Source organism: Burkholderia sp. AU38729, from assembly GCF_020419725.1.
Classification (GTDB): domain Bacteria; phylum Pseudomonadota; class Gammaproteobacteria; order Burkholderiales; family Burkholderiaceae; genus Burkholderia.
The window spans coordinates 400,724-454,466 of the sequence record NZ_JAIZQO010000007.1; the positions used below are offsets into that span (position 1 = coordinate 400,724).

Below are 53,743 nucleotides of genomic sequence, written 5' to 3' on the forward strand. Positions count from 1 at the left end.
ATCTCCACATCAAGCGTCCGGGACAGCTCGCGTACCGGCGCGTCGACACCGCGGCCGCGCTCGCGCGCTGCATCGAAAAACTGAACGCGCTCGTGCCGCGCCCGGATGCGGTGCTCGTCACCGGCGACCTGACCGATTTCGGCCACGACGAGGAGTACGGCAACCTGCGCGGGTTGCTTGCCGCGCTCGAGATTCCGTACTACCTGATGATCGGCAATCACGACGACCGCGCCGGGCTGCGCCGCGCGTTCGCCGATCGCGCCGAGCTGCAGGCGGGCGAATTCGTGCAATACGCGCTCGACGTCGGCGCGGTGCGCGTGCTGGCGCTCGATTCGCAGGTGCCGGGCGCCAGCTACGGCGACCTGTGCGATGCACGGCTCGCCTGGCTCGCCGCGCAGCTCGACGCAGCGCGCGATCGTCCGGTGATCGTCGCGCTGCATCACCCGCCGTTCGCGTCGGGCATCGGCCACATGGACAAGCTGCGCCTCGCGCCCGCCGCTTCCGCGAAACTCGACGCGCTGCTGCGCGGCCATCCGAACGTCGAGCGCGTGCTGTGCGGCCACGTGCATCGCACGATGTTCACGCGCTTCGGCGGCACGCTCGCCGCCGCGGTGCCGTCGCCCGCCCATCAGGTCGCATTCGACCTGCGGACCGATGGGCCCTCCGCGTTCCGGCTCGAACCGCCGGCGTTCGCGGTCCATCACTATGTGCCCGACGCGGGGATGACGTCGCATCACGTGTATGTCGATGAAGGCGCCGGGCCCTATCCGTTCTATGAACCGACGGGTGAGCTGGTCGACTGACGGGTTGACGCACGCACGATGACGGGCCGCGGCCGGCCGGTTACGCAGGTTCGGCCGGTTTGGCCGATCTGCCCCCGTCCGGCAGGATTCCCGTCGCTCCGGTATGATCGGCAGCCTCGACGGCGCCCCGCCGGCCTGCGCACCCGCCGCGTGCGCCGCGCGCTGCGCCGCCCCACTTCCGTTCGCGCAGCCATGTCCACCGCCTCCACCAACCGTCCGACCGACGCCGCCTCGCCCCACTATTCGCGCAGCCTGCTGTTGCTGCTCGCGACGATCGCGGGGGTGTCCGTCGCGAACATCTACTACAACCAGCCGCTGCTCGACAGCTTCCGCTCGGCATTTCCCGACGGCGCTTCGTGGATCGGCGCAGTGCCGACCGCGACGCAGCTCGGCTATGCGGCCGGCATGTTCCTGCTTGCGCCGCTCGGCGACCGCTTCGACCGCCGCGGGCTGATCCTGATGCAGATCGCCGGCCTGTCGGTCGCGCTGATCGTCGCGGCCACCGCGCCGTCGCTGGCCGTGCTCGCCGTCGCGAGCCTCGCGATCGGCGTACTCGCGACGATCGCGCAACAGGCCGTGCCGTTCGCCGCCGAGATCGCGCCGCCGGCCGAACGCGGGCATGCGGTCGGCACCGTGATGAGCGGCCTGCTGCTCGGCATCCTGCTCGCGCGCACGGCCGCCGGTTTCGTCGCCGAGTATTTCGGCTGGCGCGCGGTATTCGCCGCGTCGGTCGCGGCGCTCGTCGCACTCGCCGCCGTGATCGTGCTGCGGCTGCCGCGCAGCTCGCCGACGTCGACGCTGTCGTACGGCAAGCTGCTCGGCTCGATGTGGCATCTGGCGGTCGAATTGCGCGGGCTGCGCGAGGCATCGCTGACGGGCGCCGCGCTGTTCGCGGCATTCAGCGCGTTCTGGCCCGTGCTCACGCTGCTGCTCGCCGGCGCGCCGTTCCATCTCGGCCCGCAGGCCGCCGGCCTGTTCGGGATCGTCGGCGCGGCGGGTGCGCTCGCGGCACCGTACGCGGGCCGCTTCGCGGACAAGCGCGGCCCGCGCGCGATCATCTCGCTCGCGATCGCGCTGCTCGCGCTGTCGTTCGTGATCTTCGCGCTGTCGGGCTCGAGCCTCGTCGGGCTCGTGATCGGCGTGATCGTGCTGGACGTCGGCGTGCAGGCCGCGCAGATCTCGAACCAGTCGCGCATCTATGCGCTGAAGCCCGAGGCGCGCAGCCGCGTCAACACGGTGTACATGGTGTGCTATTTCATCGGCGGCGCACTCGGCTCGTCGGCCGGCGTCGCCGCATGGCACGCGTTCGGCTGGATCGGGATGTGTGCAACCGGGCTGGTGTTCACCGCGCTCGGGGGCTGGTTCCACCATCGCGGCGGCCGGCGCGACTGAGCGCGACCGGCCACGGCCGCGTCACGCGTCGGCGCGCGGTGCGGCCGGTTCGACGGCGGGCGGCGTAGCGAACGCGGGTGCCGGTTCAGCGGCGGGCGGCGGCGCGAACGCCGGTGCCGGTTCGGCGCTGGGCGGCGTGGCGAATGCCGGTGCCGGTTCAATGACCGCGGCTGGATCCATCACGGCGCCCGGCGCCGGCACGGCCAACTGAACGGCGGAAGGCGCCAGGATCGGCGCCGCATCCGGCACCGCGATCGGTTCGGGCGCCGCTGCCGCCTCCACCGTCGATGCGGCTGCCGCGGCCGCCGAACTGGCAGCCGCCGCGCGCGCCGCGGGCCGGCGCGCCGGATCGAACACGAACGACAGCCCGACGCTGCCGAGGATCGCGACGGTCGCGACCACGGTCGCCATCGTCACCGGCTCGCCGAGCAGCAGCGCACCGAGCGCGACCGCGACGATCGGGTTCACGTACATGCAGCTGCTCGCGATGATCGGGCTCGTGTGGCGGATCAGGTAGCCGTACGCGACGTACGCGGCCATCGTGCAGAACACCATCAGGTACAGGAACGCGAACACCGGCCCCACCATCAGGTGCTCGACGCGTTCGCCGACCAGCCATGCGACGAGCGTCGAGATCATGCCGCCGAGGCCGATCTGCAGCGACGTGGACAGGAACAGATCGGACGGCAGCTTGAGCCGCGTCGCGAGATGCGCGCCGCCGGCCCAGAACAGGGCGCCGGCCAGCACGCAGATCGTGCCGAGCGCCGAATTCTGCGCGGCCGCGCCGCCCGAGTTCAGCACGACGATGCCGACCATCCCGAGCGCCACGGCCGACCACTCGCCTTTCGTGACCGGCCGCCCGGCAACCGCGGCGATCACGGTCGCGAACAGCGGCACCGTGGCCACCATCACCGCGGCCGAGCCGCTGCTGACCAGACTGATCCCGAGCGCGATCGTGCCGGACGACAGCGCGACGAGCATCGTGCCGACGATCCCCGCATTGCGGATTTCGAGCAGCGTCGGCCATTCGGGCTTGCGCCGCAGCGCGAAGATGAACAGGCCGATCCCGCCGAGCAGGTTGCGCAGCCCCGACAGCAGCAGCGGCGGAAACGACTGCAGCGCGAAATGCAGGCCGCTGTAGGTCGAACCCCACACGAAATAGATGAAGACGAGCGCCAGCGCGACGCGGCCGCCGCGGCTTTGCGGCAGGCGGATCCGGAACGAGAAGCGGGCGAAGAAATCGAGGAGACGGTCGAGCGGCGTCATCGAGCAGCCTGCCCGCACGTCACGCCGCGTGCTCCGCTGAAAGACACCGGCGATGCCGGCAAACGGCCCTGGCGGGACCGGGAAGGCAGAGCGAACGTGCGGAACGACATGGCAGTGCGAACGGCGACGAAAGAGAACCGGCAAGCGGCGGCAGAGGGACAAAAAAACGCGCGCAACCGTTTCGGCTGCGCACGCTCGGCATTATGGCATCAAGGATTCGAAAGCATCGTCGGACCAGTCTGAAAGGATCGCGAATGATGTTTCCGCGCGACATTTCCCGGCCGGCGTGCGGGTGAAATCGGGGGCCGGATACGCGACACGCGTGCGTTGCCACGATGTCGATCCGACCCGCCATTCACGCCATTCACGCGATCCGTCGCGATCGAGTCAGCCATCGGCCGAACGGCCAGTCCTGCGCGCCAGCCAGCACTTCCCCCTTATCGTGACGGTCGGCTCACGCGCCGCATGCGCTGAACGACCTTCCTTCGACACCTGCACCGTCCATACAAAATTTTGTATAATCCAACCATTCTCCCGCCGAAGCCTGTTGTTTTCGTCGGCAGCGCGCTCGCGGATCTGCGCGGCTTTCCGCTGCCTGCGCGACGCGAAGCCGGCCACCAGATCGACCAGGTACAACGCGGGTTCGCACCCGACGACTGGAAGCCGATGCGCACCGTCGGCGTCGGCGTGCGGGAAATTCGCCTGCGCGATGCGAGCGGCGCGTTCCGGATCATTTACGTCGCGACGTTCGCCGACGCCGTCTACGTGCTGCACTGCTTCCGCAAGCAAGCGACGCGCACCACCCGAGCCGATATCGAACTGGCCGCCCGGCGCTATCGCGCGCTGACGATGGAGAGGAAACGATGACCACCGACCGTTATTCAAGCGTCTGGGACGCAATCGAGGGCCAGCCGGCCGAAGCCGAGAACATGAAGCTGCGATCCGAGCTGATGATCGCGCTCAAGCAGCGCATCGCGCAGCTCGAGCTCAGTCAGGCCCAGGCTGCGGAACGACTGGGCGTCACGCAGCCCCGCGTGTCCGACCTGATGCGCGGCAAGATCAACCTGTTCGGGCTCGACGCGCTCGTGAACATGGCGGCGGCCGTCGGCCTGCGCGTCGACCTCCAGGTGCGCGAATCCGCGTGACGCGTCACGTGCGATGCCGCGATGCCCGACGCATCGCGGCACGCGCATGCGCCACACCTCCCGCCACGCACCGCAACGCCCCGCTCACGATCCGCCGAACCAGTTGTACCCCTGGTCGACCCAGTAGCCGCCCGGAAACGTATCGGTCACGAAGATCTCCATGATGTGCTTCGGATTCTTGTAGCCGAGCTTGGTCGGCATCCGCAGCTTCATCGGGAAGCCGAACTCCGGCGGCAACCGATGGCCGTCGTAGTCGAATGCGAGCAGCGTCTGCGGATGCAGCGCGGTCGGCATGTCGATGCTCTCGTAGTAATCGTCCGCGCACTTGAAGCCGACGTACTTCGCCCGCGTGTCGGCGCCGGCGCGGGCGAGAAACGCGCCGAACGGCGTACCGCCCCAGCGGCCGATCGCGCTCCACCCTTCCACGCAGATATGCCGCGTGATCTGTTCCGCGTGCGGCAGCGCATACAGTTCGTCGAGCGTCCACACGCGCTTGCCCGTCACGCGGCCGGACAGCACGAGCCGATACGTCGACGCGTCGACGTGCGGCACGTCGTCGATCCCGTAGTACGCGTTGAACGGGAACGGTCGCGTGATGTCGGCTTCGGTGTAGGTCGGCGCGAGCCGCTCGCCGCTGAACAGCCAGGCCTGCACGCGGTCGTTCATGCGCGACACCGTCTCGAGGAACGTGTTGACCGACGCGTCGTCCTTCAGCGTGCAGCCGGTCAGCATCGTCAGCCCGCCAAGCGTCAGCACGCGCCGGTTGAACAGCCGCCGCGACGGCATCTCGAGCTCGCGGCGCACGTCGAGTTCGAGCGACTTCCGGTCGAGCGTCCAGCGCGAACCGTCGCGCGTGTATTCGGATTCCGACATGATGATTTCCTTCACCCGAGGTTGACGGGTCAGCGCCCACGCAGCATCGCGAGCAGCGAGCGCGGCACCAGCAGCGCCATCGCAACGTGAACGACGATGAATCCGACGAGCAGCGACATTGCCCAGAAGTGCACGACACGCGCGTTGTCGTAGCCGCCGAACAATTCGCGCAGCAGCGGGAATTGCACGGATTTCCAGATCGTGAGCCCCGACAGCACCAGCACGACGAGATCGACGATCGCGGTCAGGTACGCGGCGCGCTGCACCGCGTTGTACACGCTCAGGTCGGCGTGCGACAGCCGCCCGCTCACCGCGGCACGGATGTCGCGCCAGATCGACGCCGGCGTGACGGGCAGCATCTTGCGCGCGAGGCGCCCCGTCGCGATCGACATCGTCAGATAGAACAGTCCGTTGAAGACGAGCAGCCACATCGCCGCGAAATGCCATTGCAGCGCGCCGCCGAGCCAGCCGCCGATCGTGATCCCGTGCGGGAACGTGAACGGCGGATAGATCGGCGACGCGTCGTAGATACGCCAGCCGGACAGCACCATCAGGATCGCCGCGAGCGCGTTGAGCCAGTGGCTCGCGCGCACCCACAGCGGATGGATCGGGCGCGCGGGCGGCGTGGCGGCCGCGCGGCCGGTGGCGGGAACGGTTTGCATGATGAAGACTCCCGGAATGAGTCGACGGGACAGGACGCGATGCGGGCGGCCGCCGTGCGACGCACGCGCCGGCCGCGCCGCGTCCGCCTTTCGTCAGTTCGACGGCGCCATCTTGTCGCCCGACGGCTTGCCCATCTCGTCGTGCGACATCGCGTCCTTCTTCATCGCGTCTTTCTTCATCGCATGCTTCTTCATGCCGTCCTTCTTCATCGCGTCGTGGCCCATTGCATCCTTGGCCATCGCGTCGTGGCCCATCGCGTCCTTCGACATCGACGACCCCGGCTGCGACATCGCATCGTTCTGCGCATACGCGCCCGTGGCGATCGTGGCGAAAGCGGCGACGCAAGCGGCAATCAGTACTTTTTTCATGACATCTCTCCAGAACAACATGGGTTTAAGGAGCCGAATAGACGGACGACGTCGCGGGAAATGACAGCCGCTGCGAAAATTTTTTTTGAAGTTGCGCGCAAGCGCGTCATGCTGCGCCGCATTGCCGTGGCCGGCCAAGCCGGGAGGCCATGCGGCGGCGACGCGCGCTGCCATTTCGACGGGCCACCGTGCCGCCCGCCATGCTGCGGCCGCACCGGGGCAGCCGATCCTCTCCCGGTTGAAACCGCCGCCAAGCCAGTGTATCGTGTGCCCTGCTAACGCGGGGGTCCTGCAATGCGCCCGGTCAAACAACCGGCATTGCGGGTGAGAAATACCCTTTGAACCTGATCTGGATAATGCCAGCGCAGGGAAGCGTACGGATTTCGCCGCCATCCTTCTGACGAAATCCGCCGCCTCACCAAGCCTCGTCTCCTGCTTAGCTCGAGCCCCACATACGTCAAGGGCTCCGGGCAAGCGCCGAAGCGCCTGTCCGGCGCTCACACAGGAGATTGCATGAACGCCAATCCGAAGTTTCTGTCCGCCGACGCTCATGTCGATGCCGCGGCCGTCGCCCCGCTGCCGAATTCCCGCAAGGTTTATGTCACCGGCTCCCAGCCCGACATCCGCGTGCCGATGCGTGAAATCACGCAGGCCGACACGCCGACCGGCTTCGGCGGCGAAAAGAATCCGCCGATCTACGTGTACGACACGTCGGGCCCCTACACCGATCCGGACGCGAAGATCGACATTCGCGCGGGCCTGGCCGCGCTGCGTCAGGGCTGGATCGAGGCGCGCGGCGACACCGAAGTGCTCGGCGGCCTGTCGAGCCGGTACGGCCTCGAGCGCGCGGCCGACCCGGCCACCGCCGACCTGCGGTTCCCGGGCCTGCACCGCAACCCGCGCCGCGCCCAGGCCGGCAAGAACGTCACGCAGATGCACTATGCGCGCCAGGGCATCATCACGCCGGAAATGGAATACATCGCGATCCGCGAGAACCAGCGCCGCGCCGAGTACCTCGAGAGCCTGAAGGCGAGCGGCCCGAACGGCGCGAAGCTCGCCGCGATGATGGGCCGCCAGCACCCGGGCCAGGCGTTCGGCGCAGCGGCCTTCGGCGCGAACGCGCCGGCCGAGATCACGCCGGAATTCGTGCGCTCGGAAGTGGCGTGCGGCCGCGCGATCATCCCCGCGAACATCAACCACCCGGAATCCGAGCCGATGATCATCGGCCGCAACTTCCTCGTGAAGATCAACGCGAACATCGGCAACTCGGCCGTCACGTCGTCGATCGGCGAGGAAGTCGACAAGATGACGTGGGCGATCCGCTGGGGCGGCGACACGGTGATGGACCTGTCGACCGGCAAGCACATCCATGAAACGCGCGAGTGGATCATCCGCAACAGCCCGGTGCCGATCGGCACGGTGCCGATCTACCAGGCGCTGGAAAAGGTCAACGGCAAGGCCGAGGACCTCACCTGGGAAATCTTCCGCGACACGCTGATCGAACAGGCCGAGCAAGGCGTCGACTACTTCACGATCCATGCGGGCGTGCGCCTGCAATACGTGCCGCTCACCGCGAACCGGATGACCGGCATCGTGTCGCGCGGCGGCTCGATCATGGCGAAGTGGTGCCTCGCGCATCACAAGGAAAGCTTCCTGTACGAACACTTCGAAGAGATCTGCGAGATCATGAAGGCGTACGACGTGAGCTTCTCGCTCGGTGACGGCCTGCGCCCCGGCTCGATCTACGACGCGAACGACGAAGCGCAGCTCGGCGAGCTGAAGACGCTCGGCGAACTCACGCAGATCGCGTGGAAGCACGACGTGCAGGTGATGATCGAAGGCCCCGGCCACGTGCCGATGCAGCTGATCAAGGAGAACATGGATCTCCAGCTCGACTGGTGCAAGGAAGCGCCGTTCTACACGCTCGGGCCGCTGACCACCGACATCGCACCGGGCTACGACCACATCACGTCCGGCATCGGCGCCGCGATGATCGGCTGGTTCGGCACCGCGATGCTCTGCTACGTGACGCCGAAGGAGCACCTGGGCCTGCCGAACAAGGACGACGTGAAGGAAGGCATCATCACGTACAAGCTCGCCGCGCACGCCGCCGATCTCGCAAAGGGCCACCCGGGCGCGCAGGTGCGCGACAACGCGCTGTCGAAGGCGCGCTTCGAGTTCCGCTGGGAAGACCAGTTCAACATCGGCCTCGATCCGGACAAGGCGCGCGAATTCCACGACGAAACGCTGCCGAAGGATTCGGCGAAGGTCGCGCACTTCTGCTCGATGTGCGGCCCGCACTTCTGCTCGATGAAGATCACGCAGGACGTGCGCGAGTTCGCGGCGCAGCAGGGCGTGTCGGAAACCGAAGCGCTGAAGAAGGGGATGGAAGTGAAGGCGGTCGAGTTCGTGAAGACCGGCGCCGAAATCTATCATCGCCAGTAAGCGAACGCGCGATCCGGCGCTTCCGCCGGATCGCCGCGCCACGCACGAAGCCCGCTTTCGAGCGGGCTTTTTTGCGCACGTCGCATGCCTGCCGGCCCATGCGAAACAATTGATTACGAAACCGCGCGAGCCTTAACAAGTCCTTACAGCAGCGTCGGGGGACGGCGCGTAGATTGGGTTCATGCGCGGCCGCCAGCCGGTCGTGCGCCTTCCCGTTCACTACCACAAGGACAACGATCATGAATTCGATTCGGCGTTTTGGGGTATACGCTCTCCTCGTCGCGACAGTGGCCAGCCTGTCGGCCTGCGATTCGATGTCGCGACGCCAGCGCGATACGGCAATCGGTGCGGGCGTCGGTGGTGTCGCCGGCGCGGCGATCGGCGGCAACGCGCTGTCGACGCTGGGCGGCGCGGCGGCCGGCGGCATCATCGGTAACCAGGTCGGCAAGTAAGCAGTCCGAGATCGGCCGGCTGGGCGTCGCCGCCCAGCCGCAGGCCGGTGGTTCAACGGCGTTTCCGCGGTGCGGAAGCGCCGTTTTCGTCTGTGGTGCCGCAACAGGCGCGGCCGCTCCCCCCGGAAATGATCGGTTACCGTTTCTCATACCGTGTCATCGGGACTCGGCCTAAGCTTCAAGCATCTGCCGATAGCCGGCTCCGCCGGAGACACATCATGAACAGGACCCTCGTCGCCGCGGCGCTTGCCTGCACGACGCTTGCCGGCTGCTACTACCCGTACGGCTATTATCCGGGCGGCTATTACACGGCGGCGCCGGTGCCGGTACAGCCCGCGCCCGTGTATGTCGATCCGGCCCCCGCCTACTACTATCCGGCGCCGGCCTATGCGCCAGCGTGGGGCGGTTATTGGGGCCCGGCGCTGTCGCTCAATTTCGGCTTCGGCGGACGCGGCGGCTGGCGTCATCACTGACCTGATCGGCCGCGCCGCATGTGGCGGGGCGTGCGCCGCCCGGCGGCAAACGGCCGGAATGGCCGTTTCTTGTCGTTTCATCCGATCGTGAAACGACCGGGCGGTAACGCGGTGTAAGATTCCTCGCATCCCGTCCCGCCCTCGCCGATCGATGTCACCCAAGAACGCTTTCCTGCTGACCGTGCTCGCCGCCCTGTGGGGCGCGTCCTTCCTGTTCATCCGAGTCGGCGTCGTCGATTTCGGCGTCGCGCCGCTGATGGCGTTGCGGGTGGGCATCGGCGCGCTGTTTCTCGCCTGCTTCGCGCTGACGCGCTTCAAACCCGCCGATCTCGGCGCCCGCCTGCGCCGTCATGCGTGGCCGTTGTTCGTCGTCGGCGCACTGAACTCGGGCATTCCGTTCTGTCTGTTCGCGTTCGCCGAACTGACGCTGTCGGCCGGCGTGACGTCGGTGATCAATGCGACGACGCCGCTGTGGGGCGCGCTCGTGGCCTACCTGTGGCTGAAGGACAAGCTGTCGCTGCCGCGCGCGCTCGGCCTCGTGATCGGGTTCGCCGGCGTGCTCACGCTCGTATGGAACCAGATCGCGAATGCGCACGGCGAAACGGGCGCCGCCGCGACCGCGCTCGCCGCCGCCGCGGCGCTCGGCGCGACGCTGCTGTACGGCGTCGCGGCCAACTACACGAAGCGCAAGTTGACCGGCGTCGACCCGCTCGTCAACGCGACCGGCAGCATGATCGGCTCGACCGTCCTGCTGCTGCCGTTCGCGATCGCCACCTGGCCGGCCGCGCCGGTCAGCGCGCACGCATGGGGCTCGGTGCTCGCGCTGGGCGTCGCCTGCACCGGCATCGCATATTTCATCTTCTTCCACCTGATCGCGCACATCGGCCCCGCCCGCGCGATTACCGTGACGTTCGTGATCCCCGTGTTCGGCCTGCTGTGGGGCGCGCTGTTCCTCGGCGAACACGTGTCGGCCGTGATGATCGAAGGCTGCGCGATCGTACTCGTCGGCACCGCGCTCGCGACCGGCGCGATCAAGCGGATTCCCGGGATCCGGCCGCGCAGCGGCGAAGCGACCTGACGATACATTCGGGTGCACGCGCCGCCATCGTTCCGGGCGTGATGCGTGACGACCGGGCGCCGGCTATTCATCGCCGCGCCCTCGAATAGTGCCGCGGTCCGGCCGGCATTCCGCTGACGGCGACGTTCGTTCGCCATTTGGCGGCTGTCGGGATTTCCCGCCTCGCCTTGCCGCGCATGCCATGCGGCCGGATTGTCATGTGCGGCGGCGACGCCCGACGCTACGCGGCGATCATGCGCGGCACGCATGCGAGCAGCGCCGGCCGCAGTCGCATTCCCGCGTGCGTCTGGAGTTTCCCTGATACGCGAGCGGCCGCGTTCCCGTTACACTCCGAACACTTACCCGCAGAAGGCGGTCTCGATGCCCCACGTCCTTTCGCGTCCGCCGGCGCGTGCGACTGCTTCAGCGTGGCGGCGCGCTGCCGTTCCGCCGCTCATTCCCGGGCACCGTTGACATGAAGCCCGCCCGCGACCTCTCGCTCGACTCCCTGCTCGAACGCCTCACGCCGACGCCCGGCGGCTGGGTCGCCACCTATCGCACCACGACATTGCGCAGCGTGTTCCAGCCCGTGCTGTCGATCACGCACAAGCGGGTCGTCGGCTACGAAGCGCTGCTGCGCGTCGTCGATTCGAACGGCGCAATGATCTCGCCCGCCGCGCTGTTCGACAAGACGCGCGCCGACGCCGACGCGCTGCTGCTCGACCGGCTCGCGCGCTGCCTGCACACGGCCAACTTCATCGCGCAGGGCATCGGCGACGGCTGGTTGTTCCTGAACGTCAACCCGCGCGTGCTCGACTCGGGCCTCGTGCAGCGCGAATTCGTCGAGGCGCTGTGCCGGCATTTCGCGCTGCCGCCGAACCGCATCGTGCTGGAAGTCGTCGAACAGCCGTCGCGCGACGAAGCCGAGCTCGCCCGCACGATCGACATGATCCAGCATCGCGACTTCCTGATCGCGATCGACGACTTCGGCACGGGATTCTCGAACTTCGACCGCGTGTGGCGCGCGCGCCCCGACATCGTCAAGCTCGATCGCTCGCTCGTCGTACGCTCGACCGGTTCGGCCGACGATCGCCGCATCATGCATCACCTCGTGTCGATGCTGCATCAGGCCGGTGCGATGGTGCTCGCCGAGGGCGTCGAGAGCGACGACTCGCTGCAGGCGCTGATGGAAGCCGACATCGATTTCGTGCAGGGTTTCCAGTTCGGCCAGCCCGATGCATCGATCGCCCATGCCAGCGCGGCAGCACCCGCGATGCTCGACGCCGCGTGGCAGCGCTTCATCGCGCGCCGGCACGCGCCGGTCGTCGCCGAGCAGCCCGGCTTCGACGCGATCGAGCGGCTCGTGCTGTCCGGCGCGGCGGCGTTTTCCGCAAGCGGCAACCTGCAGGACGCCGCGCAGCGCGTGTTCGCGGTGCCGGCCGCGCGCCGCGTGTTCGTCACCGACGAAACCGGCGAGCAGTTCCTGCCGTCGATCGGCGCGCGCGCCGACGACGGCCAGGCGGGCGTCACCCGCCTCTCGCCGCTCTTCCCGGAAACCCACAGCAACTGGTCGCGGCGCCCGTATTTCCAGCGCGCGATCGCCGCGCCCGGACGCGTCGCGCTGATGGGCCCGCACTTCTCGCTGACGGAAGGCCGCGACTGCTATACGGCCGCCGTCGCGATCCGCGCGCAGAACCGGCTGGTCGTGTTCTGCGTCGACTTCGTGCTCGACAGCGCCGGGACCGTGATGCGGTAGCCGGTGCGACGGCGGGCGACCGGCTACCGCACCCGTCGTTCGGCCGCTCATCCATTCGTCAGTCGGTCACCTTCCCTCTTCCCGACTTCACCACGCTGCGGCGCGACTTGTGCTCGAGCCGCCGCTCCTTCGACGCACGCGTCGGCCGCGTGGCGACCCGCGCGCGCGGCGTGAATGCAACGCCGCTGATCAACGCATCGAGTCGCGCCAGCGCGGCTTCGCGATTCTTCTCCTGGGTGCGATATTCCTGCGACTTGATCACGACGATGCCGTCACGCGTGATGCGCTGGTCGGACAATGCAAGGAGCCGCTCCTTGATGACGGGCGGCAACGACGACGCGCGGATATCGAAGCGCAGGTGAATCGCGCTCGACACCTTGTTCACGTTCTGCCCGCCCGCGCCCTGCGCGCGCACGGCCGTCCATTCGACTTCGGCCGGATCGAGCGTGTAGCGGATCATCATCGCGCAGCCTCCCTGCGGCGCCGTTCCAGCGCCTCGTCGACGCGTGCCGCGAGCCCCGAATCGCGCTGCGTACGCGTCGCGACCGCCTGCGCGAGCACGCGCCGCGGCCCGATCACTTGCACACGCGTGCGGGCACGCGTGACGGCCGTATAGACGAGTTCGCGCGTGAGCACGCGGCCGAACGACGCCGGCAGCACGAGCGCGGCTTCGTCGAATTCCGAGCCCTGCGACTTGTGGACCGTCAGCGCGAACGCGGTTTCGTGCGGCGGCAGCGCGGCCGGCGACACCGCGCGCGCGGTGCCGTCCGCGCGCCTGAACCACACGCGCAGCACGCCGTGCGCGTCGGGCAGCGCAATGCCGATATCGCCGTTGAACAGCCCGAGCGCATAGTCGTTGCGCGTCACCATGATCGGCCGCCCCGTGAACCAGTGCGCGCCGACCGCGAGCGGCACCCGCGCCGCGTGGCGCACGTGCGCGGCCACGAGCGCATTGACGTGCTCCGCGCCGCGCAAGCCGCTGCGGGTCGCGCACAGGATCCGGAACCGGTTGAGCGCGTCGAACAGCGGCAGCGGATCGGGCACCGGCGCGGCCAGCGTGTCGCGCAACGCATCGAGGTAAGCACCGAAGCGCCGCGCGAGCCGCTCGACCGTCGACGACGCGAGCGACTCGCCCGCATCGTCGTGGAATGACGCGGCGGCCGAATCGTCGGCGGGCAGCGCGTCGAGCGCGGCCTGCACGTCGCCGCTGCGGATCGCGAGCGACAGCCGCCCAATCGGTGAATCGAGACCGAAGCGGTAATTGCGTTCGAGCCAGACCACGCAGTCGGCGAGCGGTGCGGGCGTGGGCGTGGCTAGCGCGGCGGCGGGTTCGCCCGGCAGGATCGATGTGACCGATGCAAGCGCCACGTCGCCCGCGTCGAACGGCGGCAGCTCGACGGCGTCGAGCCACGCAAGTTCGTCGACCTCGATCCACGCAGGGGCGTCGCCTGCCGCGCCAGCGTCACCAGCCTCGCCGGTTTCGGTCAGCACCGGGCCTGCGGCCGGCGGCGGCGCGACGCTGGACGGCGCACTGTCGTCATCCTGCGGTTCGTCGTCGAAAAGCGATGCCTGCCGCACGTCGACTTTCCGTCGCGACGCTGGTTTGCGCGTAGTGGCCGCGGCAGGCGCCGGCGCCCGGGCCGCGGCGGAAACCGGATCTGCAGCCGGAATCGCCGCGGACGCGGCTTCGTCCTGCACCGGCAGCGCCGCGACGAATGCCGCCTCGTCGATGCCGAGCGCCTGCGCGATGCGCGTGCGCGCCGCGGCGGTAAACGCCGGCCGCGCGCTCAACTCTGCAAACACGGCGCCCGCCTCGACCGCGGCGAGTTGGTCCTTGTCGCCGAGCAGCACGAGCCGGGCACCCGGCGCGAGCGCATCGAGCAGATGCGCGGCGAGCGCGACGTCGATCATCGACGCCTCGTCGACGACGATCAGGTCGTACGGCAGCGGATTGTCGCGATGATGCCGGAACCCGGCCGCCCCGCCGCCGCCCAGCAACCGGTGCAGCGTGTATGACGTATCCGGCAGGCGCGCCGCGAGTTCGGGCGGCAGGTCGCCGGCCCGTGCGTGCAGCGCTTCCTGCATCCGTTGCGCGGCCTTGCCGGTCGGTGCGGCCAGCGCGACGCGCAGCCCCGGATGCGCGTCGAGCAGACAGGCCAGCACGCCGACGACGGTCGTCGTCTTGCCCGTGCCCGGGCCGCCGCTGACGATCGTCACGCGGCCCGTCAGCGCGACGATCGCCGCGACGCGCTGCCAGTCGACTTCGCCGGTTGCCGGCCCGAAGTAACGCGCGAGGCTGTCGCGCAACCGGTCGGGCGCGAGACCTTCGTCCGGCGCGGCCACGCCGGCCTGCGCGACGAGCGCATCGGCAAGCCGCCGCTCGTAGTCGAAATAGCGCGACAGGTACAGGTGGTCGTGGCGATCGACGATCAGCGGCCGCTCGTCGCCGCGTGCGAGCGTGCCGAACGCGACCACGCCGCTCGCGGCAAGCGCCGCGCGGACTTCGTCGAGCGGGGCTTCGTAGCGTTGCGCGAGCGCGCCGAGCGCGACGCATACGTGGCCGCCCGCGGTCGCACGACTCGTCGCGAACGCGGCACGCGCCGCCCAGCGCGCGGCCGCGGCCGGCGCACCGGCGCGACGAGCCAGATCGCCGATGCGACGCGCGAAACCTTCCGCGAGTGCGATGCCGAAATCGGCGGGTTCGGGCAGGCGCGCGACGAGGCCGCCGGTAAATTCGAGCGTGTCGTCCTGCGCGTTCATGCGCGGCCCCCGTCCATCATCCGGTCGAGTGCGTCGACGAGCGCGCGCTCGGGCCGCCGCGCATGCACGCCGGCCGGTTTGCCGTCGCTGCGCCAGCCGGGCCGCACACCACGCACGAACAGGTACAGGTAACCCGCGATATGCGTGTCGTAGTCGTAATCGGGCAGCCGGCCGCGCAGGTAGCGGTGCAGTGCGACCGTATAGAGCAGCGCCTGCAGGTGATACGCGTGATCGGCCATCGCGACGTCGAGCGCGCGCGGCCCATAGGCGTCCGGCGTCGTGCCGAGATGGTTCGACTTCCAGTCGACGATCCAGAAGCGGCCGTCGTGTTCGACGATCATGTCGATGAAACCCTTGATGAAACCGGCGAGCATGCCCGCCTCCAGTGCAACGTCCGGATAGCCGTGCGCGACCAGCAGGCGGCGCAGCGCCATCAGGTCGAGCGCGGGCGCCGGGAACAGGAAACCCATTTCGTCGAGCCGCTTCGCGGGATCGAGATCGGCGAGCCGCATGCCCGGCACGAGCTCGGTGCGCACGACATCGTCGACCAGCTGCACCATCATCGCCGGCAGGCGCGCGGCCAGCTCGGGCACGGCCTCGACCGGCCGGTCGTGCAGCGCGCCGAGCGCGGCCCTGGGCCACGACTCGGGCTCGGTGAAGCGGCTGAGTTCGAACAGGCGGTGCAGGCACTCGCCGGCCGCCGCGCCGCGCGGGAACACGAGGATATCGTCGTCCGGCGGCTCGGGCGCGACCGTATCGGCCAAGAGCCATTCGCCATCCGGCGCCACCTCGGCAAGCGCATCGTGATCGGGCCGCAGCTCGTCGTCGGGCACGGCCGCGACGCCCGCCTCCTCGCGCGCCATCGACGCGGTCAGCGAACTGAAGCTGGCCATCCGCCACGCATCGCGCAGCACGCGCGTCGCATGGCGCGCCGCGAGCGTCTGTGACGCGTCGTGCCCCGCCGCGAGCCGCTCGGGGCGCACGGGCGCCGGCAGCGGCGCGACGCTCACGGGGCCACCCGCGAGCGCCTGCCACGCCATATCGAGCGCGGCTTCGTCGGGCGGCTCGTCGAGCCACGCATCGAACGACTGGCCGGCACCCGCGACGAGCCAGTTGAGCACGCTGCGCCGCGATTCACGCGTCGAGCGCGACGACAGGTACGGCCCGGCGACGACGTAGCAGCGATAGACCGCGCGCGTGAGCGCCACATAGACGAGCCGCGCGCGTTCCGCCGCCTGCTCGCGCAGCGCCTGCCGCGCCGCATGCTCGGCTGCCTCGTCGTCGCAGCCGTAATGCAGCACCGCGTCGCCCGCCTCGTCGTGATACTCGCGCGCATCGGGCAATGCGGACGCGGGCGGCTCGCGCAACCCGCCGTCGTTCAGGAACGGACAGAACACGATCGCGTATTCGAGGCCTTTCGACTTGTGCACGGTGACGATCTGCACGAGGTTGCGATCGGATTCGAGCCGCAGCTGCGCTTCCTCGCCGCCGCCGTCGAGCCGTTGCGCGGCGAGCCAGCGCAGCGTCGGCGCGATGCCCGGCTGCGCGGACGCGCGCGCCTGCGTCAGTTCGGCCAGATGGTTGATGTCGGTCACGCGGCGCTCGCCGTCCGCGCCGGCCATCAGGCGCTCGGCAATCCGCAGCTCCCGCGTGAACGTGCGCCACATCACCGCGAAGCCGCGTTCGCGCCACAACAGCCGATACCGCGAGAAGCGCTCGACCCAGCTCATCGCGTCGGCGCTGTCCGCCGCCGATGCTTCCCGTTGCGCGTCGCCTTCGCCCTGCTCCATCCGCCACAGCGCGCCGGCATCGAGGCCGAACCAGTCGGATGCGAGCGCCGCGCGCAGGCGCCGCAGGTCGCCCGGTGCATCGATCGCCGCCAGCACGCGTTCGAGCTGCTCGGCGTCGCCGGTCGAGAACACCGAGGCCTGCGCCAGTTCGACACTGCCGATGCCCCACGTGGCCAGCACGCGCTTCACGAGACTGCCCTGCCGGTGCGTCTGCACGAGCACCGCGATATCGCCCGGCGACAGCGGTGTCTCGCCGAGCCGCACGCGCCCTTCGCGCGCGCCGCGCATCAGCCGTGCGATCTCGGCGGCGCAGGCCTGCGCGGCCTGTGCCTGTGCATCACGCTTGAGCAACGTGCCTTCGCCGCCTGGCAACGCCCACACCCGGAAGTCGCCTGCCGGGCCCGGATCGGTTGCGTCGACGAACGGCGCGCGCACGCGTGTGCCGGCACGCACCGCGTAGTAGTCGAGCCCGTCGAGCACGAAGGCGCGCGGATTCGACATGAAGAAACGGTTGCACGCGTCGACGATCGCGGGCGTCGAACGCTGGTTGACCGCGAGTGTGTAGCACGCGCTCGCCCGTGCGCGTGCGGCGAGATAGGTATGCAGATCGGCCGCGCGGAAGCTGTAGATCGCCTGCTTCGGATCGCCGACCAGGAACAGCGGCCCGCCCGGCGCGAAGATCCGGTCGAAGATCGCGAACTGCAGCGGGTCGGTATCCTGGAACTCGTCGATCAGCGCGGCCGGATAGCGCGCGCGCAGCGTCTCGGCGAGCCACGGATGCGCATGCAGCGCGTGGTACAGGTTCGCGAGCAGATCGTCGAACGAGACGACGCGCCGCGTGCGCTTGCGCTCGGCCAGCTCGCCCGGCGCCATGTCGAGCCATTCGGCGATCAGCGCGAGCCAGCGCGCGCGCTGCGCGGCCTCGGCCGCGGCCACGGCCGCTTCGAGCGCGTCGGCCACGTCGAAGAATGCGTGTTCGGGCGTCGCGCCGCCTTTTTTCGTCGCCTTCACGAGCGCGGTGCGGGTGAGCTTCAGCGCAGCCTTCGGCAGCGCAGCCGTCGCGTCGCCCTGCGCGAAATGCGCGGTCCATGCAGCCAGCGCATCGGCCACGGCCTCGGGTTTGTGCGAGCGCTGGTTGAGCGCGGGTTGCGCGACGCGCAGCAACGCATCGATCGCGTCGCGCTCGGCGGCCCACATCCGCTCGGCCTCGGCGAAGCATTCGGCGGCCGCCGCCTCGGCCGATTCGTCCGGCTCGACCACGCCGTCCCACCGCAGTGCGGCAAGCGGCTTCTTCAGCCGGCGCGCGAGCTGCGCATCGAGCGCGGCCGGGCCGGCGCCCGATTCGACGAGCCAGGTCGCGAAGCCCGGCCAGCGCGCGGCTGCCGGCTCGACGCGCGTGCGCCAGAAATCCGCTGCCAGTTCGAAGCGCAGCGACGCGTCGTCGGCCTCCATGTCGAACGCGAACGGCATCGCCGCCGCGAACGGCGCTTCCTGCAGCGCGCGCTGGCAGAACGCATGGATCGTATGGATCGCGGCCTGGTCGAATGCGCGCAGCGCACGGCCGATCCGCTTTTGGGCCATTTTGCGATCAATCGCAGCGCCTGCACCGAGCGTAGTCTCGAATAAGCGCGTTACAAACGGATCACTACCGTCATCTCCGTTGACAAGCATGTGCGCGAGCTGCGCGAGCCGGCCGCGAATCCGTTCGTGCAGCTCGGCGGTCGCCGCTTTCGTGAAGGTCACGACGAGGATTTGATCCGCACCGAGATCCTTCTCCAGCAGCAGGCGCACATACAGCGCGCAGATGTTCCAGGTCTTGCCGGTGCCGGCGGACGCCTCGATCTGGTTGACACCGTCGAGCGGGCACGCGAACACATCGAGTTCGAGCGCCTGCTGCGGCTGCGACACGGCGCTCATGCGACCTCCTTCAGATGGGCGACGAGCGGATCGAACACGAGCCGCGCAAGCGTGCCGAACGGCTCGTCGAGCGATGCATGCGCACCGCGCCACGCGATCGCGATGGCCGGATCGTCGGCTTCGCTCACGACCCGCTCGTTGATCCAGACGCTCGCAGCCTTCGCCTCGCCGTCGGACACCCTCGCCCACGCGCTGCGCGGGAAAAACCGCAGCGGCATGCGCCGCCCCGCGCGAAACAGCGCGGCCAGCGGCGCGAGCTGCTCGAGCGGCGCCGCGACGGGGGTCAGCTCGAATGCACCGCCGCTGCCGAACCACAGCGTGCGGCGCGGGCCGCCAGGCTCCACCGCGCAGTAGACGAGATGCGCGAGCCACGCGGACAGGTAGTCGCGCGCACTCGGCCGCGCATAGCGATAGATGATCTGCCCGGCCGGCGTGAGCCGGTTCAGCGTGCCGTGCAGGTCGAGCGGCGCGCTCACCGCGTCGGCCGACAGCCGCGCGTCGTCGGCGCCGAACAGCGCCTGTTCGGTGTCCGGCCAGGCCGGCACGACGGTGAGCGTGAACGGCCGCCGCTCGATCCCGTCGGCCAGCGCGCGGCGCACGTTCGACGCAAGCTGCGTCATCGAACCGAGCGCCTGGTCGCGCCACACGGCGCCCGTCGCACCGCCCGGCAATTCGGGGCTCGCGTCCGCGATGCGCAGCGCGTGATCGAGCACACCGCCCTCGTCCGACTCGATCAGCAACGGCAGCACGCGCTCGGCGAGCGCATCGCTGCCGGCGAAGTCGAGCGCGAACGGCTCGGTGTCGAGCAGTTCGGCCTGCGCGTCGGCGAGCACGATGCCGAGCCGCGCGCGCAGCAGCGCACGCGCGGGATGGCGCCAGAAGCGTTCGAATTCGCTGAATGCGACAGGCTCGACCGGTTCGGCCGGCAGCGGCTGCGCGAAGAACGGCAGCTCGCGCGGCCCGTCGCGCGACGCCTCGGCGGCCAGCAGCGACGCGAGCGTCGCACGCTCGGCGTCGAAGGAAACGAGTTCGCTGCCGGGCTGGAAATAGGCAGCCGCGAACGGTTGCAGCGGATGCTCGACGACGAATGCGCGCCGCGCGGCATCGACCGCGTCCGGCGCCGCGTCGGGCCCGGCCGTGACGAGCGCGAGATGGTCGAGCAGTTCGTCGACGAGTGCCGCGGGCGGCAACGGCGCGTTGTCGCGAATGCTGCGGCCCGTGTAGGCGATCATCAACCGGTCGCGCGCGGCGAGCAGCAGGTCGAGAAACAGGTTGCGCTCGTCGTCGCGGCGCTGGCGGTCGCCGAGCTTCGGCAACACGGCCATCAGGTCGAATTCGTCGGCACGCGCGAGGCTCGGCAGCACGCCATCGTCCATCCCGAGCAGGCAGACGACGCGATAAGGCAGGCCGCGCAGGCTCGTCAGCGACGAGAACGTGACGCCGCCCCACGGCACGCCGCCGCGCGCCGGATCGTCGAGCGCGGCGGCCAGCCCCGCCCGGACGACGGCCGCCGGCAACGCCTCATCGGGCGCCCCCTCCGTCATCGCGGCCAGCATCGCGTCGAGCGCGTCGCGCACGCCCGCGAGCGCGTCCGCATACGCGGCGCCCGAATCGAAGAACCGCGCGAGCGTATCGGCGAACAGCTCGCTCCAGCCTTGCGGCGTATGCGATTCGGCCAGCCGCCGCGCGAAGCCGTCGAGATCGTCGGTGAAGCGCGCGAGCCGGCCGAGCAGTTCGGCCTCGCTGCCGGTGGCCGCCTCGATCGGCAGCCACGCGCCGACCGGCGCCGCACCTTCCGGCATCGCATAACCGAGAAAGAGCCGCGCGAGCGCATCGGAGAACGTATGGCGCGGCGACGGCACGGCGGCATCGTCGCTTACGAGCGGCGACAGCCCGCGTCGCGCGCCGGCCGCCGCGAGCCAGGTCTGCACCGTCTCCAGCGCCGCCGCATCGATGCCGTAGCGCGCCGCCACCGCGTCGACACGCAGCCATTCGACCAGCTCGGGCGCGCCGACCTGCCGCTCCGGCAACGCGAGCCAGTCGAGCAGCACGCGCGCGACCGGGTTCGCCTGCGACGGCGGCAAGCCGGTGATCCGGTAAGGCACACGCGAGCCGCCGGCGCCGGCCGTGCCGAACACGGCGTCGATCAGCGGCCCGGCGGCCGCGAGATCGGCCACCGCGACGAGCACGTCGGACGGCTGCAGGCTCGCGTCGGCGTCGAACCACGCGAGCAGCCGGTCGTGCAGCACCTCGAGCTGGCGCGCGAGGCTGTGGCACACGTGCACCTCGATCCCGCGCTCGGCCGGCGTATCGCCGATTTCGGCCTCCGGCTGCAGTTCGAGGATCGCGTTCTGCACGCGCGCGAGCCACGTCGGCGCCGGATTCTCGACGAAACGCGCCGCGTCGCCCGACGCGGCGCTTTCGGTCAGCTCGTGCAGCATGTGCAGCTGCGCCTGGGTCTGCCGGCCCCATTCGGCGAGCAGCGGATGACCGACTTCCTGGTAATCGAGCCGCCCGGCCGCATCGAGCGCCTCGGCATGCGCGGCGGTCACGATGTCGAACCAGAATTCGCGGCACGGGTTCAGCGCATAGACGCGCACGTCGATCCAGCGCGACAGCTCGCGCAGCAACGCGACGTGCAGCGGCGGCATCGTCGGCAGCGCGAACACGCTGACCGATTCCGGCCAGTCCGCGCGCGCGATGGCTTCGGGATCGAGATGGCGCGCCTCGACGAGGAAACGGTGCGCCGGCGGCGTGCCGCTGTCGCTCAGCTCGGCGAGTAGCGCGCGCCACAGCGCGGCCTGCCAGCGCTCGTCGTCGCGCGCGGCGTCGCTGATCCCGCGCGGCGCGCCGTCGCCCGCGAGCACGGACTCGCCGGCCTGCCATGCGGCCAGCCATTCGGGACGATAGGTCAGGTAATGATCGAGCACGGCCGCGACGCGGTGTGCCAGCTCGTAGCGCATCGCATCGTCGGACGCGGACAGATACGCGGCCAGCCGCGGCGACGCGAGCCACGGCGCACCGTCGGCCGCCTGCGCGAACAGCCGGTAGCAGCGCCACACGAGGCGATCGGGCGCGAACGGCGAACGCGCAGGCACCGTCAGCACGCGGCCGATCTGCGCCCACAGCCATTGCGCGAGATACGTGAACTCGACGTTCGCGCACACGCCGTTGCGCGCGGCGATGTCGAGCTCGAGACGGCGGCGCAGCGCCGCGCTCGGCACGATGACCTGTTGCGGCGCCCACGGGCCATTGCGGGCCGGGAACGCGGCCAGATCCTCGAGCAGCGCATCGGCCAGCGTTTCGTGACGGTTCGAATAGAAGAGATGGAGCATGAAGCGGGCGTCGGAACCTCGCGCCGGCCGGGCCGGGCGAACAGGATCACCAAGGATAGCAAATGGGCCGCCGTCGCGAACCTCGTCCGGACGGCCAGGTTTTACGGATCGCGAAATACGATAGACTCGTCGCCAGTCAAGATGCCGCCCCCGGGCGTCTTCGTCTGCTATTCAGCCCATCGATGCGCTATTCGGTCGAAATCAGAAAGTTTTTCTACAGCCAGTACTTTTTCGGCGGCCTGCGGATCGCGGTCGGCGTTTCGCTGCCGGCCGTGCTGTGCCTGATCGTGTTTCACAACCGGGAGCTCGGCTTCACGATCTCGACGGGTGCGCTCGGCGCCTGTGTCGTCGACATGCCCGGCCCGCTCAAGTACAAGCACAACGAAATGCTCGCTTGCAGCGTGATCGGTTTTCTGGCCGCGCTCGCCACCGGCCTTGCGACACCGAACATCTTCGTGCTGTGGCTCACCATCGTGCCGCTCACCTTCGTGCTGTCGCTGATCGTCGTCTACGGCAACCGCTGGCCGCAGATCAGCTTCGCGACGCTGTTCATGATGGTGATGACGCTCGAGGAGAAGTTCACGCCGCTGCAGGCGTTCATCAACGCCGGCTGGATTCTCGCGGGCGGCCTCTGGTACACGTACTGGGCCACGCTCGTGTCGCAATGGCAGGCGCGCCGGATCGAGCAGCAGGCGTTGGCCGAGAGCCTGTTCGCGTGCGCCGACTACCTGCTCGCGCGCGCGCAGTTCTACGATCTCGACGCCGATCTCGACGAGTGCTACCGCAATCTCGTCGCCAAGCAGATCACGGCGGTCGAAACGCAGGAAACCGCGCGCGACATCGTGCTGCGCAACCTGCCGAAGCTGCGCCGCGGCAAGCTCGACCCCGGCCGCACGACGATGTACAACCTGTTCATCAACAGCGTCGACCTGCACGAGCTGTTCGTCGGCGCGCACACCGACTACCCGCTGGTGCGCAACACGTTCGGCGGCTCCGATCTGATCATTTTCTACCGCGACCTGATCCGCAAGGCGGCTGCCGATCTCGAGGAAATCGGCCTCGCGGTGCTCGAGAACCGCGCACCGCATTCGCGGATCAGCGTGAAGGCCGAGCTGCGCGCGATCGAGTACGAGATCGAGCTGATGCGCAAGAAGAACTTCCCGGCCACCAATGCGGAAGCGTATGCGGCCGTGCTGGCCACGTTCCGGCGCATCTGGAGCGCGACGCGCCTGATCGACCGGATGCGCCGCAACCTGTCGGGCCACGCCGATCCGCAGCAAACCGAACTGAAGATCGACAAGGCGCTCACGCGCTTCCTGCAGCGCCGCCGGATGTCGCCGCTCCTGATCTTCTCGAACCTGAACATGCGCTCGCCGAGCTTCCGCCACGCGCTGCGCGTGACGATCGCGGTGGCGGTCGGGTTCTGGCTCGGCCGGCTGCTGCCGCTCACGAACGCGTACTGGATCGTGATGACCACCATCATCATCCTGAAGCCCGGCTATTCGCTCACCAAGCAGCGCAACGCGGCGCGTATCGTCGGTACGCTGATCGGCTGCGCGGCGAGCGTCGCGCTGATCTACACGGTCAAGGATACGCACCTGCTGATCGCGATCATGTTCGGGTCGATGGTGATGAGCTACAGCCTGCTGCTGTTCAACTACGCGGCGAGCGTCGTGTTCACGTCGTCGTACGTGCTGCTGATGTTCCACCTGCTCGCGCCGGGCAGCATGCGGATCATCGGCGAGCGCGCGATCGACACCGTGGTCGGCTGCATGATCGCGATCGCCGCGAGCCGGCTGTTCCCGTACTGGGAATACCGGCTGATGGGCAAGCAGGTCGCCGACATGCTCACCGCCACCCGCAAGTATTTCGAAGCCGTGTGGCGCGCCGGGCGCGGCATGTCGCCGCCGCCGGTGCCGACCGCCGACGGCGCGGCCGTCGTGCCGGTCGTCGCCGCGGCCATCGAGACGCCGGCCACGGCCCTCGACGACGACTACCGCTACCGCCTCGCGCGCAAGGACGTGCACATCGCGTTCGCGAATCTCGGGCAGGCGTTCCAGCGGATGATGATCGAGCCGAAGGCGCACCAGCGCTTCGTGCCCGAACTGAACGACCTGCTCGTGCAGACGCACGTGCTCGGCGCGCAGATCACGGCCGCCGCGCCGCTGATCCGCACGGCCTGCGCGGCCGACGGCAGCATCCTCCACGACGACGCGCTGCATCGCGGCCTCGCCGCGGTGCTCGACAATCTCGAGAAGGCCGAGGCGGGCGAGCCGCCGCCCGCCGACCAGCTCGACGCGTCGAAGCAGATCACGCGCGACCTCGACGCGATGGTCGTGTCCGCGGAGCAATCCGATGCGGTGGGGGCCGAGCTCACGCACGACCTGAAGGTGCTCGCGCACCAGTGCAAGCAGATGCTCGCGTCGTCGCTGCTGATCCGCAAGGATGCGAGCGTGATCCGCCTGCCTGCCTGACTACGGCTTTACCCCGCCGGTGGCCGGCCCGCGCATGCCGCGGCTCGGCCCCGGCGCTCCCCGATTCAGCGATCCCCAAAGCATGATGACCCGCCCGTCCCACGCGGCCCGCGCCCTCGAGGTACGACCGCCCCGCCCCGCATTGCGCCCGTCGCGCCAGTCAGGGAATACCCGATTCCGGTCACCCGGCCCGGCTTGTTATCATTTGTTCACATTTAAGTTGTCTATACAACTTGAGCCAATCGGACCGGCCCCGCTCGCCCGGCCCGTCGCATAACGATATCGGAGACACGATGAAAAACTTGCAGCGCCACCTGAGCGCGCGGCACATCCGCTTTCTCGCGCTGGGTTCGGCGATCGGCACGGGCCTGTTCTACGGTTCGGCGTCCGCGATCCAGCTCGCGGGCCCCGCCGTGATCCTGGCGTACATCCTGGGCGGCGCGGCCGTCTACATGGTGATGCGCGCGCTCGGCGAGATGGCCGTGCGCGAGCCCGTCGCCGGCTCGTTCGGCCACTACGCGACCGAGAACCTCGGCCCGTTCGCCGGATTCGTCACCGGCTGGACCTACACGCTCGAAATGGTGATCGTCGCGATCGCCGACATCACCGCGTTCGGCATCTACATGGGCTTCTGGTTTCCGGATGTCCCGCAATGGATCTGGGTGCTCGGCGTGGTCGCGATCATCTGCGGGCTGAACCTGTGCCACGTGAAGGTGTTCGGCGAGCTCGAGTTCTGGCTGTCGATCATCAAGGTCGGCGCGATCATCGCGATGATCGGCGGCGGCGTCGCGATCCTGCTGACCGGCATGCACTTCGGCCATTCGGCCGACGTGCCGACGTTCGCGAACCTGTGGAACCATGGCGGCTTCCTGCCGAACGGCGTCGGCGGGCTGATCGCGTCGCTGTCGGTCGTGATCTTCGCGTACGGCGGGATCGAGGTGATCGGGATGAGCGCCGGCGAGGCGAAGGATCCGGAGCGCGTGATTCCGCGCGCGATCAACGCGGTGCCCGCGCGCATCCTGCTGTTCTACGTGCTGACGATGGTCGTGCTGATGTCGATCAGCCCGTGGACGGGTGTCGGCAACGACGGCAGCCCGTTCGTGCAGATCTTCTCGGCGCTCGGCGTGAAGTCGGCTGCAACCATCCTCAACCTGGTGGTGATCAGCGCGGCGATCTCCGCGATCAACAGCGACATCTTCGGCGCGGGCCGGATGATGTTCGGGATGGCGCGCCAGGGCCAGGCGCCGGCCGTGCTGATGACGACGTCGCGGCACGGTGTGCCGTGGGTCACGGTGCTCGTGATGGCGGTCGCGCTGCTCGTCGGCGTGCTGCTCAACTACCTGATGCCGAAGGACGTGTTCCTGATGGTCGCCGCGATCGCGACGTTCGCCACCGTGTGGGTGTGGCTGATGATCCTGCTGTCGCAGGTCGCGATGCGCCGCCGGCTGTCGAGCGCCGAAGTCGCGGCGCTGAAGTTCAAGGTGCCGTTGTGGCCGGTCGCGCCGGCACTGACGATCGCGTTCATGGGCTTCGTGATCGTGATGCTCGGCTGGTTCGAGGACACGCGCGTCGCGCTGTATGTCGGCGCGGCCTGGCTCGCGCTGCTCGCGGCCGTGTTCTACGCACGGATCCGCCCGAAGTTCGCCCCTGCGTCACGTTGACGCACGACTGACCTGCCTACGCGGCGCGCCGGTTCCGGCGCCCGCTTCTCTCCCGGCTCCGCACGGCATCCCGCGCGCCAACAGCCGGGGATTCATCCCCTTCGCCTGCACCTGCGTGCGCGGCCCGGCGGGCCGCGCATCGGCACGTCAGTGCGACGCCGCGCTCGCGGCCTCGGCCGGATGGGCCTCGTCGTACGCGTGCTTCTGCGAAATCGCGTTGTACAGGATCGTCCCGATCACGAGCAGCACGGCCACGACGATCAGGATGCTCACGTTGCGGACAGGGTTCTTCTTGCGCTGATCGTTCATGGTCGGGGCGACTCCGTCAAATTCATCGAAGCGGGCATTCTACGCGCTTGCGCGCCCGCTGCGACGCGCCGTTTCCGATCCCCTTCCCCGCCCTCCGCCCGCCCGCCGCAAGCTTTCATTTGATAATCGTTCCCATTTCGATCTAGAATCTCTAGTCTTTCATTTTGTAATGTTTCGGGTCGCTCGGGCGGCAGGCGCGCCCCGGAACGCTCCCATCGTCCATCTGCCCCTTCCGGAGTCTTCATGTCGAATCCGCGCACCCGCCTGCTGCCGCTTGCCGGCGCCCTCGCCCTTGCCGCCGCCGCATTCGCGCCGCTGGCCCACGCGGCCGAGGAAGTGAGCCTGTACACCACCCGCGAACCGAAGCTGATCCAGCCGCTCATCGATGCCTTCACGAAGCAGAGCGGCGTCAAGGTCAACACCGTGTTCGTGAAGGACGGCCTGCTCGAGCGCGTGAAGGCGGAAGGCGCGCAGTCGCCGGCCGACGTGCTGATGACGGTCGACGTCGGCAACCTGCTCGACCTCGTCGACGGCGGGCTCACGCAGCCGGTGCGCTCGAAGGCGCTCGACGACGCGATTCCCGCGAACCTGCGCGGCGCGAACGGCGACTGGTACGCGCTGTCGCTGCGCGACCGCGTGCTGTACGTCGAGAAGGACCTGAAGGTCGATGCGTTCCGCTACGAGGATCTCGCCGATCCGAAATGGAAGGGCAAGGTCTGCATCCGCTCGGGCCAGCACCCGTACAACACGGCGCTCGTCGCGGCGATGATCGCGCACGACGGCGAAGCGGCGACCGAGAAGTGGCTGCGCGGCGTGAAGGCGAACCTCGCGCGCAAGGCGACGGGCGGCGACCGCGACGTCGCGCGCGACATCCTCGGCGGCATCTGTGACGTCGGCCTCGCGAACGCTTACTACGTCGGCCACATGAAGAATGCGGAGCCCGGCAGCGATGCGCGCAAGTGGGGCGACGCGATCAAGGTCGTGCGGCCGACGTTCGCGAACGCGAAGAGCGGCGGCACGCACGTGAACATCAGCGGCGCGACGGTCGCGAAGCATGCGCCGCACAAGGCCAACGCGGTGAAACTGCTCGAGTACCTCGTGTCGCCGGAAGCGCAGGCGCTGTATGCGCAGGCGAACTACGAATACCCGGTGCGCGCGAACGTGAAGCTCGACCCGGTGATCGCCAGCTTCGGCACGCTGAAGATCGACCCGCTGCCGCTGGCGGACATCGCGAAGCATCGCAAGCAGGCGAGCCAGTTGGTCGACAAGGTCGGTTTTGACAACTGACGCAACCCCCGCCGGCGGTGGGCGCCGCCCGCCCTGCCGGCCGCGCGTGCTGCCGCGCGCGGGCAGCCTGTGGCTGCTCGCGGCGCTGGCGATCGCCGCGGCTGTGGCGGCGCCGCTCGCGGTGCTCGTGGCCGCCGCGTTCGACGCCGATCTCGCGCACTGGCGCCATCTCGCCGAATTCGTGCTGCCGCAGGCGCTCGTCAATACGCTGCTGCTGCTCGCGGGCGTCGGCGCGATCGTGTCGATCGTCGGCACCGGCTGCGCGTGGCTCGTCACCGCATACGACTTTCCCGGCCGCCGGATGCTGACGTGGGCGCTGCTGCTGCCGCTCGCGGTTCCCACCTACATCGTCGCGTTCGCCTATCTCGACCTGCTGCACCCGATCGGCCCGGTGCAGGGCGCGGTCCGCTGGCTGCTCGGCTTCGACAGCCCGCGCCAGTTCCGCCTGCCCGACCTGCGCTCGCTGCCCGGCGCGATCTTCGTGCTCGGCTTCGTGCTGTATCCGTATGTTTACCTGAGCACGCGCGCGATGTTCGTCACGCAGTCCGCGAGCCTGCTCGAAGCCGCGCGCACGCTCGGCGCGGGACGCATCGCCACGTTCTGGCGCGTCGTCGTGCCGCTCGCGCGGCCCGCGATCGCGGTGGGCGTGAGCCTCGCGCTGCTCGAAACGCTGAACGACATCGGCGCGTCGGAATTCCTCGGTGTGCAAACGCTCACCGTATCCGTCTACACGACGTGGATCACGCGCTCCGACCTCGCCGGTGCCGCGCAGATCGCACTCGCGATGCTCGCGATCGTCGTCGGCATGATCGTCCTCGAACGCTACGGGCGCCGCCGCCAGCGCTACGCGCATGGCCGGCGCATGCGGCCGATCGCGCCGCGCCGCCTGACGGGCACGGCCGCATTGGGCGCCGCCGTGATCGGCTGGCTGCCCGTGCTGCTCGGTTTCGGCGCACCGGCTGCGTACCTCGCGGTCGAGACGGCCAAGCGGCTGCATCTGGTCGGCGGCGTATCCGCACAGTTGATGACCGGGCTCGCGAACACGCTGACGATCGCCACCGCCGCCACCGTCGCGACGCTCGCGTGCGGGCTCGTCGTCGCATGGGCCGCGCGCGCGCAACGCGACAGCGCCCGCGCGGGCCCGGCCCGCGTGTGCGCGCGAATCGCGAGCCTCGGCTATGCGGTGCCCGGCACCGTGCTCGCGATCGGCCTGCTGATCCCGTTCGCGGCGGCCGACCGGCTGTTCGGCGCGGCGCTCGGCCGCGACGGGCTGCTGCTGATGGGCTCGTCGGCCGCGCTCGTGATCGCCTATACCGTGCGCTTTCTCGCGATCCCGGCCGGCAGCATCGAGGCCGGCCTCGCGCGCATTCCGCCGTCGCTCGAACAGGCGGCGCGCTCGCTCGGCGAGACGGCCGGCGGCACGCTGCGCCGCGTGCACCTGCCGCTGCTGCGGCCCGCGCTCACGACGAGCGCGCTGCTGGTGTTCGTCGACGCGATGAAGGAATTGCCGGCGACGCTGCTGCTGCGTCCGCTGAACTTCGACACGCTCGCGACCTGGCTGTATGCGGAAGCCGCGCGCGGCACCTACGAGGAAGGCGCGGTCGCCGCGCTCGCGATCGTGCTGGCCGGGCTCGTGCCCGTGATCCTGCTCGCCCGCACCCGCCACAAGATCGGAGCCTGACACCGTGAATCTGCTCGAACTCGATGACCTCTGCCTCGCCTACGACACGCCGCACGGCCGCCGCACCGTCGTCGACGGGCTGAGCCTCGCGCTGCCGCGCGGCGACATCGGCTGCCTGCTCGGCGCGTCCGGCTGCGGCAAGACCACCGTGCTGCGCGCGATCGCCGGCTTCGAGCCGGTGCGCATGGGACGCATCATGCTGGACGGCGTGCCCATCGCGGCGCCATCGCTCGACGTGCCGCCCGAGCGGCGGCGCATCGGCATGATGTTCCAGGATTACGCGCTGTTCCCGCACCTGAGCGCGGCGGACAACGTCGCGTTCGGCCTACGGCGCATGCCGAAGGCCGAACGGCGCGTGCGTGTCGCGGAAATGCTCGAACTCGTCGGCCTCGCCGATGCCGGCGGCGCGTATCCGCACGAGCTGTCGGGCGGCCAGCAGCAGCGCGTCGCACTCGCGCGTGCGCTCGCACCGTCGCCGGAGCTACTGCTCCTCGACGAGCCGTTCTCGAACCTCGACGTCGATACCCGCGAGCGGCTCGCGTTCGAGCTGCGCGACATCCTGAAACGCACGGGCCATACCGCGATCCTCGTCACGCACAACCAGGCCGAGGCGTTCGCGATCGCCGACCGGATCGGCGTGATGAAGGACGGCCAGCTCGCGCAATGGGATACGCCGTACGCGCTGCATCACCATCCGGCCAGCCCGTTCGTCGCGGATTTCGTGCGCCGCGACGCGCTGGCCGACGAACGCGCGCGCGCCCTAGCGCGCGGCCGCTGAACTCGCGAGCACGCTGCGCACCTGCGTCGTTTCAACGACGCGTTTCATTGCCGGGTCAGGCCGGCTCGGCAAGATCGCGCACGGGCAGCGCGGTCGAATACTTGATCTGCTCCATCGCAAACGACGAGCTGACGTCGAACAGCGGCACCGCGCGAATCAGCTGCTTGTAGACGCGGTCGTAATCGTCGATGCCGGTTACCACGACACGCAGCAGGTAATCGGTCTCGCCGCTCATCCGGTACACCTCGACCACTTCCGGCATGTCGCGCACGGCCTGCGTGAAACGCTGCGCCCATTCCTCGGTGTGCTGGTTCGTGCGGATCGCGACGAACACGGTCGTGCCGACCCCGAGCTTGCGCGGATCGCACAGCGCAACCTGCGCGCGAATCGCGCCGGTTTCCTTGAGCCGCTGCACGCGCTTCCAGCACGGCGTCTGCGACAGGTTCACGCGCTGCGCCAGTTCCGCGATCGGTAGCGTGGCGTCCGCCTGCAACAGCTCCAGCAGCTTGCGATCGATGGCGTCCATTTCTCCAGTCCCTCGTAGATAGAAATTTATTCTATGCATCCTGCACAACGGGGAACGATATGAAAACGGCTTCGCCGCGTCGACCGGTATAAATACCGATCCGGTATGCGCGCGCAGCGGGCGAATCGCCGCCACACCGCATGCGCCAAATGAAACAGGCGACGCCGCCCGTGAAGGGGGAATCGCCTGGCGTTCCTGCACAGTGCGGCCAAGCCGGCGCTCACGCGCCGCCGGCCAGCGTCAGCGCACCGCTCAATACGCGACCGTCGCGACCTCGTGCACGAAGCTGCCTTGCTCGAGCGCGTCGACGAACGCGACCGCGTAGTCTTCCGCCGAGATCTTGCTGTTGCCTTGTGCGTCCGCGATCAACTTGCCGACGCCCGTGCGGAACGTACCCGTGCGCTCGCCCGGGGCGATCAGCGCGGCCGGTGCGAAGAACGTCCAGTCGAGATCGCCGACCGTCTTCAGGTAGTCGAGTGCATCGCGGTGCGCGAGTGCGACCGCCTTGTACGCTTCCGGGAAACCTTCGCTGTCGACGAGCTGCTTGCCCGGCGCAACTTCGAGCGAACCGGCGCCGCCCACCACGACGAGCCGCTTCAGCCCCGCCTGGCGCGTGCCGGCAACCAGCGCCTTCGCAGCCGCGACGACCTTCGCCGCATCATCCTGTTTCGGGCCGTACGCGCTCGCGACGACGTCATGGCCCGGCAGCGCGGCCGCAATGCTGGCCGCGTCGAACAGGTCGGCCGCCTTCGCGGTGATGCCGTCGCCGGCTGCACCCGGATTGCGCGACAGCGCGGTCACGCGATGGCCGCGTCGCGCAGCTTCAGCGGCAATGCGCGAGCCGATCGTGCCGGTGGCGCCGAACAGCGCGATATTCAAGGTACGTTGCGTCATATCGATTCTCCAGTAAGAAAAATATGTAACGTAGTTAATTACATATAAGACCGAAAAAAACGGGGCAAAGCCCCCGTCGCGCCGGTCGCCGCGCCTCTCGCGCCGCCCGGCCTCCTGCCCTGCCGCCGCTCACCCGCCGGCGCGTGTCGCCTGCTGCGTGCGCTGCTCCAGCTCCAGCACGTCGGCCGTCACGTCAGCCAGCGTGCGCGTGCCCAGCGACGCTTCCATCGCCCGCTGCGCGTCGCCGATGTAGTCGACCAGCGCGCCCTGGATGTGCCGCCCGACGAGACACGCGGGATTCGGCGCCTCACGGTGCAGCGCGAACAGTTGCGCATCGTCGACCGCGCGATACACGTCGAGCAGCGTGATCGCGCCGGGCTCGCGCGCCAGCAGCGCACCGCCGCCCGCGCCCAGTTGCGACGTGGTCAGCCCCGCGGCCGCCAGCATCGACAGCAACCGGCGGATCAGCGCCGGATTCGTGTTCACGCTGCCCGCGATGATGTCGGACGACAACGGCACGCCCTCCTGCATCGACAGCAAGGCAAGCACGTGGACGGCAAACGCGAACCGGCTGCTGGTATTCATTCCTGACTCACTTGACGACGCCGGCCCATCCCGCAGCCGGCGACATATGTAACCATCATAATTACATTTAGCGGATCATGCAAGCCCGCGTCACTCTCCGCTCGCGGGCTTGGCGCCCGGCGCGTTCTGCTGGCTCCACTGCTGGAGCTTCTTGCCGGCTTCGGCGATTTTCGCGCCGGCTTCGGAAGCCGCATGCGCGACGACCGCGGACGCGGCCGCGTCGATCTGTGCCTGCGCGGCGGAGGCGAGGCCGCTCGCGGACAGCGGCGGCACGGCCGACGCCGCGGACGCGATGCCGGCCTTCGCGGCGTTGAGCTGCTGGTTGACGGTGCTCGCGACCTGGTCGAGCGCCTTGGCCGCATTGTTCGCGGCATCGGCGGCCGCACTCGCGGCCGTATCGGGTTGCGTGACCGGCGCGCCGGACTTCTCGCAGCCCGCAAGCAACAACAGCGCACCCGCGGCCACGGCCGCCAGTACGGACCCGGGCACGCGACGCGCCCGCGATGTCTTCATGTTCATCAGCAATCTCCGGCCGCGCGTCGCGCGGCCTCGTGGTTGGACCGACGTCGATGATACCGCCTGTGGAACAGGGCCAATCACGCACCGTGATTAAAAATGGCTTTCAATTTCGGACTCGTCTGATTCAATCGCACACGCGAGGACACTAAAGTGGGCACGCTTCAATCCGCTTGGGACACGCCCCCTTTTTCTCATGGATTTCCTCGTCGACTGGCTCATCGCCCTGGCCGCCGTGCTCGCCGCCACCCTGTTCCTGTGCCTGCGCCCGCCGTCGGCGCGCCGCCTGGCCGAATCCGGGCGCCCGCGCCGCGTCGCGTCCGCGCGCCTGCTCACGCAGGCCGTGATCGGCTTCTGGACGGCCGCGCTGATCGTCGCGGAAGGCATCCTCGGCCCCACCGCCGACGGTCAGTCGCTGGCGGGCTTCGCGGCACTCGCGTTTGCCGCGCTCGGGCTGACGACCGTCGCCGCCTACTGGTCGGCGTGCGCCCTGCGGCTGCGCCGGCCGCCGCCGCTGTTCCCGCGCCACTGACGCGCCGCAACGGTGCGCGGCAACGCACCATCACGCACCACGCCGCGCCAATCGACATATCTCGCGCACCAGTTCCGCACACGTCGCACCACACGCGTGCATCCGGCATCACGTCACCCCCGCACCGGCCACGCCCCCTTCCCGTGCACGATTCACCGGATTGCCGCAACCCACGGCATTGAAGCACCAACTCCACGCAGCCGTTCACCAAGTTGGCTCGATACTTGCATTCCTTGCCCGTTTTTTGCGCAAGGAAGCCACGGCATGGATGGTCTGAAATCCGGCGTCGACACACTGTTCCTGTTGATCGGCGCCGTCATGGTGCTCGCGATGCACGCGGGCTTCGCATTTCTCGAACTCGGCACGGTCCGCAAGAAGAACCAGGTCAACGCGCTCGTGAAGATCCTGGTCGACTTCTCGGTGTCGACGCTCGCGTATTTCTTCATCGGCTACACGATCGCGTACGGCGTCGAGTTCTTCGACGACATCGGCACGCTGTCGCAGCACAGCGGCTATGCGCTCGTGCGCTTCTTCTTCCTGCTGACCTTCGCGGCGGCAATCCCCGCGATCGTGTCCGGCGGCATCGCCGAGCGCGCGAAGTTCAATCCGCAGCTCGTCGCGACGCTGATCATCGTCGGCTTCATCTATCCGTTCTTCGAAGGGATCGCCTGGAACGAGCGTTTCGGCGTGCAGGCCTGGCTCACGCACGCGTTCGGTGCGCCGTTCCATGATTTCGCGGGCTCCGTCGTCGTGCACGCGTTCGGCGGCTGGGTCGCGCTGCCCGCCGTGCTGCTGCTCGGCGCGCGCCACGGCCGTTATGCGAAGGACGGCCGGATCGCCGCGCACCCGCCGTCGAACATCCCGTTCCTCGCGCTCGGCGCGTGGGTGCTCGCGGTCGGCTGGTTCGGCTTCAACGTGATGAGCGCGCAGACGCTCGACAAGATCAGCGGCCTCGTCGCCGTGAACTCGCTGATGGCGATGGTCGGCGGCACGCTCGCCGCGTGGATGGCCGGCCGCAACGACCCGGGCTTCACGTACAACGGGCCGCTCGCGGGCCTCGTCGCGGTGTGCGCGGGCTCCGACGTGATGCACCCGATCGGCGCGCTCGTCACGGGCGCCGCGGCCGGTGCGCTGTTCGTCGCGATGTTCACCTGCGTGCAGAACAAATGGCGCATCGACGACGTGCTCGGCGTGTGGCCGCTGCACGGCATGTGCGGCGCGCTCGGCGGCCTCGCGGCCGGCGTGTTCGGCCTGCCCGCGCTCGGCGGTCTCGGCGGCGTGTCGTTCCTGTCGCAACTCGTCGGCACGCTCGGCGGCATCGCGATCGCGACCGCCGGCGGCACGCTCGTCTACGGCGCGCTGAAAGCGACCGTCGGGCTGCGCCTCGACCGCGAAGCCGAGTTCGACGGCGCGGACCTGTCGATCCACCGCATCTCGGCAACGCCCGAACGCGATTGAGCGCAAACGCTTGCGCCCGGCGGCCGTCCGTTCACCTGACGGCCGCCCGACACATCATTACGTTTTCAATTCAAAAAACTTTCATCTAGCGTCCCTACACTTCCGTCCAGTTTTCAATTTGCCTTCGCCGAGCTTGCCGACCGCCTGCTTCGCGAAGGCCATTCTTCCAACAACCGAAACTGGACTCCACATGCCCGCGTTGCCCAATGCTGCCCGTCGTCAGGCCCTGAAGATCCTCGCCGGCGCGCCGATGCTTCCCCTTTCCGGCCTCGCGCTGCCGGCCCTGCTGACGGGTTGCGGCGGCGACGACAATCCCGCGTCGACGCCGGCCCCGGTCGCCGCCGCGTACACGTCGGCGACGTTCTCGGCGATGGCCGCCCCGACGCTCGACAATGCGGCCGCGATGGCCACGACAACGGTCGGCTCGACGCTGTCGGTGTCGTTCTCGGACGGCTCGGCACGCAACTTCAAGCTGGCGTACCGGCCGTTCTTCGTGACGGGCGACCTGGTGCCGGACGGCAAGGGCGGCACGACGCTCGCGGGCGGCTACTACGACATCAACAACCAGCCGATCATCGATCGCTCGGTGGCCGGCAAGGAGCGCCAGTTCTATTCCGACTGCCCGGACGGCAGCTCGCTGCTGACGCTGAAGAACGCGAACGTGCCCGGCGTGAAGGGCAACACGGTGTTCGCCGTCGTGCAGTTCGAATACACGACGCGCGACCAGGCCAGCGCTTCGCAATACGGCCAGCTGCCGTCGCCGATCGCGGTGATCACGCTCGATCAGGATCCGGCCAACGGCGCGCTGAAGGTCGTCAAGTACCACAACGTCGACACGTCGAAGGCGCACGGCCTGTGGATCACGTGCGGCGCGAGCCTGTCGCCGTGGGGCACGCACCTGTCGAGCGAGGAGTACGAGCCGGACGCGACGAAGGTCGCGACCGACGCGCAGTTCAAGGCGTTCAGTAAGAACACGTTCGGCGACGAGACGAAGGCGAACCCCTACCACTACGGCCACCTGCCCGAGATCACCGTGAATCCGGACGGCACGGGCACCGTGAAGAAGCACTACTGCCTTGGCCGCATCTCGCACGAGCTGATCCAGGTGATGCCGGACCAGCGCACCGTGATGATGGGTGACGACGCCACCAACGGCGGCCTGTTCATGTTCGTCGCCGACAAGGCGGCCGACCTGTCCGCCGGCACGCTGTACGTCGCGAAGTGGACGCAGACGTCGTCCGCCGGCGCGGGCACCGCGACGCTCACGTGGATCAGGATCGGCCACGCAACCAGCGGCGAGATCGAGGCGCTCGCGAACACGCTGAAGGCGTCGGACATCATGGACCTGACGACCACCGACCCGAACGATGCGAGCTACACGAAGATCCACTTCGGCGGCAAGTTCAACTGGATGCGCGTGAAGCCGGGGATGGAAAAGGCGGCCGCGTTCCTCGAGACGCACCGCTACGCGGCGCTGCTCGGCGGCAGCATGGGCTTCACGAAGCTCGAAGGCACGACCGTGAACGCGAAGGACAAGATCGTCTACACGGCGATGTCGCGGATCGAGACGTCGATGGTCAAGGGCAACGCGGTATCGCGCGACGTCGCGGTCGACAAGAAGATCGCCGCGGGCGCCGTCTATGCGCTGAACTTGAAGGGCAGCCAGCGCGACACGACCGGCAGCGCGATCGACAGCGAATGGGTGCCGGTCGACATGGGCGCGCCGGCCGCGCTCGTCGGCGAGGATCTCGCCGCGGCCGACGGGCTCGGCAACCTCGCGAACCCGGACAAGATCGCGAACCCGGACAACCTGAAGTTCTCCGAAAAGCTGCGCACGCTCTTCATCGGCGAAGACTCGGGCATGCACGTGAACAACTTCCTGTGGGCCTACAACGTCGACACGAAGTCGCTCGTGCGCGTGCTGTCGTGCCCGGCCGGCGCCGAATCGACGGGCCTGCACGCGGTCGACGAGATCAACGGCTGGACCTACATCATGAGCAACTTCCAGCACGCCGGCGACTGGGAATCGCCGCTGCACGACAAGGTCAAGCCGACGCTCGATCCGCTCGTGCGCACGAATTTCAAGGACCGCTTCGGCGCCAGCGTCGGCTACCTGACGGCCGAGCAGACCAGCATCCAGCTCGCGAAGGCCTGAACGGGTCACGCGAGGAGGTCCGCCCCCCTGGTGGGCCCCGTTCTTCATCACCGTTCATTCGTCGGCGCTCCACGCCGTTTGATGCGCGATGCCCGTTGCGGGCGTCGCGCTTTTTTTTGTGCGGCGAGCGCGTCAATGCCGGCCGGCCAGGCCCTGTCCCGGCAGCGTGCCCCCCGGAAAACCGGACAGGCTCGGCGCACTGGCCGGCATCGCCGGGGCAATCGCCGGCGCGTCGGCGGGCGGCGCGGACAGCCCGGGCGCGAGGTACAGGAACTTCCATTGCCGATAGGTCTCGGCTCCTTCGAAATCCATGTACCGATCCGGAAACCCCGTGCGCTTGATCGTCGCGCCGTCCGAGCTGCTGAACACGCCGTAGAAGCGCTCGCCCCGCCACAAGAAGGACCAGTCGTTCTTGCCGCTGACCGGATCCGGATACGCGCGGCGCAGGTGGTGCATGGGCTTCGCGAAGCGGGTGTCTTCCAGCAGATCGTCGACCGTCTGCGGGTACGCGCGCGCGAGCCGGTAATAGCCGACGATGGCCTTCCGGTACTGGTCGCCGACGAACAGCAGTTGCCGCTCCTGCTCGCGGCGCCGCTGCAGCGACCAGACATCCAGCGCGCCGGCCAGGGCGATCGACATCAGCATCAGCGCGATCAGCAAGGCAAGCAGCACGAGCCCGCGCTGCCGCCGGCGGCGGGCCTGCGGCGCGCGCGCGACGCGGCGCCCGGCCCGCTTCATTTCGCTGCCCCCGCCACAGGCGCAGCCGTTGCCGCGACGCCCGGCAGCACGCCCTGCGCGCCGCTCGCGGGCCCGACGTCGTACACGCCGGGCTTGTTCTCGTCCGGCGAGGCAAGCGTCGCCCATTTGTCGTCGCCGTTGACCGGATCGACCGGCACCGCCCGCAAATAGTGCTTCGCGACCAGCTCGTCGAGCGTCTCGGGATACTGCCCGTTGTCGCCGTAATACTGGTCGATCGCATTGCGCATCACCGCGAGGTTCTGCAGCCTCACCTGCTCCTTGCCATGCTCGATGCTGTGCATGTAGCGCGGCACGGCCAACGTCAGAAGCAGTCCGATGAGCGCCATCACGACCACGATTTCGATCAGCGTAAAGCCGCGGATCCTGCGGATGCGAGCGAGTTTCATGATGGCCGGTCACCACTGTTTGTACGGAATGCCGTTGATGCCGATACGCGCCGATTTCGACGTCACGTCGAACACGTCCTTGCCGGGCTCGAAGCCCCCTGGAGGCCCGTCCGCCGCCGGCTCCGGCGGCGTGCCGTACGCACGCACGTCCCAGGTGTCCTCGTCCGGCGTATCGGGGTCTCCGGTGAAGAACGGATCGCGCGGCACGCGGCGCAGGAACATCACCAGGCCGCCCTTCGGGTCGCGGGCGTTTTTCACGCCCGTCACGAGCACGGTCAGCGACGGCGGATAGCCGGACGATTCGGCTTCCTTGTCGATCTTCCCCGCGTCGCTCGCCTCCTTGTACGCATCGAGCGCGGTGCGGATCTCGCGCAACGCGGCACTCAACGCCTGTTCCTTCTGCCGCTGCACGAGCAGTTCGGAGAACGGCATGACCGCGAGCGCGAGGATCGCCACGAGCGCGAGCGTGATGACCATCTCGATCAACGTGAAGCCGCGCAGGCCGATGCGGCTGCCGCGGCCGACGCAAGTCGCTGCATTGCGCGCGGCCACGGCTCACTTCCCGACCGGGCGAAGCGGGTTTTCGCTCGGAATGTCGCCCGCCGGCATCTGCAGCGTCGGAGGCGGGGCCGCCGGTGCGGCGGCGGGTGCATTGGCGGCCGCGGCAGGCTGCTCGGCCGGCGCGGGCGACGCAACCGGCGTCACCGTGGTGCCCGGCGCCGGCGCGACTTCGTTGCCCGCGGGCGGCGGCTCCGCCGCAGCTGCCCCGCCGCCCCCGCCGGCCGGTGCAGGCAACGCCGGTTGCGGCCTCGAGAACCGCCCGCCGTAAGGTTCGGGGGGCGGCGTCGTACGCGGTGCGGCCGGCATCTGTCCGAACGCGCCGCTCTCGGGCGACGGCTGCGCGCGGATCGCGGCAGCCTCCAACGGGGTCGGCGCCCTGCCGCCCGACGTCCCGCCTCCCACGCTGCCCGGAACGACCTTCGCCGTCGGCGCGGCGGGCGCCTCCGCGTTCTGCGCCTCCGCGTTCAGCGCAACCGGATCGAGTCGCAGCTGATCGGCGTGCACGTTGACGTCGGTGCCCGACCATACCTCCTGGGTGTCCGCATCCGCCGCCACTTGCGGCCGGACGATATGCGGCGTGATCTGCAGTACGATCTCGGTCTTCTTGTGATCGCCGCCGTGATCGGAGAACAGGCGGCCGAGCACCGGCAACTGCCCGAGACCCGGCACCTTGTTCGCGTTGCGGCGATCCTCGTCCGAGATCAGGCCGCCCATGATCTGCGTTTCGCCGTCCCGCAGCCGCAGGCTGGTCGCCGCACTGCGCGTACCGATCTGGTAGGCGAGCGAGCTCAGCCCCTGCGAGTTGCCGCTCGAGATCGTGTTGGTGATGTTGCTGACCTCGAGATTCAGCTTGATGCCGACGTCGCCGTCGCGATAGACCTGCGGCTCGACCTCGAGCTTGATGCCCACGTCGAGGTACTGGATCATCTGCGTAAACGACGGGCCGCTGGTGCTCGGCGTGCTCGAGCTCGAGATCACCGGGACCTTGTCGCCGATCATGATGCGCGCCTTCTCCTTGTTGCGCGCGCGGATGCGCGGGCTCGCGAGCAGATTCGCGTCGGTATCGGTCAGCTTGAAGTCCGCGGTGGCCGACAGGCTGCTGACGTTCAGCGCATTGATCGGCAGATGGTGCAGCACGCCCCAGGTATCGGCCGAGCTCGGCGTCGACACCGTAAACGAGCTGGGCCAGTTGATGCCCAGCTGCGACATCCGGTCATGCGACACCTCCAGTACCTCGACCTCGAGCATCACTTCCGGCTCCGGCAAGTCCTGGGCGGCGATCATCTCCTCGGCGACCTTGATCATGTCGGGGGTGCCGCGGATCGTCACCGTGTTCGCGCGCTCGTCGATCACCGCTTCCTTCACCTTCAACAGGCTCTTCAGCAGCGACTGCACCTGTTTCGCGTCGACGTTCGACAACTGGAACGTCCGCACCTTGAGCTCCTGGTACTCGAGCTCCTTGGCCGGCGTCGCCGGGTAGATGAACAGCGTGTTCGCGTTCATCTGCTTCTTGTCGAGCTGGTTCTGCAACAGGATCATGTCGACCGTGTCCTGCAGCGACGCGTTCTGCACGAAGATCGTCGTCTTCAGATCGGCGCGCACGTCGCGATCGAAAATGACGTTCAGCCCGGATGTCCGCGACAAGGCCTCGAACACCATCCGCACGTTCGCGTCGCGGAACTGCAGCGACACCGGCGTGCGCATGATCGACGACGCCGCGAGCTTGTCGTCGCGCTCCGCGTGTTGCTGGCGGCGCTTCTCGGTGAGCTCCGCCTGCATCCTTGCCGCCATCGCATTGGCCGGATCCTCGACCAGCACGCGATGCACGCGCTCGGCCGCCTGCGCGTACGAACCCCGCTTCATCATGCGGTCCGCTTCCTGCAGAATCGCCAGATGCTTGCGGTCCTGGTCGATCATCGTGCCGATCCGGCGCGCGCGCTCGCTGGTCGGATCGAGTTGCATCGCCATGTAGACGGAGCGTGCCGCGTCGTCGAACTCGTTCTTCTGGCGAAACGCGTCCGCGTTGTCGAGCAGATCGTCGACGGCCTCCTTGCGGTCGTGCATTGCGTCGATCTTCACCTGTGCATTGGTCGGATCGTCGTGAAGGTTCGGCACATGCGCACATCCGCCGCATGCGAGCAGCGCCACGGCGATCGCCAGCGCGCGTTTCGTCGCGCACCGGCCGGCCGGCGGCACCGATCGCGCAGCGGCCCGGGGGGCGGAGCCAAGACATGTCGACCGGCCGTCGTCCCCATCGCGGCGCGCATCCCGTGTACGTAGGGTTTTCATTTACTTTCCTTCCACTGGAATGAGCACCGTCTGGACCTGGTTCAGCGGCAGATAGGTGAGCACCACGTTCGACGCGGACACCGACTCCACCCGATACTGGCCGCCGATCACGTCACCCGGCGAAACAATCAGCAACTGGTCTCCGTTGCCGAGGAACACCTGCGGCTTCGCCGACTTGGCATCCTGCTGGCCGAGATAGACGAACGGCACCGGCGGCGCGGTCGGCGGCGCCGGACGCGTCTCGGGCGGCGGCGGCACGACGGGCGGCGGCGGCAGCCATGACGACGCCGTGAATGGATCGTGTGCGGCTTCGACGGACACGGGCGCACGCAATGCGGCGAGCTGCTCGCGCGGGGTCGCCGCCGCTGCATGCGACGCGGGCGCGGGCGCCGCGGCATGAGAGGCCGGCGCGACGCGCACACGGGCCGGCGCGGGCGCCGCCCGCACCCCGTCGTGACGCACCACGATGCTTGCAGCAGCCGGCGCCGGCTGCTGCATCGCCGCCACCAGCACGCGATATCCGGCACCGGCGACGACGAGGCAAGCCAGCGCGAGTGCGAACCGATGGCGCGAAGCGGGCTTCATGGCGGCGGAGATCATGGCTGGGCGCTCCGGTAGACGAGCTCGAAACGCACCCGCGCGTCGAGAATGCTGCTGCCCACTGCCGGACGCTCGACGTGGATCTCCTGCAGCGCCGCGTTCGGCACGTGGTTCAGCACCGACGCGAGAAAATGCCGGATCGCGCCGTACTGGTCCTTCACGGGCAGCAGCACCTGATAGCGCGCGAAGCGCCCGCCCGACTCGGTCGTCATCTGGTACTCGGCCGACCCGAGTGTCAGATGGCTGTCGCGTGCCTGCTCGAAGATCGACGCGATGTCTTCCGCGCTTTGCGAAGACGCCGGAAAGAGCGCGGGCAGCGCGTCGAGCGGGGTCGCGTCCGCCGCCGTGCCGCGCACATCCGCGAGACGATGGCCGGGTGCGGCGCGCACCACACTGGCCGGCGCAAGCATCGCGCGCGTGTCGGACTCGACGCCCGCGATCGCCGCGTACGTGATGGCGGCCGCGCCGAGCATCAGCATCCCGGCGAGCCCCGGCAGACCGAAGGCGCGTCGCCACTCGAAGCGAAGCGTGAGCAGGCGGTCCGCGAAACGATCGGCTTTCATGATTTCCTCCAGACGGCCGTGATCTGGAAACGCACCGGCTTGCCCGCCACGTTCTCCTCGACGAGATGACCGTTGAGCGTCGCCTCGCGCAGCACGACGCTCGTCTGCAAGTACTTCAGGTACGCGATCATCGCGTCCGGGTCCTTCGCTTCGGCCGTGATGCGAATCTGGCCCTGCGCCGGGTTCTGGTCGATGCCGATGAGCGCGACGTCATGGCCCGGATAGTCCTCGACGATCGAGAAGAGCGTCTGCCACGGCACGGTCAGCTCGCGCAGCACGGCCTGGCTCTGCTTTTCCGCAAGCCGGGCAGCCGCGGTCGGCGGCGGCTTCGCGACGTGTTGCTGCGCGAGCAGGCGATGCTGGACGACCGTCAGGCTCTCCCTGATGCGATCGTTTTCCGCGTACGTGTGCCAGAGCCGGACGGCGCACGCGCTCCACAGCAACGCGGCGACAACGAGGAGGATCACTCCGCCGGCGCCGATGCGCGCGCGGCGCCGGCAAAAATCGATGTCGAGCGTGCGGATCATGGCGCGTACTCCAGCAATCGGCGCGCGGGCGAACCGTCGTGCGCCGCGCGGCCCGGCAGCGCGACCGCGGCGAAACGCGCGTCGAACGGCGCAACGTCCAGGTCGGTGCCGGACAGATAGACCTTGCAGGCGTCGAGCTTCAGGCCCGTGCGTATCGCCGAGCGCTCGAACAGCTGCTCGGCGAGCTCGGCGAGCCGCGACGCGTCGTCGGACTCGCCCGGAAAGAGGCGCTGCGTGTCGTACGCGGCCCACTCGCCGTGCTCGATCATGACCGCTTGCAGCAGCGCCTCGTCGACGACGAGCAGCATCGCATCGCCGTCCGGCTTCACCACGAACCGGCCGAGCGTCTCAGGAAGGGCCGCGCGCAGGCCGCGGATCGGCACGTCGCCGGACGCACCGGCACCGAGGATGCCGTCGTACAGCGTACGCGGCAGCGCGCTGGCAAAGAGCACCCTGCCACCGCGCCGCACGTCGAAGCGCGCAACCAGCGACTCCGCGGCGACGCCGTACGTGTCGGAGAAATGCGCGAGCGCGATTTCCTCCAGCTCGCGTGCGTGCAGCGCGCGAAAGTCTCCGCGCAGGATCGCATGACAACACCAGAAATCGTCGAGCACGACATGCGCGCCGCGCACCGGCGCCCGCTTCGCGCCGGCATCGGCATCGTGCGTCGCGGCCAGCGCGGCGCGCAGCGCATCGAGCATCCCCGCCTCGCTGCCGAACTGCGCATCGGGAATGGCGACGCTGAGCGGATCGGCGACGAACCCGCGCCGGTCCGGCCGCCACAGTGCGCGCGTGCGGATGCCGACGGCGATCTCGCGCGTCCCGACACCGACGGCAAGACGATCATTCGACCATGGTGACACGATTGATCTCCTCGAGCGTCGTTTCGCCGCGCCGGACCAGGTCGAGCGCCGCCGCCCGCAACGTCGTCATCCCGTAGCGCAGCGCCGCGGCCTTGATGTGCCCGAGCGGCGCGCGCTCGGACAGCAGTTGCCGCAGTTCGTCGTTCATGCGCAGCGCCTCCGCGATCGCCCGCCGGCCGCGATAGCCGCTGCCGCGGCACATCGCGCACCCGGTGCCGCGTCGAAACAGGTAGCTGCCGGCCGTATCCGGGTCGATGCCCGAACGGGCGAGCGCATCCGCGTCCACCGTATCCTCGTCGAGACAGTCCGTGCAGCACTGGCGCAGCAGCCGCTGCGCGATGACGCCGTTCAGCGCCGATACGAAGCTGTACGGATCGACCTCCATGTTCGTGAACCGGCCGATCACGTCGAACACGTTGTTCGCGTGCACGGTGGTGAACACCTGGTGGCCGGTCAACGCGGCCTGCACGGCGATCTGCGCAGTTTCGGGATCGCGGATCTCGCCGACCATGATCTTGTCCGGGTCGTGCCGCAGGATCGAGCGCAAGCCGCGCGCGAACGTCAGGCCCTTCGCCTCGTTGACCGGAATCTGCAGGATCTCGCCTAGCTGGTACTCGACCGGATCCTCGATCGTCACGATCTTCTCGAGCCCGTTGTTGATTTCGGTGAGGATCGCGTAAAGCGTCGTGGTCTTGCCGCTGCCGGTCGGCCCCGTGACGAGCAGCATGCCGTACGGCATCGACGCGACCGACCGCATGAAGCGCGTGTCGGCCGGCTGGAACCCCAGCGCCTCGAGCGTCAGGCCGCCCGACGCCTGGGAGAGCTGATAGCGGTCGAGAATCCGCAACACGGCATCCTCGCCGAACTGATTCGGCATGATCGACACGCGAAAATCGATTTCGCGTCCCGCGTACATCGCCTTGAAGCGCCCGTCCTGCGGGATGCGGCGCTCCGCGATGTCGAGTTCGGAAATCACCTTCACGCGCGACAGCACCTGATCCGCGACGTCGCGGCCCTCCACCCGCCCCACCACCGTGAGCACGCCGTCGACGCGGCACTTGATCATCAAGCCGGCCGCCCTGCATTCGAGGTGGATGTCGCTCGCCAGCATCTTGAGCGCATCGTAGATCGTCGAATTGAGCAGGCGCACCACCGGGCTGTCGTCGCTGCTGATGCCCTGCAGCGTCAACGCGAGCGACGCCGGATCGGGCGCGCACTGGATCGGGTCGTCGAACGCGAGCGAATCCATCGCGCGGATGTCCTTCTCGCGCACCGCAAGATAAGCGCCCAGGTCGCCCGCGCTCGCGAGCGCCCATCGGTACGGCAGCGTCGGGTGCGCGCGCATCCGGTGTTCGACCCAGCCGCGCGTGCGGGCATCGAGCGGATCGGCGATCGCGAACAGCAGCGCGCCGCTGTCGGGATCGCGCAGGCACACGCAGAGACGCGCCATCGCCTCGACGAACGGCACCCGCTCGAAATCCGGCTCCAGACGGTTCAGCTCGCGTATGCCGATCGGTTTCATCCTGAACTGCGCGGCGAGCCGCTCGCGTATTTCGTCCGCGCCGAGCGCCGTGTGCGCGGTCAATGCCTCGAGCGCGCGAATACCGGACCCGTGGCGTTCGCCGAGCGTGCGAAGCAAGTCGCGCAGGTCGTGCTGGCCGGCATCCGCGTCGGGATCGGGATCGACGGGAGAAATGACGGTGTCCATGCGAATCTCCGGGACGGCCTACTGAATGCTCGACGCGATCTCGAAGATCGGCATGTACATCAACACGACGATGCCGCCGATCACCACGCCGATCACGATCATCATCGCGGGTTCGATCAGTCGCGAGATCAGGTCGATCGTGCGCGAAACCTGCGCTTCCTGGAATCCGGCGATCCGGTCGAGGACGGGCCCGAGCGCGCCGGTCTTTTCGGCCACCGTCAGCAGGCGATAGCCGATCGCGTCCGCGAGGCCGGCCTGCTGAATCGCATCGGACATCTTCGCGCCGTTGCGGATCTGCTGGAGCGCGGCTGCGAGCGCGGCTTGATCGGCACGGCCCACCAGGCCGCGCGCGAGGTCGAACGCGCGAATCGCGGGAATGCCGCCGTCGACCAGCATCGCGGTCGTGCGATAGAACTGCGACTGGCGGAACACGCGGAAGTGTTGCCCGATGCCGGGCAGCGCCAGCAGGCGATCGGCGAGCCAGATCCGCAGGGCCGGCCGCCGCAGCGCGAGCCCGGCGGCGACCGCCAGCACGGCCAGGCCAACGGCCAGCCCGGTGCCATGCGCGTGCACCATGCCGCCCCACGCCATCAGCAGCCGGGACATCAGCGGCAGTTCGCGCCCGCTGTGTTCGAGGAGCGTGGCGAACCGCGGCACCACGAAGCCGAGCAGGAACAGCACGACGGCCGCGCCGACGAACAGCAGCACCGTCGGGTAGATCGCCGCCGACACGACGCGTGCGCGCAGCTCCCGCAGCGTCGCGCTGTTGACCGAATAACGCGTGAGGCTGTCGGCCAGTCCGCCGGTCTGCTCGCTCGCCTTCACGCACGCCACCAGCACCGGCGGAAAGATCGGGCTCGCGTGCTCGAGCGCCATCGACAGCGCCTGCCCTTCCTCGAGATGCCGCAGCAGGTCGTGATACACCTGGACGGACGCTTCGCGCCGGGTGCTGCCGCCGAGCGTGCGCAGTGCGTCGACGAGGCCGACGCCCGCATCGAGCAGCGCCGCCAGCTCGCGCGCGAACATGTCGACGTCGAAGCGCGCACGCGGCATCCCGAACCGGTTCGTGCCGCGCCGCTGCCGCGCGGCGTCCGCGCTGACCGACACGACGCGCAGGCCGCGCGCGCGCGCGAGCGATGCGGCGTTCGCCGGCGAATCGCTGTCGATCCGCAGCGTCTGCACCGACCCGCCCGTATCGAATACCCGCAGCACGAATTTCACGTCGACTCTCCTTGCGGTTGCTCACGCCGCGCACCCTGACCGCGCCGCTACCACGACGAGATCGTCACGTTCTCGCCGGTCCCGCCCCCGCGTCCGTCCTTGCCGAGCGAAAACAGGTCGTAGTCGCCGTGTTCGCCCGGTGAGCGATACTGATAGGGCCGATCCCACGGATCCGCCGGGACGGCCTTCTGCAGATAGGGGCCGCTCCACCGCGATGCGCTTTGCGGCTTGTTCACGAGCGCATCGAGCCCTTCCTCGGTGGTCGGATACGAACCGACGTCGAGCCGGTACTGATCCAGTGCCTGGCCGAGCGACACGATCTGCGCGCGCGCGACCTTCACGTTCGACTTGCCGACCTGTTCGAAATACCGTGGCGCGACGAGCCCCGCCAGCAGCCCGATGATGACCATCACGACAAGCAGTTCGAGCAACGTGAAGCCGCGGCTCGCGCGTGCGCGGCACACGCTTCGTTCGTCGCGCGGCCGCCGGTCCGGCCCGCCGGCCGGCATCGAGGACGATCCATGGCTCACGGCTTCCCTCCCTGTATCAACCCGCGGCGTCGGCGCCGCGGATGCCGTTGATTGCATTCTTGTTCACGCGGGTACGCGCCAGAAGTAGGGAGTGCCGTCCATCCCCATGGGTAGATCCCCCCCAGTTGGGCGATGCGTCAATGGAGGGAATTCACACACGGTCGTCGTCGTTCAGCGCGAGCACGCCGATGTCGATCGCGAAATGAACCAGGCCGGTCAGGTTGGCGATGCCGAGCTTGCGCATCAGATTGGCGCGGTGCTTGTCCACGGTTTTCGGACTGACCTTGAGGCACTCGCCGACCTGCCGGCTCGTGTGCCCCTCGACGACGAGGCGCAACACGGTGCGCTCGCGATTGGTCAGCGCGCTCCACAAGCGCGCCTTGTGCGCGTTCGCGTCGCGCAACCCATGCAGGCCGGCGCGGGCGCGATAGGCGTCGAGGCTGACCACGCACTTGCCCTGCATCACGAAGCGCATCTCGCGCACCAGGTCGGCGAACGGCAAGTCCTTGAGCACGTAGCCGTCCGCACCGGCGGCGAAAGCCTCGCTCACGTCGTCTTCGCCGTGATGAACCGTGAGGACGATGATCCGCGCATGCGGCACGTTGCGCTTGATCGTCGCGATTGCCTCGAAGCCGCTGCCGCCCGGCATCGACAGATCCATCAGGACCAGGTCGGGTCGGGTCTTCTCGGCGAGATGACATGCCTCGACCCCGCCGCTCGCCGCGCCGACGATGCAGTAGTCGGCCAGCTCGGAAACCAGATGACTCAGGCCGACGCGCAACAGATGCTGATCCTCGACGATCAGCACACGATGCTTGTTGTCCAATTTCGACGCTCCCTCGCAGAAACGTGGCACCCACGGCCCGCTGTCGGCGGGAACAGGCACTAGTTGGACGCGACGACGTCGCGATAGGCAGCGAGCAGCTCGGTGGGCGTCGCGAAACCGTCGATCCTCAGCCACGGCTGGCCCGGCGCGGCCCGCACGAACGTCACCGGCGTGTGGTTCATCTTGTCGCCGCGAAAGACGTTGAACGCGCGCTGCGCGGCCACGCTCGCCTCGACGGTCCCGGTGTAGTGCTGCCATTCGGGGCCGGCGCCGAAGCGTGCCGCGTAAGCCTTGAGCCGCTCCGGCGTGTCGGCCTCCGGATCGATCGAGATCGACATGATGTGGACCTTGTCGCGGTCGGCGCCGAGTTCGCCCTGCAATTGCTCGAGCGTCTGGCTGATCATCGGGCAGATGGTCGTGCAGCTGGTGTAGATGAACGTCAGGATCACCGGCCGGCCGTCGTCGAGCTCCTTGGCCAGCAAGACGGTCCGACCGTCGTCTCGTACGAGCTGAACCGTCGGCGCCGCATACTGGACCATCGTGTGCACGGTTCCCGGCATCATCGCGTGATGCATGTGCATGCCCGCGGCTTCCGTCGCGCCGTCGCTCACGGGTGCGCCGGCCTTGTCGACCGCGTTACCGGCAGGCGCGGCCGGTACGGGCTGCGCGGGAGCGTCGGTCGGGGGCGCCATCGCGGGTCCCGCGGCGGGCGCCGCGGCAGGGTCACTCGCCGGCTCCATCGCGCGCTCCATCGGGTGCGCCGGCGCGGGCATCGCCGCGCCGGCGGCGGCATTCCCGTCGGTGCCGTCCGCTGCGTTTCCGGCAGCGTGTTCGACACCGTTCTGCATGTCCTTGTCCATCGAACTGTCGACGGCTTCCGGTGCCGGGTTGTCCGTGGCGCTCCCGGTCGCCGCCGCGCTTTCGACCGCCGCTGCGCCGGCGTTCTCCATCGCGCCGCCGTCGGACGCGCACCATGCGGGCGCCGCGGCGAGGGCGACGCCCGCGACCACGAATGCGCCCATCGTCGATCTGGCGATCCTGTTCATACCGGCCTCCATGACACGAGCGAGGCAGCGGACAATTCCGTGCCCCGCCCATGCAGTGTCATGAATTTGCCGGAGAGCGTCATGGGATGACGCCCCCCAAAGGCCGGTAGGACATGCCCGCCCGGCACGATCCCGCAATGCACGCGGCAGGCGTTTCCCTATGACGAACACGCGCAATCCCCATGTTGCGGCCCGCATCGGTCACGTCCTAGAATGGTCGAAACCTTACGTTTTCCTGAAGACGCGCCTCGGGAGCCACCATGACTGAACGCCAGCCCGAAGGGCCAAGGATCAGGCTGCTCGATCTGATCGACGCGATGCGCAAGCTGCGCAGTGCGCTTCGTCACGACGATCGCCGCCGCGCCGTCGTCACCGACGCACGGGGCGCGGCGCTCGCCATTCTCGCCGACGACGGCACGTTCGTATCGGTCAATCGCAGCACCGCCGCGCTGTTCGGATACAAGGGCGCCGAACTCGTCGGCCGGCAGCTGCGCGATCTGGCACCCGACGACGCCCACGTCGGGCTCGTGGACAATCTCGCCGCGAGTGCCGCGCGCGAGCAACATTCGTTCACGGCGATGCTCGGCGGGCGAAGCGGCCATCCCGCGCAATTCGTCATCTATCGGCAGGCACTGCCCGGCACCGGGCTGTGGCTGACGCTGTTCGAGGAATCGCCGATGCCCGAGCCCGCACGACGCGGCGACGCGGCCAACGATGCGGGCGTCCATGCGTGCCACACGTATCTGCTGATGGGCCAGCAGAAGGAGCGGCATCGGCTCGCCGCGGAATTGCACGACGGGCTCGGCCAGGCACTGACGCTCATCAAGCTGATGAATGAGGACGCGCTCATGCGGCTTCGTCGCGGCGAGATCGCCGACGCGACGATTCTGCTCGACGTCGCCGTGCTGCGGATTCGTGAGACGATCGGCGAAGTGCGCCAGATCTGCGGCGAACTGAAGCCGCCGATGCTCGACAGGCTCGGGCTGCCGGCCGCGCTCGCGTCGCTGTGCCGCCGCATCGAGCGTGACGCGAGCCAGTTGTCGGTCGAGTTCAATTGCAACGTCGACGACGACGAGATTCCCGAGCATCTGAAAGCGGACATGTTCCGGGTCGCGCAGGAGGCGCTGCACAACGTCGTCAAGCATGCGCAGGCCACCGAAATCGTGCTCGGCCTGCAACACGATGCCGGTGGGCTGCTGCTGACGATCGACGACAACGGCGTCGGCTACGAGCGCCATCCGCTTGCGACCGACGACGCACGCTCGGCGGGGCTCGGGCTGATCGGCATGCAGCATCGCATCGAGTCGCACGGCGGCACGTTCGGGATCCAGTCGTCCGCCACGACCGGCACGCGTGTCTCGGCAACCTGGCCGCTCTGATACCGGCAACGCTCAGCGCTTCGCGCCGCCAGCGGGATAGTCGTCCAGCCGCGCGACGGCGTCGGGCACCTGCACGTCGTCGTCGACCGGCCTGGCCGGCACGTCGGCCACATCCGTTTCCGCGCATTTCGCCGCGAGCGTGGTCAACAGACCCATGTTCATCGCGACGAGCACCAGTTCCGTCAGATTCGCGAGATGGAGCTTGTGCATCATGCTCGCCCGGTACTTCTCGATCGTCTTCGGGCTCAGGCTCAGGTACTGGCCGACCTGCCGGTTCGTGCGCCCTTCCGCGATCAGCTTCAACACGCTGCGTTCGCGCGCGGTCAGGATGTCCCACGCCTTTTTGGGCGCGGGCGTTTCGCGGCCGGTCACGAACGAGTCGACCATGTAGCCGTACACATCCGCGCTCAGGTGCCGCTTTCCCTGCATGACCATGCGCATCGCGAGCAGCAATTCGTCAAACGAAACGTCCTTGAGCACGTAGCCTTCGACGCCTGCACGCAGCGCCTCGCGCACGTACTCCTCGTTCTGATGCACGGTGAGCACGACGATGCGGATCGTCGGTACCCGCCGCTTGATCGTCGCGCTCGCATCGATACCGTTCATCCCGCGCATCGACAGATCCATCAGGATCAGGTCCGGCGCGAGCGTCATGGCCAGGTGGCACGCTTCCTTGCCGTCGCGCGCCTCGCCGACGACTTCGTAGTCGCCTTGCGCGGAAAGCATCGACCGTAGCCCGTTTCGCAGCAGATCGTGATCTTCTGCAATCATCACGCGACATTTTGTATTCACGGCTTCCCCCAAGTTTTCCGCGCTTGCACCACGTCGGATCTCGACGCCTCGTTTGCACGGTGCCGGACGATTTCTTCGCTGCGTTCCGCGATCCGGTCTGATGGCCCCGTCTCGCGAGCGACAGGCCACGTCCGTCTTCCGAGCAAGGATCGCGCCACCGCGCCACGCGCGGGCACCCCGGCCGGACACGCGCCCGCGCGAACGTCGCGCAATGGCAGGAATGTTGCAGGGTTGAATCGCTCCGACGTGGTGCGTCGCATCAGTAGGACTACGGATAGCGGGACTATCCGATCCGTTCCGCCGCGCAGGAAACGATTCATGCTGCAACGACGCGCGCATTGAGGAGAAACCAACTTCTGCGCGTAAGAATCGTCAACTTCGCCCGGTTATCGGGCGCTACCGACCATTACTTGTGTAACAGTTTTGCAGCGCCGCCGCGGGGGTGTTTCGCGGCATCGAAGTGTAGGAGGTCGCCCCATTGCCGATCCGATGTACCCGCAACGACAATGCAGATGCAGGAGGCCAGAAAGATGCACAGCCGCCCTTCATCCGTATTGGGAACAGCGCTCGTTGCCGCATGCGTGGGAATCGGCTCGGCATGGTCGTGCGCCGCGCACGCGCAGATTTACGGCACGGTAGCGAGCAATGGCGCCATCGTCCTGACCAACGAGCCCGGCACGGCCAATCTGAAAGTGATCGTCGCGGCCGAAGGGCCGAGCGCATCGGCAGTGAGGCATGCCGCGCCGAAATCGGCGGTCGCGTCGTCGTTCGCGGACGTGATCACCGAGGCAAGCGCGGCGTTCAACGTTCCGCCCGAACTCCTTCGCGCGGTGATCGACGTCGAATCGGGATACAACCCGAAGGCGGTCTCGGACAAAGGCGCGCGCGGGCTCATGCAATTGATGCCGGAAACGGCGCGGCGCTTCTCGGGCGGCGACATGCTCGATCCGCGCGACAACGTGCTGGCCGGCGCGCGGTATCTGCGTTTCCTGCTCGACCTGTTCAAGGAAAACGTCGAACTCACGCTCGCTGCCTACAACGCCGGGGAGAACGCCGTGATTCGGGCCGGTTATCGCATTCCGTCGTTTCCGCAGACGCGCGAGTACGTGCCGCGCGTCCTGGCGCGCTACAAACGGCTCCTCACCGCGAACTGAAACGCGGGCGGCACCCGATGCCGCCGGCGACGCGCGGACGATCCGCGGCCCGGCGTCATCGAGCGATGGCGTGCGGCCGCGCATGGCGGCCGGCGTGACACCGGCCGACGGGTCGAGCGACGATCAAGGAAATGCGGGGATGGTCGGATCTTCGCCCTGCAGATGCGCATCCGTGTGGTGAAGCTTGATCGCGTCCTCGATCTCGTGAACGCGGTCGGTCGGAACGTCGATCATCATCAGCAATTCACCGTGCTCGATGCCGTCCTCGAAGCGCTTCAGGCGCGTGCTCGGCACGTCGACGCCGATCATCGTCGCCACCCATGCGCCGAAGGCCGCGCCGAACAGCGTGATCGCCACGACGACGCCGCCGCCGATCCGCAAGCCGTCGGGCGGGAACACCAGCAAGAGCAGCCCGAGCAGCATGCCGGTCCCGAAGCCGACGGCGGTGCCGCGCGCGAGCGACGGCAGCAGGTCGCTACGCTGCGCGAGCGTCGCCTCCGGCAACCCGTCGCGCATCACATCGTGATTGGCGAGGCAATGGATATGTCGCCACTCGATTCGCAGCGACAGCAACTCGCCGACGATCGACTGCGCGCATTGCGTCGTCGGCAACAGAAAGTAGACCCGTCTCATGGCTCCTCCTACGTCACCGCGCAATGCGGCGATCCCCCTTCAGACATTCTGGTTCGGCACGCGTCCGGCTTGTAGTGGTAATGCTCGCCGAAGTGCATGGGTAGAACACGGTAGGCGCCGCCGCGCGCGCCTCAGAGCCGCCCGTAGCTGTGCAGCCCGGACAGGAACATGTTGACGCCGAGGAACGCGAAGGTCGTCACGAGCAGGCCCGTGAGCGCCCACCATGCGGCCACCGTGCCGCGCAGGCCCTTCATCAGGCGCATGTGCAGCCACGCCGCGTAGTTGAGCCACACGATCAGCGCCCAGGTTTCCTTCGGGTCCCAGCTCCAGTAGCCGCCCCATGCTTCGGCGGCCCACAGCGCGCCGAGGATCGTCGCGATCGTAAAGAACGCGAAACCGACCGCGATCGACTTGACCATCACGTCGTGGAGCACGTCGAGCGTCGGCAGGCGATCGGCGAGCACGCCGCGCTCCTTCATCAGGTACGCGACCGACACCATCGCCGACAGCGCGAAGCTGCCATAGCCGATGAAGTTCGCCGGCACGTGGATCTTC

Annotated in this window: 48 protein-coding genes and 1 riboswitch (1 of these 49 only partly in view); of the genes, 19 read left to right on the forward strand and 29 right to left on the reverse strand. The window is 68.6% G+C overall.

The window, feature by feature from the left end; genetic code table 11:
• Both LGM56_RS20850 and LGM56_RS20855 read left to right on the forward strand, forming a co-directional pair.
• Positions 1–803, forward strand: the 3' portion of a protein-coding gene (locus tag LGM56_RS20850) for a phosphodiesterase (protein ID WP_226206672.1). Its footprint begins 22 nt before the window's first position; the window shows 803 of its 825 coding nt (coding positions 23–825); its start codon lies off the left edge, out of view; the stop codon is at positions 801–803.
• 192 nt (positions 804–995) lie between these two features.
• A complete protein-coding gene (locus tag LGM56_RS20855) occupies positions 996–2,195 on the forward strand; it encodes an MFS transporter (protein ID WP_226206673.1) in 1,200 nt (399 codons plus the stop codon).
• A gap of 21 nt (positions 2,196–2,216) precedes the next feature.
• Here LGM56_RS20855 and LGM56_RS20860 read toward each other — a convergent pair whose 3' ends face one another.
• The gene (locus LGM56_RS20860; protein WP_226206674.1) at positions 2,217–3,461 is read right to left on the reverse strand and encodes an EamA family transporter; all 1,245 of its coding nucleotides are present in this window, start codon (positions 3,459–3,461) and stop codon (positions 2,217–2,219) included.
• A 513-nt stretch (positions 3,462–3,974) separates the two neighbouring features.
• Between LGM56_RS20860 and LGM56_RS20865 the strand changes: the two genes are divergently transcribed.
• Positions 3,975–4,328, forward strand: a complete 354-nt coding sequence (locus LGM56_RS20865; RefSeq protein ID WP_226206675.1) for a type II toxin-antitoxin system RelE/ParE family toxin — start codon at positions 3,975–3,977, stop codon at positions 4,326–4,328.
• Positions 4,325–4,606 carry a helix-turn-helix domain-containing protein gene (locus LGM56_RS20870; RefSeq protein ID WP_089439637.1) on the forward strand — a complete coding sequence of 94 codons (282 nt, stop codon included), beginning with the start codon at positions 4,325–4,327 and terminating at the stop codon, positions 4,604–4,606. Before LGM56_RS20865 ends, LGM56_RS20870 begins: the two co-directional genes overlap by 4 nt.
• A gap of 84 nt (positions 4,607–4,690) precedes the next feature.
• Here the strand turns inward: LGM56_RS20870 and LGM56_RS20875 are convergent, their stop codons facing one another.
• The 3 genes from LGM56_RS20875 to LGM56_RS20885 form a co-directional block, all read right to left on the reverse strand.
• Positions 4,691–5,479, reverse strand: coding sequence for a molybdopterin-dependent oxidoreductase (locus tag LGM56_RS20875; RefSeq protein WP_089494463.1), 789 nt, complete (start codon positions 5,477–5,479; stop codon positions 4,691–4,693).
• Positions 5,480–5,508: 29 nt separating this feature from the next.
• Positions 5,509–6,141, reverse strand: a complete 633-nt coding sequence (locus tag LGM56_RS20880) for a cytochrome b/b6 domain-containing protein (RefSeq protein WP_089494462.1) — start codon at positions 6,139–6,141, stop codon at positions 5,509–5,511.
• A 93-nt stretch (positions 6,142–6,234) separates the two neighbouring features.
• Entirely contained in the window at positions 6,235–6,510 is a 276-nt protein-coding gene (locus LGM56_RS20885; protein ID WP_011351498.1) for a pentapeptide MXKDX repeat protein, read from the reverse strand.
• A gap of 272 nt (positions 6,511–6,782) precedes the next feature.
• A riboswitch (TPP riboswitch) is annotated at positions 6,783–6,899 on the forward strand.
• A 124-nt stretch (positions 6,900–7,023) separates the two neighbouring features.
• On the opposite strand from LGM56_RS20885, the gene thiC reads away from it, so the two are divergent.
• The 5 genes from thiC to LGM56_RS20910 all read left to right on the forward strand — a co-directional run bounded on the left by thiC (position 7,024) and on the right by LGM56_RS20910 (position 12,693).
• Entirely contained in the window at positions 7,024–8,955 is a 1,932-nt protein-coding gene (thiC, locus tag LGM56_RS20890) for a phosphomethylpyrimidine synthase ThiC (protein ID WP_027787941.1), read from the forward strand.
• Between the two features lie 239 nt (positions 8,956–9,194).
• Entirely contained in the window at positions 9,195–9,407 is a 213-nt protein-coding gene (locus tag LGM56_RS20895; RefSeq protein ID WP_069247576.1) for a glycine zipper 2TM domain-containing protein, read from the forward strand.
• 218 nt (positions 9,408–9,625) lie between these two features.
• Entirely contained in the window at positions 9,626–9,880 is a 255-nt protein-coding gene (locus LGM56_RS20900; protein ID WP_089424922.1) for a hypothetical protein, read from the forward strand.
• A gap of 151 nt (positions 9,881–10,031) precedes the next feature.
• Positions 10,032–10,958, forward strand: a complete 927-nt coding sequence (locus LGM56_RS20905; protein ID WP_089494460.1) for a DMT family transporter — start codon at positions 10,032–10,034, stop codon at positions 10,956–10,958.
• 454 nt (positions 10,959–11,412) lie between these two features.
• Positions 11,413–12,693: an EAL domain-containing protein gene (locus tag LGM56_RS20910; protein WP_089495262.1), complete on the forward strand. Its 1,281-nt coding sequence runs from the start codon at positions 11,413–11,415 to the stop codon at positions 12,691–12,693.
• A 58-nt stretch (positions 12,694–12,751) separates the two neighbouring features.
• Here LGM56_RS20910 and arfB read toward each other — a convergent pair whose 3' ends face one another.
• From arfB to recC, 4 genes are read right to left on the reverse strand one after another with little or no spacing between them, the layout of a single operon-like run.
• On the reverse strand, positions 12,752–13,156 hold the full coding sequence (gene arfB / locus LGM56_RS20915; RefSeq protein ID WP_011351491.1) for an alternative ribosome rescue aminoacyl-tRNA hydrolase ArfB: 405 nt from the start codon (positions 13,154–13,156) through the stop codon (positions 12,752–12,754).
• Positions 13,153–15,453 (reverse strand): AAA family ATPase, encoded by a 2,301-nt coding sequence (locus LGM56_RS20920; RefSeq protein ID WP_226206676.1) that lies wholly within the window; start codon positions 15,451–15,453, stop codon positions 13,153–13,155. The genes arfB and LGM56_RS20920 overlap by 4 nt, the downstream gene beginning before the upstream one ends.
• Positions 15,450–19,160, reverse strand: coding sequence for an exodeoxyribonuclease V subunit beta (recB, locus tag LGM56_RS20925; RefSeq protein WP_089494458.1), 3,711 nt, complete (start codon positions 19,158–19,160; stop codon positions 15,450–15,452). The genes LGM56_RS20920 and recB overlap by 4 nt, the downstream gene beginning before the upstream one ends.
• Positions 19,157–22,495 carry an exodeoxyribonuclease V subunit gamma gene (recC, locus tag LGM56_RS20930; protein ID WP_226206677.1) on the reverse strand — a complete coding sequence of 1,113 codons (3,339 nt, stop codon included), beginning with the start codon at positions 22,493–22,495 and terminating at the stop codon, positions 19,157–19,159. Before recC ends, recB begins: the two co-directional genes overlap by 4 nt.
• Positions 22,496–22,677: 182 nt before the next feature.
• On the opposite strand from recC, the gene LGM56_RS20935 reads away from it, so the two are divergent.
• Together LGM56_RS20935 and LGM56_RS20940 are read left to right on the forward strand one after the other, a co-directional pair.
• Complete coding sequence (locus LGM56_RS20935) at positions 22,678–24,969, forward strand: FUSC family protein (protein ID WP_089494456.1); 2,292 nt, start codon at positions 22,678–22,680, stop codon at positions 24,967–24,969.
• Between the two features lie 293 nt (positions 24,970–25,262).
• Entirely contained in the window at positions 25,263–26,630 is a 1,368-nt protein-coding gene (locus LGM56_RS20940; RefSeq protein WP_089494455.1) for an amino acid permease, read from the forward strand.
• A gap of 147 nt (positions 26,631–26,777) precedes the next feature.
• Here the strand turns inward: LGM56_RS20940 and LGM56_RS20945 are convergent, their stop codons facing one another.
• Positions 26,778–26,939 (reverse strand): hypothetical protein, encoded by a 162-nt coding sequence (locus tag LGM56_RS20945; RefSeq protein ID WP_006476417.1) that lies wholly within the window; start codon positions 26,937–26,939, stop codon positions 26,778–26,780.
• Between the two features lie 243 nt (positions 26,940–27,182).
• Between LGM56_RS20945 and LGM56_RS20950 the strand changes: the two genes are divergently transcribed.
• From LGM56_RS20950 to LGM56_RS20960, 3 genes are read left to right on the forward strand one after another with little or no spacing between them, the layout of a single operon-like run.
• Positions 27,183–28,226 carry a Fe(3+) ABC transporter substrate-binding protein gene (locus LGM56_RS20950; protein ID WP_089424913.1) on the forward strand — a complete coding sequence of 348 codons (1,044 nt, stop codon included), beginning with the start codon at positions 27,183–27,185 and terminating at the stop codon, positions 28,224–28,226.
• Positions 28,216–29,907 (forward strand): ABC transporter permease, encoded by a 1,692-nt coding sequence (locus LGM56_RS20955; protein ID WP_089494452.1) that lies wholly within the window; start codon positions 28,216–28,218, stop codon positions 29,905–29,907. Before LGM56_RS20950 ends, LGM56_RS20955 begins: the two co-directional genes overlap by 11 nt.
• Positions 29,908–29,911: 4 nt before the next feature.
• Positions 29,912–30,685, forward strand: coding sequence for an ABC transporter ATP-binding protein (locus LGM56_RS20960; protein WP_226206678.1), 774 nt, complete (start codon positions 29,912–29,914; stop codon positions 30,683–30,685).
• A gap of 55 nt (positions 30,686–30,740) precedes the next feature.
• On the opposite strand, the gene LGM56_RS20965 is transcribed toward LGM56_RS20960, so the two are convergent.
• The 4 genes from LGM56_RS20965 to LGM56_RS20980 form a co-directional block, all read right to left on the reverse strand.
• Positions 30,741–31,211, reverse strand: coding sequence for an Lrp/AsnC family transcriptional regulator (locus tag LGM56_RS20965; protein ID WP_069247564.1), 471 nt, complete (start codon positions 31,209–31,211; stop codon positions 30,741–30,743).
• 252 nt (positions 31,212–31,463) lie between these two features.
• Positions 31,464–32,105: an NAD(P)-dependent oxidoreductase gene (locus LGM56_RS20970; protein WP_226206679.1), complete on the reverse strand. Its 642-nt coding sequence runs from the start codon at positions 32,103–32,105 to the stop codon at positions 31,464–31,466.
• A 129-nt stretch (positions 32,106–32,234) separates the two neighbouring features.
• Complete coding sequence (locus LGM56_RS20975; protein WP_089439623.1) at positions 32,235–32,690, reverse strand: Rrf2 family transcriptional regulator; 456 nt, start codon at positions 32,688–32,690, stop codon at positions 32,235–32,237.
• 90 nt (positions 32,691–32,780) lie between these two features.
• On the reverse strand, positions 32,781–33,209 hold the full coding sequence (locus LGM56_RS20980) for a hypothetical protein (protein ID WP_089494448.1): 429 nt from the start codon (positions 33,207–33,209) through the stop codon (positions 32,781–32,783).
• Positions 33,210–33,402: 193 nt separating this feature from the next.
• Here LGM56_RS20980 and LGM56_RS20985 point away from each other — a divergent pair, with 193 nt between their 5' ends.
• The 3 genes from LGM56_RS20985 (at position 33,403) to LGM56_RS20995 (ending at position 37,351) form a co-directional block, all read left to right on the forward strand.
• Complete coding sequence (locus LGM56_RS20985) at positions 33,403–33,738, forward strand: hypothetical protein (protein ID WP_089494447.1); 336 nt, start codon at positions 33,403–33,405, stop codon at positions 33,736–33,738.
• A 264-nt stretch (positions 33,739–34,002) separates the two neighbouring features.
• Positions 34,003–35,196: an ammonium transporter gene (locus tag LGM56_RS20990; RefSeq protein WP_069256214.1), complete on the forward strand. Its 1,194-nt coding sequence runs from the start codon at positions 34,003–34,005 to the stop codon at positions 35,194–35,196.
• A gap of 190 nt (positions 35,197–35,386) precedes the next feature.
• Positions 35,387–37,351, forward strand: coding sequence for a PhoX family protein (locus LGM56_RS20995; RefSeq protein WP_089494446.1), 1,965 nt, complete (start codon positions 35,387–35,389; stop codon positions 37,349–37,351).
• 132 nt (positions 37,352–37,483) lie between these two features.
• Here LGM56_RS20995 and LGM56_RS21000 read toward each other — a convergent pair whose 3' ends face one another.
• From LGM56_RS21000 to LGM56_RS36965, 13 genes are all read right to left on the reverse strand, one after another.
• Positions 37,484–38,011, reverse strand: coding sequence for a type II secretion system protein (locus LGM56_RS21000; RefSeq protein ID WP_226206680.1), 528 nt, complete (start codon positions 38,009–38,011; stop codon positions 37,484–37,486).
• Positions 38,012–38,085: 74 nt separating this feature from the next.
• Positions 38,086–38,496 (reverse strand): type II secretion system protein, encoded by a 411-nt coding sequence (locus LGM56_RS21005; protein ID WP_226206681.1) that lies wholly within the window; start codon positions 38,494–38,496, stop codon positions 38,086–38,088.
• Positions 38,497–38,505: 9 nt separating this feature from the next.
• Entirely contained in the window at positions 38,506–39,048 is a 543-nt protein-coding gene (locus LGM56_RS21010; protein WP_226206682.1) for a type II secretion system protein, read from the reverse strand.
• 3 nt (positions 39,049–39,051) lie between these two features.
• Entirely contained in the window at positions 39,052–41,172 is a 2,121-nt protein-coding gene (locus LGM56_RS21015; protein ID WP_413226791.1) for a secretin N-terminal domain-containing protein, read from the reverse strand.
• Between the two features lie 174 nt (positions 41,173–41,346).
• The gene (locus LGM56_RS21020; RefSeq protein WP_226206684.1) at positions 41,347–41,946 is read right to left on the reverse strand and encodes a hypothetical protein; all 600 of its coding nucleotides are present in this window, start codon (positions 41,944–41,946) and stop codon (positions 41,347–41,349) included.
• Complete coding sequence (locus LGM56_RS21025; protein WP_226206685.1) at positions 41,943–42,509, reverse strand: hypothetical protein; 567 nt, start codon at positions 42,507–42,509, stop codon at positions 41,943–41,945. The genes LGM56_RS21020 and LGM56_RS21025 overlap by 4 nt, the downstream gene beginning before the upstream one ends.
• Positions 42,506–43,036, reverse strand: coding sequence for a hypothetical protein (locus LGM56_RS21030; RefSeq protein ID WP_089494439.1), 531 nt, complete (start codon positions 43,034–43,036; stop codon positions 42,506–42,508). The genes LGM56_RS21025 and LGM56_RS21030 overlap by 4 nt, the downstream gene beginning before the upstream one ends.
• Positions 43,033–43,899, reverse strand: a complete 867-nt coding sequence (locus LGM56_RS21035; protein WP_226206686.1) for a hypothetical protein — start codon at positions 43,897–43,899, stop codon at positions 43,033–43,035. The genes LGM56_RS21030 and LGM56_RS21035 overlap by 4 nt, the downstream gene beginning before the upstream one ends.
• Positions 43,880–45,607, reverse strand: a complete 1,728-nt coding sequence (locus tag LGM56_RS21040; RefSeq protein ID WP_226206687.1) for a GspE/PulE family protein — start codon at positions 45,605–45,607, stop codon at positions 43,880–43,882. Before LGM56_RS21040 ends, LGM56_RS21035 begins: the two co-directional genes overlap by 20 nt.
• Positions 45,608–45,625: 18 nt before the next feature.
• Complete coding sequence (locus LGM56_RS21045) at positions 45,626–46,828, reverse strand: type II secretion system F family protein (protein WP_226206688.1); 1,203 nt, start codon at positions 46,826–46,828, stop codon at positions 45,626–45,628.
• 47 nt (positions 46,829–46,875) lie between these two features.
• The gene (gene gspG, locus LGM56_RS21050; protein WP_089494435.1) at positions 46,876–47,337 is read right to left on the reverse strand and encodes a type II secretion system major pseudopilin GspG; all 462 of its coding nucleotides are present in this window, start codon (positions 47,335–47,337) and stop codon (positions 46,876–46,878) included.
• A 172-nt stretch (positions 47,338–47,509) separates the two neighbouring features.
• On the reverse strand, positions 47,510–48,184 hold the full coding sequence (locus LGM56_RS21055) for a response regulator (protein ID WP_226206689.1): 675 nt from the start codon (positions 48,182–48,184) through the stop codon (positions 47,510–47,512).
• A gap of 59 nt (positions 48,185–48,243) precedes the next feature.
• Entirely contained in the window at positions 48,244–48,876 is a 633-nt protein-coding gene (locus tag LGM56_RS36965; RefSeq protein WP_373452537.1) for an SCO family protein, read from the reverse strand.
• Positions 48,877–49,490: 614 nt separating this feature from the next.
• On the opposite strand from LGM56_RS36965, the gene LGM56_RS21065 reads away from it, so the two are divergent.
• On the forward strand, positions 49,491–50,609 hold the full coding sequence (locus tag LGM56_RS21065; RefSeq protein WP_089494432.1) for an ATP-binding protein: 1,119 nt from the start codon (positions 49,491–49,493) through the stop codon (positions 50,607–50,609).
• Between the two features lie 12 nt (positions 50,610–50,621).
• Here LGM56_RS21065 and LGM56_RS21070 read toward each other — a convergent pair whose 3' ends face one another.
• Complete coding sequence (locus tag LGM56_RS21070) at positions 50,622–51,401, reverse strand: response regulator (RefSeq protein WP_089494431.1); 780 nt, start codon at positions 51,399–51,401, stop codon at positions 50,622–50,624.
• A gap of 530 nt (positions 51,402–51,931) precedes the next feature.
• On the opposite strand from LGM56_RS21070, the gene LGM56_RS21075 reads away from it, so the two are divergent.
• Positions 51,932–52,555 carry a lytic transglycosylase domain-containing protein gene (locus tag LGM56_RS21075; RefSeq protein WP_226206700.1) on the forward strand — a complete coding sequence of 208 codons (624 nt, stop codon included), beginning with the start codon at positions 51,932–51,934 and terminating at the stop codon, positions 52,553–52,555.
• A 123-nt stretch (positions 52,556–52,678) separates the two neighbouring features.
• Here the strand turns inward: LGM56_RS21075 and LGM56_RS21080 are convergent, their stop codons facing one another.
• Both LGM56_RS21080 and ccsA read right to left on the reverse strand, forming a co-directional pair.
• On the reverse strand, positions 52,679–53,188 hold the full coding sequence (locus LGM56_RS21080) for a DUF1269 domain-containing protein (RefSeq protein ID WP_226206691.1): 510 nt from the start codon (positions 53,186–53,188) through the stop codon (positions 52,679–52,681).
• Between the two features lie 131 nt (positions 53,189–53,319).
• Positions 53,320–53,743 (reverse strand): cytochrome c biogenesis protein CcsA (gene ccsA / locus LGM56_RS21085; RefSeq protein WP_200162067.1); only part of this gene is annotated, 424 nt, incomplete at its 5' end.

Coding starts and splice junctions, on each gene's coding strand:
- LGM56_RS20895 (WP_069247576.1), top strand. CDS start 9,195: ATGAATTCGATTCGGCGTTTTGGGGTATACGCTCTCCTCGTCGCGACA.
- LGM56_RS20940 (WP_089494455.1), top strand. CDS start 25,263: ATGAAAAACTTGCAGCGCCACCTGAGCGCGCGGCACATCCGCTTTCTC.
- thiC (WP_027787941.1), top strand. CDS start 7,024: ATGAACGCCAATCCGAAGTTTCTGTCCGCCGACGCTCATGTCGATGCC.
- LGM56_RS20995 (WP_089494446.1), top strand. CDS start 35,387: ATGCCCGCGTTGCCCAATGCTGCCCGTCGTCAGGCCCTGAAGATCCTC.
- LGM56_RS20980 (WP_089494448.1), bottom strand. CDS start 33,209: ATGAACATGAAGACATCGCGGGCGCGTCGCGTGCCCGGGTCCGTACTG.
- LGM56_RS20945 (WP_006476417.1), bottom strand. CDS start 26,939: ATGAACGATCAGCGCAAGAAGAACCCTGTCCGCAACGTGAGCATCCTG.
- LGM56_RS21075 (WP_226206700.1), top strand. CDS start 51,932: ATGCACAGCCGCCCTTCATCCGTATTGGGAACAGCGCTCGTTGCCGCA.
- LGM56_RS36965 (WP_373452537.1), bottom strand. CDS start 48,876: ATGGCGCCCCCGACCGACGCTCCCGCGCAGCCCGTACCGGCCGCGCCT.
- LGM56_RS20880 (WP_089494462.1), bottom strand. CDS start 6,141: ATGCAAACCGTTCCCGCCACCGGCCGCGCGGCCGCCACGCCGCCCGCG.
- LGM56_RS20970 (WP_226206679.1), bottom strand. CDS start 32,105: ATGACGCAACGTACCTTGAATATCGCGCTGTTCGGCGCCACCGGCACG.
- arfB (WP_011351491.1), bottom strand. CDS start 13,156: ATGATGATCCGCTACACGCTCGATCCGGCCGAAGTCGAATGGACGGCC.
- LGM56_RS21065 (WP_089494432.1), top strand. CDS start 49,491: ATGACTGAACGCCAGCCCGAAGGGCCAAGGATCAGGCTGCTCGATCTG.
- LGM56_RS20920 (WP_226206676.1), bottom strand. CDS start 15,453: ATGAACGCGCAGGACGACACGCTCGAATTTACCGGCGGCCTCGTCGCG.
- LGM56_RS21025 (WP_226206685.1), bottom strand. CDS start 42,509: ATGAAAGCCGATCGTTTCGCGGACCGCCTGCTCACGCTTCGCTTCGAG.
- LGM56_RS21080 (WP_226206691.1), bottom strand. CDS start 53,188: ATGAGACGGGTCTACTTTCTGTTGCCGACGACGCAATGCGCGCAGTCG.
- LGM56_RS20905 (WP_089494460.1), top strand. CDS start 10,032: ATGTCACCCAAGAACGCTTTCCTGCTGACCGTGCTCGCCGCCCTGTGG.
- LGM56_RS21040 (WP_226206687.1), bottom strand. CDS start 45,607: ATGGACACCGTCATTTCTCCCGTCGATCCCGATCCCGACGCGGATGCC.
- LGM56_RS20975 (WP_089439623.1), bottom strand. CDS start 32,690: ATGAATACCAGCAGCCGGTTCGCGTTTGCCGTCCACGTGCTTGCCTTG.
- LGM56_RS20855 (WP_226206673.1), top strand. CDS start 996: ATGTCCACCGCCTCCACCAACCGTCCGACCGACGCCGCCTCGCCCCAC.
- recB (WP_089494458.1), bottom strand. CDS start 19,160: ATGAGCGCCGTGTCGCAGCCGCAGCAGGCGCTCGAACTCGATGTGTTC.
- LGM56_RS20910 (WP_089495262.1), top strand. CDS start 11,413: ATGAAGCCCGCCCGCGACCTCTCGCTCGACTCCCTGCTCGAACGCCTC.
- LGM56_RS20950 (WP_089424913.1), top strand. CDS start 27,183: ATGTCGAATCCGCGCACCCGCCTGCTGCCGCTTGCCGGCGCCCTCGCC.
- LGM56_RS20875 (WP_089494463.1), bottom strand. CDS start 5,479: ATGTCGGAATCCGAATACACGCGCGACGGTTCGCGCTGGACGCTCGAC.
- LGM56_RS20860 (WP_226206674.1), bottom strand. CDS start 3,461: ATGACGCCGCTCGACCGTCTCCTCGATTTCTTCGCCCGCTTCTCGTTC.
- LGM56_RS20965 (WP_069247564.1), bottom strand. CDS start 31,211: ATGGACGCCATCGATCGCAAGCTGCTGGAGCTGTTGCAGGCGGACGCC.
- LGM56_RS20885 (WP_011351498.1), bottom strand. CDS start 6,510: ATGAAAAAAGTACTGATTGCCGCTTGCGTCGCCGCTTTCGCCACGATC.
- LGM56_RS20990 (WP_069256214.1), top strand. CDS start 34,003: ATGGATGGTCTGAAATCCGGCGTCGACACACTGTTCCTGTTGATCGGC.
- recC (WP_226206677.1), bottom strand. CDS start 22,495: ATGCTCCATCTCTTCTATTCGAACCGTCACGAAACGCTGGCCGATGCG.
- LGM56_RS21030 (WP_089494439.1), bottom strand. CDS start 43,036: ATGATCCGCACGCTCGACATCGATTTTTGCCGGCGCCGCGCGCGCATC.
- gspG (WP_089494435.1), bottom strand. CDS start 47,337: ATGCCGGCCGGCGGGCCGGACCGGCGGCCGCGCGACGAACGAAGCGTG.
- LGM56_RS20935 (WP_089494456.1), top strand. CDS start 22,678: ATGCGCTATTCGGTCGAAATCAGAAAGTTTTTCTACAGCCAGTACTTT.
- LGM56_RS21020 (WP_226206684.1), bottom strand. CDS start 41,946: ATGATCTCCGCCGCCATGAAGCCCGCTTCGCGCCATCGGTTCGCACTC.
- LGM56_RS20985 (WP_089494447.1), top strand. CDS start 33,403: ATGGATTTCCTCGTCGACTGGCTCATCGCCCTGGCCGCCGTGCTCGCC.
- LGM56_RS20870 (WP_089439637.1), top strand. CDS start 4,325: ATGACCACCGACCGTTATTCAAGCGTCTGGGACGCAATCGAGGGCCAG.
- LGM56_RS21005 (WP_226206681.1), bottom strand. CDS start 38,496: ATGAAACTCGCTCGCATCCGCAGGATCCGCGGCTTTACGCTGATCGAA.
- LGM56_RS20900 (WP_089424922.1), top strand. CDS start 9,626: ATGAACAGGACCCTCGTCGCCGCGGCGCTTGCCTGCACGACGCTTGCC.